Annotated in this window: 50 protein-coding genes, 2 rRNA genes and 2 pseudogenes (1 of these 54 running past the window's edge); 20 read left to right on the top strand and 34 right to left on the bottom strand. The window is 40.6% G+C overall.

The window, feature by feature from the left end; translation table 11 throughout:
* The 9 genes in view from F907_RS01150 to F907_RS01110 are tightly spaced (at most 40 nt apart) and all read right to left on the bottom strand, a layout consistent with a single transcriptional unit that may run on beyond the window.
* A protein-coding gene (locus tag F907_RS01150) for an NAD(P)H-dependent flavin oxidoreductase (protein ID WP_004756400.1) crosses the window boundary here: on the bottom strand, positions 1 to 973 show its 5' portion. The gene continues 89 nt to the left of window position 1, outside the view; only the first 973 of its 1,062 coding nucleotides appear in the window; its start codon is at positions 971 to 973; its stop codon lies beyond the left edge, outside the window.
* A 33-nt stretch (positions 974 to 1,006) separates the two neighbouring features.
* A complete protein-coding gene (locus F907_RS01145) occupies positions 1,007 to 2,242 on the bottom strand; it encodes an amino acid--tRNA ligase-related protein (RefSeq protein WP_004756402.1) in 1,236 nt (411 codons plus the stop codon).
* Positions 2,243 to 2,260: 18 nt separating this feature from the next.
* Positions 2,261 to 2,500: a hypothetical protein gene (locus F907_RS01140; RefSeq protein ID WP_004756404.1), complete on the bottom strand. Its 240-nt coding sequence runs from the start codon at positions 2,498 to 2,500 to the stop codon at positions 2,261 to 2,263.
* Complete coding sequence (locus tag F907_RS01135) at positions 2,497 to 2,841, bottom strand: DsrE family protein (RefSeq protein ID WP_004756406.1); 345 nt, start codon at positions 2,839 to 2,841, stop codon at positions 2,497 to 2,499. Before F907_RS01135 ends, F907_RS01140 begins: the two co-directional genes overlap by 4 nt.
* Positions 2,838 to 3,188 carry a DsrE family protein gene (locus F907_RS01130; RefSeq protein ID WP_004756408.1) on the bottom strand — a complete coding sequence of 117 codons (351 nt, stop codon included), beginning with the start codon at positions 3,186 to 3,188 and terminating at the stop codon, positions 2,838 to 2,840. Before F907_RS01130 ends, F907_RS01135 begins: the two co-directional genes overlap by 4 nt.
* Positions 3,185 to 4,495: a hypothetical protein gene (locus F907_RS01125; protein WP_004756409.1), complete on the bottom strand. Its 1,311-nt coding sequence runs from the start codon at positions 4,493 to 4,495 to the stop codon at positions 3,185 to 3,187. Before F907_RS01125 ends, F907_RS01130 begins: the two co-directional genes overlap by 4 nt.
* A complete protein-coding gene (locus F907_RS01120) occupies positions 4,485 to 6,011 on the bottom strand; it encodes an NAD(P)-binding domain-containing protein (RefSeq protein ID WP_004756411.1) in 1,527 nt (508 codons plus the stop codon). The genes F907_RS01125 and F907_RS01120 overlap by 11 nt, the downstream gene beginning before the upstream one ends.
* A 31-nt stretch (positions 6,012 to 6,042) precedes the next feature.
* A complete protein-coding gene (locus tag F907_RS01115) occupies positions 6,043 to 6,273 on the bottom strand; it encodes a sulfurtransferase TusA family protein (protein ID WP_004756412.1) in 231 nt (76 codons plus the stop codon).
* Positions 6,274 to 6,313: 40 nt separating this feature from the next.
* Positions 6,314 to 7,804, bottom strand: coding sequence for an aminotransferase class V-fold PLP-dependent enzyme (locus F907_RS01110; RefSeq protein ID WP_005329741.1), 1,491 nt, complete (start codon positions 7,802 to 7,804; stop codon positions 6,314 to 6,316).
* Positions 7,805 to 8,111: 307 nt separating this feature from the next.
* Here F907_RS01110 and F907_RS01105 point away from each other — a divergent pair, with 307 nt between their 5' ends.
* The 3 genes from F907_RS01105 to F907_RS01095 all read left to right on the top strand — a co-directional run bounded on the left by F907_RS01105 (position 8,112) and on the right by F907_RS01095 (position 11,506).
* Positions 8,112 to 8,726, top strand: coding sequence for a glutathione S-transferase N-terminal domain-containing protein (locus F907_RS01105; RefSeq protein WP_227540289.1), 615 nt, complete (start codon positions 8,112 to 8,114; stop codon positions 8,724 to 8,726).
* A 131-nt stretch (positions 8,727 to 8,857) separates the two neighbouring features.
* Positions 8,858 to 10,747: an FAD/NAD(P)-binding protein gene (locus F907_RS01100; RefSeq protein WP_005329743.1), complete on the top strand. Its 1,890-nt coding sequence runs from the start codon at positions 8,858 to 8,860 to the stop codon at positions 10,745 to 10,747.
* 66 nt (positions 10,748 to 10,813) lie between these two features.
* Positions 10,814 to 11,506 (top strand): SDR family oxidoreductase, encoded by a 693-nt coding sequence (locus tag F907_RS01095; RefSeq protein WP_004756429.1) that lies wholly within the window; start codon positions 10,814 to 10,816, stop codon positions 11,504 to 11,506.
* A gap of 203 nt (positions 11,507 to 11,709) precedes the next feature.
* Here F907_RS01095 and F907_RS01090 read toward each other — a convergent pair whose 3' ends face one another.
* From F907_RS01090 to F907_RS01070, 5 genes are read right to left on the bottom strand one after another with little or no spacing between them, the layout of a single operon-like run.
* Positions 11,710 to 13,140 (bottom strand): hypothetical protein, encoded by a 1,431-nt coding sequence (locus tag F907_RS01090; RefSeq protein ID WP_004756430.1) that lies wholly within the window; start codon positions 13,138 to 13,140, stop codon positions 11,710 to 11,712.
* A gap of 18 nt (positions 13,141 to 13,158) precedes the next feature.
* A complete protein-coding gene (locus F907_RS01085) occupies positions 13,159 to 14,250 on the bottom strand; it encodes a TniQ family protein (RefSeq protein WP_004756433.1) in 1,092 nt (363 codons plus the stop codon).
* Positions 14,251 to 14,269: 19 nt separating this feature from the next.
* Positions 14,270 to 15,121 carry a TniB family NTP-binding protein gene (locus tag F907_RS01080; RefSeq protein ID WP_004756436.1) on the bottom strand — a complete coding sequence of 284 codons (852 nt, stop codon included), beginning with the start codon at positions 15,119 to 15,121 and terminating at the stop codon, positions 14,270 to 14,272.
* Positions 15,118 to 17,007: a Mu transposase C-terminal domain-containing protein gene (locus tag F907_RS01075; protein ID WP_004756438.1), complete on the bottom strand. Its 1,890-nt coding sequence runs from the start codon at positions 17,005 to 17,007 to the stop codon at positions 15,118 to 15,120. Before F907_RS01075 ends, F907_RS01080 begins: the two co-directional genes overlap by 4 nt.
* Positions 17,004 to 17,699 carry a heteromeric transposase endonuclease subunit TnsA gene (locus F907_RS01070; RefSeq protein ID WP_004756440.1) on the bottom strand — a complete coding sequence of 232 codons (696 nt, stop codon included), beginning with the start codon at positions 17,697 to 17,699 and terminating at the stop codon, positions 17,004 to 17,006. Before F907_RS01070 ends, F907_RS01075 begins: the two co-directional genes overlap by 4 nt.
* Before the next feature lie 114 nt (positions 17,700 to 17,813).
* Between F907_RS01070 and F907_RS0118220 the strand changes: the two are divergent.
* Positions 17,814 to 18,463, top strand: a pseudogene (locus F907_RS0118220) (ATP-binding protein); the annotation flags it as partial.
* A 41-nt stretch (positions 18,464 to 18,504) separates the two neighbouring features.
* Here F907_RS0118220 and F907_RS01065 read toward each other — a convergent pair.
* A complete protein-coding gene (locus F907_RS01065) occupies positions 18,505 to 19,293 on the bottom strand; it encodes a TorF family putative porin (RefSeq protein WP_016653286.1) in 789 nt (262 codons plus the stop codon).
* A 382-nt stretch (positions 19,294 to 19,675) separates the two neighbouring features.
* Between F907_RS01065 and F907_RS01060 the strand changes: the two genes are divergently transcribed.
* The gene (locus tag F907_RS01060) at positions 19,676 to 20,440 is read left to right on the top strand and encodes a sulfite exporter TauE/SafE family protein (RefSeq protein ID WP_016653287.1); all 765 of its coding nucleotides are present in this window, start codon (positions 19,676 to 19,678) and stop codon (positions 20,438 to 20,440) included.
* A gap of 117 nt (positions 20,441 to 20,557) precedes the next feature.
* Here F907_RS01060 and F907_RS01055 read toward each other — a convergent pair whose 3' ends face one another.
* Positions 20,558 to 21,370 (bottom strand): TorF family putative porin, encoded by an 813-nt coding sequence (locus F907_RS01055; RefSeq protein WP_016653288.1) that lies wholly within the window; start codon positions 21,368 to 21,370, stop codon positions 20,558 to 20,560.
* Positions 21,371 to 22,109: 739 nt separating this feature from the next.
* On the opposite strand from F907_RS01055, the gene F907_RS01050 reads away from it, so the two are divergent.
* Complete coding sequence (locus F907_RS01050; protein WP_005278295.1) at positions 22,110 to 23,384, top strand: OprD family outer membrane porin; 1,275 nt, start codon at positions 22,110 to 22,112, stop codon at positions 23,382 to 23,384.
* Between the two features lie 99 nt (positions 23,385 to 23,483).
* Here F907_RS01050 and ppa read toward each other — a convergent pair whose 3' ends face one another.
* Together ppa and F907_RS01040 are read right to left on the bottom strand one after the other, a co-directional pair.
* Positions 23,484 to 24,011 carry an inorganic diphosphatase gene (gene ppa / locus F907_RS01045; RefSeq protein WP_004656389.1) on the bottom strand — a complete coding sequence of 176 codons (528 nt, stop codon included), beginning with the start codon at positions 24,009 to 24,011 and terminating at the stop codon, positions 23,484 to 23,486.
* Between the two features lie 115 nt (positions 24,012 to 24,126).
* Positions 24,127 to 24,525 carry an MAPEG family protein gene (locus F907_RS01040; RefSeq protein WP_005240301.1) on the bottom strand — a complete coding sequence of 133 codons (399 nt, stop codon included), beginning with the start codon at positions 24,523 to 24,525 and terminating at the stop codon, positions 24,127 to 24,129.
* 150 nt (positions 24,526 to 24,675) lie between these two features.
* On the opposite strand from F907_RS01040, the gene F907_RS01035 reads away from it, so the two are divergent.
* Positions 24,676 to 25,068 carry a hypothetical protein gene (locus F907_RS01035; protein ID WP_016653289.1) on the top strand — a complete coding sequence of 131 codons (393 nt, stop codon included), beginning with the start codon at positions 24,676 to 24,678 and terminating at the stop codon, positions 25,066 to 25,068.
* 46 nt (positions 25,069 to 25,114) lie between these two features.
* Here F907_RS01035 and F907_RS01030 read toward each other — a convergent pair whose 3' ends face one another.
* The 6 genes from F907_RS01030 to F907_RS01005 form a co-directional block, all read right to left on the bottom strand.
* Positions 25,115 to 26,794, bottom strand: a complete 1,680-nt coding sequence (locus F907_RS01030; RefSeq protein ID WP_005278289.1) for a long-chain-fatty-acid--CoA ligase — start codon at positions 26,792 to 26,794, stop codon at positions 25,115 to 25,117.
* A 156-nt stretch (positions 26,795 to 26,950) separates the two neighbouring features.
* Positions 26,951 to 29,170: a DNA topoisomerase IV subunit A gene (gene parC, locus F907_RS01025; protein ID WP_016653290.1), complete on the bottom strand. Its 2,220-nt coding sequence runs from the start codon at positions 29,168 to 29,170 to the stop codon at positions 26,951 to 26,953.
* A 248-nt stretch (positions 29,171 to 29,418) separates the two neighbouring features.
* Positions 29,419 to 30,063 (bottom strand): trimeric intracellular cation channel family protein, encoded by a 645-nt coding sequence (locus F907_RS01020; RefSeq protein ID WP_004656399.1) that lies wholly within the window; start codon positions 30,061 to 30,063, stop codon positions 29,419 to 29,421.
* Positions 30,064 to 30,115: 52 nt separating this feature from the next.
* On the bottom strand, positions 30,116 to 30,586 hold the full coding sequence (locus F907_RS01015; RefSeq protein WP_016653291.1) for a YchJ family protein: 471 nt from the start codon (positions 30,584 to 30,586) through the stop codon (positions 30,116 to 30,118).
* Between the two features lie 84 nt (positions 30,587 to 30,670).
* On the bottom strand, positions 30,671 to 32,254 hold the full coding sequence (locus F907_RS01010; protein WP_005278278.1) for a TerC family protein: 1,584 nt from the start codon (positions 32,252 to 32,254) through the stop codon (positions 30,671 to 30,673).
* On the bottom strand, positions 32,251 to 32,514 hold the full coding sequence (locus tag F907_RS01005) for a hypothetical protein (protein WP_228129563.1): 264 nt from the start codon (positions 32,512 to 32,514) through the stop codon (positions 32,251 to 32,253). The genes F907_RS01010 and F907_RS01005 overlap by 4 nt, the downstream gene beginning before the upstream one ends.
* A 66-nt stretch (positions 32,515 to 32,580) precedes the next feature.
* On the opposite strand from F907_RS01005, the gene F907_RS01000 reads away from it, so the two are divergent.
* Positions 32,581 to 33,204, top strand: coding sequence for an LOG family protein (locus F907_RS01000; RefSeq protein ID WP_005240314.1), 624 nt, complete (start codon positions 32,581 to 32,583; stop codon positions 33,202 to 33,204).
* Positions 33,205 to 33,261: 57 nt separating this feature from the next.
* Here the strand turns inward: F907_RS01000 and F907_RS00995 are convergent, their stop codons facing one another.
* The gene (locus tag F907_RS00995; protein ID WP_016653293.1) at positions 33,262 to 35,043 is read right to left on the bottom strand and encodes a choice-of-anchor I family protein; all 1,782 of its coding nucleotides are present in this window, start codon (positions 35,041 to 35,043) and stop codon (positions 33,262 to 33,264) included.
* A 164-nt stretch (positions 35,044 to 35,207) separates the two neighbouring features.
* On the opposite strand from F907_RS00995, the gene mdtD reads away from it, so the two are divergent.
* The 9 genes and pseudogenes from mdtD to F907_RS00955 all read left to right on the top strand — a co-directional run bounded on the left by mdtD (position 35,208) and on the right by F907_RS00955 (position 43,160).
* Positions 35,208 to 36,596 (top strand): multidrug transporter subunit MdtD, encoded by a 1,389-nt coding sequence (mdtD, locus tag F907_RS00990; protein ID WP_016653294.1) that lies wholly within the window; start codon positions 35,208 to 35,210, stop codon positions 36,594 to 36,596.
* Positions 36,597 to 36,643: 47 nt separating this feature from the next.
* Positions 36,644 to 37,612 carry a hypothetical protein gene (locus tag F907_RS00985; protein WP_016653295.1) on the top strand — a complete coding sequence of 323 codons (969 nt, stop codon included), beginning with the start codon at positions 36,644 to 36,646 and terminating at the stop codon, positions 37,610 to 37,612.
* 11 nt (positions 37,613 to 37,623) lie between these two features.
* On the top strand, positions 37,624 to 38,385 hold the full coding sequence (locus F907_RS00980) for a glycoside hydrolase family 25 protein (RefSeq protein WP_016653296.1): 762 nt from the start codon (positions 37,624 to 37,626) through the stop codon (positions 38,383 to 38,385).
* Positions 38,375 to 39,442 (top strand): DNA polymerase IV, encoded by a 1,068-nt coding sequence (gene dinB, locus F907_RS00975; protein WP_016653297.1) that lies wholly within the window; start codon positions 38,375 to 38,377, stop codon positions 39,440 to 39,442. Before F907_RS00980 ends, dinB begins: the two co-directional genes overlap by 11 nt.
* A gap of 304 nt (positions 39,443 to 39,746) precedes the next feature.
* On the top strand, positions 39,747 to 40,466 hold the full coding sequence (gene creB / locus F907_RS00970; RefSeq protein WP_016653298.1) for a two-component system response regulator CreB: 720 nt from the start codon (positions 39,747 to 39,749) through the stop codon (positions 40,464 to 40,466).
* A 3-nt stretch (positions 40,467 to 40,469) separates the two neighbouring features.
* Positions 40,470 to 41,936, top strand: a complete 1,467-nt coding sequence (gene creC, locus F907_RS00965) for a two-component system sensor histidine kinase CreC (protein ID WP_016653299.1) — start codon at positions 40,470 to 40,472, stop codon at positions 41,934 to 41,936.
* 69 nt (positions 41,937 to 42,005) lie between these two features.
* Positions 42,006 to 42,298 (top strand): annotated as a pseudogene (locus F907_RS19335) (hypothetical protein); the annotation flags it as partial.
* Between the two features lie 225 nt (positions 42,299 to 42,523).
* Positions 42,524 to 42,727, top strand: a complete 204-nt coding sequence (locus F907_RS19340; RefSeq protein ID WP_005240328.1) for a hypothetical protein — start codon at positions 42,524 to 42,526, stop codon at positions 42,725 to 42,727.
* Positions 42,728 to 42,803: 76 nt separating this feature from the next.
* Positions 42,804 to 43,160 (top strand): RidA family protein, encoded by a 357-nt coding sequence (locus tag F907_RS00955; RefSeq protein WP_005240329.1) that lies wholly within the window; start codon positions 42,804 to 42,806, stop codon positions 43,158 to 43,160.
* Here the strand turns inward: F907_RS00955 and F907_RS00950 are convergent.
* From F907_RS00950 to F907_RS00930, 5 genes are all read right to left on the bottom strand, one after another.
* Complete coding sequence (locus F907_RS00950; RefSeq protein WP_005240330.1) at positions 43,157 to 43,699, bottom strand: DUF2726 domain-containing protein; 543 nt, start codon at positions 43,697 to 43,699, stop codon at positions 43,157 to 43,159. The genes F907_RS00955 and F907_RS00950 overlap by 4 nt on opposite strands.
* A 304-nt stretch (positions 43,700 to 44,003) precedes the next feature.
* The gene (locus F907_RS00945; protein WP_005240331.1) at positions 44,004 to 46,385 is read right to left on the bottom strand and encodes a YgiQ family radical SAM protein; all 2,382 of its coding nucleotides are present in this window, start codon (positions 46,383 to 46,385) and stop codon (positions 44,004 to 44,006) included.
* A 157-nt stretch (positions 46,386 to 46,542) separates the two neighbouring features.
* Positions 46,543 to 47,751 (bottom strand): MFS transporter, encoded by a 1,209-nt coding sequence (locus F907_RS00940; protein ID WP_005240332.1) that lies wholly within the window; start codon positions 47,749 to 47,751, stop codon positions 46,543 to 46,545.
* Positions 47,752 to 47,829: 78 nt separating this feature from the next.
* On the bottom strand, positions 47,830 to 49,086 hold the full coding sequence (locus F907_RS00935; protein ID WP_005240339.1) for an esterase-like activity of phytase family protein: 1,257 nt from the start codon (positions 49,084 to 49,086) through the stop codon (positions 47,830 to 47,832).
* Between the two features lie 148 nt (positions 49,087 to 49,234).
* The gene (locus F907_RS00930; protein WP_005240343.1) at positions 49,235 to 49,639 is read right to left on the bottom strand and encodes a helix-turn-helix domain-containing protein; all 405 of its coding nucleotides are present in this window, start codon (positions 49,637 to 49,639) and stop codon (positions 49,235 to 49,237) included.
* A gap of 81 nt (positions 49,640 to 49,720) precedes the next feature.
* Between F907_RS00930 and F907_RS00925 the strand changes: the two genes are divergently transcribed.
* From F907_RS00925 to F907_RS0118225, 3 genes are all read left to right on the top strand, one after another.
* A complete protein-coding gene (locus tag F907_RS00925; RefSeq protein ID WP_005240345.1) occupies positions 49,721 to 50,212 on the top strand; it encodes a DUF2938 domain-containing protein in 492 nt (163 codons plus the stop codon).
* A 199-nt stretch (positions 50,213 to 50,411) separates the two neighbouring features.
* On the top strand, positions 50,412 to 50,975 hold the full coding sequence (locus F907_RS00920; RefSeq protein WP_005240347.1) for a lytic transglycosylase domain-containing protein: 564 nt from the start codon (positions 50,412 to 50,414) through the stop codon (positions 50,973 to 50,975).
* Between the two features lie 362 nt (positions 50,976 to 51,337).
* Complete coding sequence (locus F907_RS0118225; RefSeq protein WP_026040139.1) at positions 51,338 to 51,856, top strand: lytic transglycosylase domain-containing protein; 519 nt, start codon at positions 51,338 to 51,340, stop codon at positions 51,854 to 51,856.
* Between the two features lie 63 nt (positions 51,857 to 51,919).
* Here the strand turns inward: F907_RS0118225 and cysK are convergent, their stop codons facing one another.
* The 4 genes from cysK to F907_RS00900 all read right to left on the bottom strand — a co-directional run.
* Positions 51,920 to 52,921, bottom strand: coding sequence for a cysteine synthase A (gene cysK / locus F907_RS00915; protein ID WP_005240351.1), 1,002 nt, complete (start codon positions 52,919 to 52,921; stop codon positions 51,920 to 51,922).
* A 246-nt stretch (positions 52,922 to 53,167) separates the two neighbouring features.
* Positions 53,168 to 53,710, bottom strand: a complete 543-nt coding sequence (locus tag F907_RS00910) for a GNAT family N-acetyltransferase (RefSeq protein ID WP_005240353.1) — start codon at positions 53,708 to 53,710, stop codon at positions 53,168 to 53,170.
* 259 nt (positions 53,711 to 53,969) lie between these two features.
* Positions 53,970 to 54,084 (bottom strand): 5S ribosomal RNA (rrf, locus tag F907_RS00905).
* Between the two features lie 174 nt (positions 54,085 to 54,258).
* Positions 54,259 to 56,546 (bottom strand): 23S ribosomal RNA (locus tag F907_RS00900); the annotation flags it as partial.

Here is a 56,546-nt window from a genome sequence, read left to right on the forward strand (position 1 = left end):
CTGCCCAAAGCGACATAAATTCCGCATTATTTTGTTCTTTTGCCCATTTACGTATAGGCCCAGATAATGCATTCTGAATAGGATAAATTGGTACTGTCTCATTATTTGCCAACTCTCTCATAAATTGATTCTCAATCCCTCTAGCAAGTTTACCTGAGAATGTTTGAGTCAGTTTGGTATCATGACCAGATGAGCTTAGTAATTTATTACGATATGCTGGCGATAAATTAGCTTCATCACAAAATAAAAATGCTGTGCCTAACTGAACCATATCAGCACCAATAGATTGCAGTGCTGCTATAGTTTGTCCAGTCATAATCCCACCAGCAGCGATTAATGGTAATTTTACTTTAGCTTTTGTTTCTATAAGCAGAGGCAATAAAGCCATTCCTCTATCTTCGGATTTTAAAAACATACCTCGATGGCCGCCAGCTTCAACGCCTTGTAAACAAATTGCATCAGCTCCTATAGCCTCCCATGCTAGGGCTTCTTGTACAGTAGTTGCTGTGCCAATGACAAAACATCCTTGCTCATGCAAATTTGTAATTTGTTGTTTATTAAGAATACCAAATGTAAAGCTTGCGATCTCTGGCCGTAATTGCAAAAGGACATCAAACTGTTCACTAAATTTTGGAGCAAATTTAGTAGGTAGCTCTAATGGTGGTAAATTTAGAGAGGTATGTAATTTCTGTAACTTCTCGATATCCAACTTATCCCAATCATGTTTAGGATGATCATTGATGATGAATAAATTAATATTAAAAGGTTTATTCGTAAGCTGACGTATCTTTTCAACGGTAGATTTAATCGCAGAGGGTTCAAGCATCCCCGCACCTAATGATCCTAAAATCCCAATTTCACATGCTTGAGCAACCATTTCCGCAGTTGTTATTCCTGCCATGGGAGCCTGAATAATTGGATACTTAAATTGGAATCTCTCAGTAATCATTTTTGCATGTCCTGATAAAATCATTATCTAACTCCTATAACATTTAATTCTGATTACTTAGGGTTTTAATAAACCTTGAGGTATACGAGGGAATAAAGTTGCTTGGCGTATATCATTTACTCCCATAAAGGTTGCAACAAGCCTATCAAAACCAATTGAAAAACCTGAATGAGGTACACAACCGTGACGACGTATATCAACAAACCAAGCGAATTCATCCAAGTCATGGCCAAAATATTCTAGATTTGCTTTGAGTTCTTCATAGTCAGAAACTCGTGTACCACCACCAACTATCTCACCTTGTCCCATATGAGAAAAGAGATCATTCGATGGGCTTAAATCATAGTTATCTGTACTATGAGCGAACCAAAAGTTTTTTAGACTCATTGGAAAATCAGTTATAAAATATGGTACTTTTACATGTTTACCAATTGCATTGTTATGCTCTTCTGTATAATCATTTCCATAATCAAATAAGTATCCTAATTCGTTAAGTAAAGTTACAGACTCATCATACGTAATACGTGCAAATGGTTTCAGTAACTGATCCAAATGTTCTGTCCCTAACTGAGCTTTTGCATATAAATCGGTATGCTTTTTGAGTTTTTCTGCGATAAAGTGGATTAAGTCCTGTTCCATTTGCATAATTTCATCATTACTAGCCCATGCCAAATCTACTTGCAATTGCCAAATTTCAACCAGATGTATACCTGTTGCATCAGTTTCTCGTCGAAAAGAGGGATTTAATGCATAGACTCTTTCTACCCCACTAACTAGCGCATCAGCATACATCCATGGACTTTGGATAAGAGTCGCAACCTGTTTTCCGTAATAAGGAAACGTAAATACATCACCACTACAAACACAAGATGCATTTGTTAAAATTGGGGTTTGAACCAACATACAATTTTGATCATCCAAAAATTCAAAAGCATATTTTCTAACAAGATGGCGAAACTCTGCTGTAGCTCGAAAGAAATTATTACGTATGCCTAAGTGTCGATGTTCAAGGTCTTTGTAGTTATATTGATTAATATCGATAGGTAATGGCTCTGCTGTATGCAATACATTTAAAGTACATAAAGGATCTTTTTCTGAAATATCACCATTTAATTGTACTATTGATTGTAATGGCAAGTTTTCTAAAAAATGATCTTTATCATCTACACGCCAATTATGTATTTGGTTATTTTGTCGAATCGAGACATTAAAAATCCCTTTTTCCAATAATTGAATTTGTTCAATCCAACCTGCCGCGACCAATTGTTGTTGTGTATTTCTTAGATTTTGCATGTGATACTCCTGATACTATTAGATGGTTAAAATCACTTCATGTTTATTGAATAATTCAGTTAAAAAATCATTACTAATACATTCCGCATATGGAGATATATGCTTCAAAGGTTCTGTTGACCATATAAAATGTGGCTGGTTCGTGAAACTACGGCTAAATATGGATTCTGCAACCAATAAAACTACATCGTTCTTAATTCTAATTTCTTGATACTTTTCAATAGCATTTAAGCTTGTCAAAATAACTAAACGGCTCATAAGAAAAATGCCTTATCATATCGATTGATATATGCTGAAAATTGCTCATTCGTTAGAAATTGCACTGGAAATTTTGTTCCATATTCCTCAAGCCCCCTTTGATCCAAATCGGATTTTCGCACAACCAAAGGAACATCACTTTCTACTAAAAACTTGTATTGATTAGAAAAATTATAAAACGGACTACTATGATCATGATGTAGAAGATAGACAGCATCATGCCAAAATGCAAAACTCACATCGGTATCACTACTAATAGAAAGTGCCATTCGAGCAACTTGCATGTTTATATCAGACATAGCTGGACTTTGACTAAGAACAAATAAAGCGGATACATTCATTTGGAGTCTCCTCCAAAGAAGATGATGCGATCTGCCATATTGTATTGCTCTGCAAACGTCATCATATTTTCTATTTGGATTCCTTCCTGAACATTGCTCTCATCTAATCCAGAAAATTTAGCCATGTTGACGCAAGTAGATACTGTTGCACCTTGAGCAATTAGTTTTCTTAAGCGAATAATATGGTTCTTTATGCTTTGTGTCTGAATAGCATTGTAGATCCCATTACCAATTAAAAAGATGTTGACCTGAAGCCCTTTATCCAAAAAGACCTTAGCCATTTCTAATGCGGCTAATGTGCGACTTTCCCTAGGCCCACAAGCGAGTACAAAGAAAATATTTTTCAATACATGATCCTCATTTCAATTAAAACTACAAATAGTAAGGTTAAAAAACTACTACTGATAAAAAGGAACCTCAAATCTGGTTTGTACCAAGAGTTATCTCCAAGAGTTGCATTCACAGTTAAGTTGATGACTGAACTTGGGGAAATAATGAGTGATTGCACCCAATAACACAGCCAAAGGGTTATAATTATGGGAAGGCTGATTTCATTCGTTAACGGACTAATTAAAGGTGCAACGATACAGAAAGGAATGATGGGATGTAGCCCTATTCGACATACCAAGGGCATAACAATTAGTAATAAAATACAAATTAGAAAGCTAGTTAAATACACTGGTATTTGTGAAAAAATGCCTATTTGTATACCTTCAAAGATATCATAAAGACGTATTGCTAATATGCCACAGGCAATGAATAATATGAGTTCAGGTAGGAGCTTTGTCTGAGCTATATTGATTAATTGAAATAAATCTGAGTGGTTATTAATGATACTGCTAGAAAACCAAGTGATAAAACATGCGATAAATATTGATTGAGAATATGGTTTATGCAGAATAATACTCAATGTTAATAATGTACCGAGAAAAATAATAACAGGTAATAGACTCTTCCACCTATTTATGTTTGTGATTGAAATGTCAGGTGGAGTAATTTCTTTAATGATGTTTATATTATTACTGAACAAATGATTTGATCTATAAGCATTTAATCCAATTAGTGCAATCATAATAACGATGGCAAATAGACTTATAGACATTACACTGAACCAACTAATCGCTGGAAACATGCTTAATGTTAATAGTACAGGCGCAGAAGTAGGAGCTAAAAGGTTAGCTGTAGCAACTCCGCGAGCAACAATATTGGGTATTTCTCTATTGTTTGTCAGTTCTTTCTTACTTAAACCTGCCAACAAGATTGGTATAGTACCCATGTTAAATATAGGTGATATACCAACTGATACACCAAGTGTTATCCAAGGGCGACGATGTTGAGTCAGCCACTGTGAGAGTATCTGACTTATCGCACTATTAGCAATTGCACTTCTCAGGAGATTCAGTGATACCAACATAATTATGACATCTACATATGGCATGAGTTTATGCCATACCGTTGTCCAGTGATTAGGTAAAATGACTGCAAGTATTAATATGAATAGTGCTATCTTTCCACTACGCAGTTTTATCCATGACCAGTGTTGTGTAAATAGAATAGTTAATAATATAAAAACTGCTAGAAGAGCTTGCTCAGGAGCAAAAATTCGCAGCAATGCTAATAATAGCCATAATCCAGAACGTAAATTAATTATCATGTTTTAATCGCTGAGAGATACCATACATTAGTGCTTTACTAGTAAGTGCGGAACCTGCAATAAATTGGCACTTGGGACCTATTCTTTTCATAGCGGCATAGCCACCGAAGAACAGCCCAGGTACACTAGACATACAATTTTCATCTAGTAACGGAAAACCATCTGAACTCTTTATTTGATGTTGTAAATCACTTAAGGGCTTTATTTTATTGATCTCATATTTATAACCAGTGCCAAGAATTAAGTGGTCTACATACTCACATTGCCCACTACGTGCTTTAAGTTCTAATTTTCCATCGGATAAAACATTGGCTTGTATTAAATCGAATTTTGGAATTATTTTTAGCTTATCCCATTGATTAATCAACTTCATTTTTGGCTCAGTAGTTCCTTTTAATAAATAGGATAAGAACCGCTTTTGTATAAATGAAGGTAGACGATAAACAAAACTATCAGCATTCTTAGAACACCATTTGTAGAGATGATTTCCTGGTGAATGTAAATTACGAAAGATGAGATTGCTATCACGAATTAATAATTTTACTTGTGCCCCACTATCAATAGCTAGTATTGCATGTTCAGCAGCACTTTGACCTGCGCCTATTACTGCAATTTTATAATCTTTGGATAAGGTGTTCGGAATATTTGTATCACTTGAATGTGTGAAATTTTTACTAGGAATTTGACGTAAAATTTTTGGAATATTCTCCATTCCTTTAAGACCAGCACACCAAACCAAATTACGACATTTTACAGTTTGGTATTGATCCGCCATTCGTAGTTGTACATTGTAGCTATTGTCCTGATAGTCTACTTTTTCAGCAGTAAATGGTAATGGAGTTAGATTTTGTTTTGTGACGAAGTAATTGAAATACGCTAAAGCTAGAGGCATCGAAACAGGTTGATCAATTGGAACACCAATACACTGAGCAAAGCTTATAAAGTCCATGTCATTTATAGGTGTATTGATACCTGATGCAGCAGCAGGAGAGCGGAGATCATTTGGCAAAATATGATATAGCCAAAAGCTGAATGGTTCGCCAAGCCACAAGTAATTTAAACCAGCATGTTCAGCATGTGCTGCTAAAGAGGCTCCACTAGGCCCAGCACCAACAATAACCAAATCATATGAATTTTCTATTGGAAGCTTTTTCGTTTGTACTTCTAAAGAATCTAAGCCACGTTTAGAGCAGTTAAATGTCAATGATAAACTACCAAGAGTTCCCAATGCAATAATAGGAAAAAATTTACCAGATTCGGAGAGAACACGTTTATCGAGAGTTCTAAGTTTTTGGTCTCTGATATTAGATGGTATATGATTAATAATGCGTTGTTCGATATTTAATGCAGTTAGTGACTCAATGGTAAGTTCATCATAGCCTTCAATCAAAATAAGGCTATTTTTATCTACCCATTTACGATGATGATCAACAATAAGCCATCCTTCACCTTGATTAACACTCAATACTATAGCCAATTTATTTAATATAACTTTTTGTCTTTGCATGTCAGCCATTTTAGCTCTTTCCATTGGTTAAACTTTTGCTCTAAATTTTTATAACAATCAGAAATTCAGTATCATTTATTCTTTGATCAACACATCCATATTCATTTTTCTGACAAAATAAATAGATATCTTTGACAACGTCTAAATGATCAGTTATAACTTCTAGATTTTTCAGATCAGAATTATTTTTAAGCATCCTCTTAATCCTTAATATTGGAATAGGACATCTTAGCCCCTGCAGATTGATACGCCCTAAATCCATATTTTCCATAAAATCCTCATATCGTGATCAATTAAATAAAATATGATTATCAATATTCATTTATGACTAAATTTACAAACTCAACCTCGCCCTTATTTAATTTTTTTAAATGATCTCTGATATATTTTTCCATTACAATTTCAGGTTGTGATAATGGCAAAGGTAGTTCTTTTTCAGATATATGAATAAATCCACCAGTTGTATCTTCAATATATTGTTCTTTGTAATAATCAATATGAGATATGATTTCAATTAGTGCGGAAACAACACAATCTATATCTTCTACAGTGTTGTATAGTCCAAGACTAATGCGAACCATACCTTTATATCGATCAATATAAGCATCAACTTGCTCTTCAGGTAAATCTATGTCATCAGCCATGCTCCAAAGTTCTTCTCGTATGAGTGAACGTACATATGGATGAGCACAAAAGCATTGATTCCTGACAGCAATACCAAAGTAATCATTGAGAATAATTGCTGTGAGTTTATGTGGTAATTTATTAATATTGAAAGAAATAACCCCAACACGATTATGAGGATCTAAATTGCCATATACTGTAATTTGAGGAATCTCGGCTAATTTATTTAACAAATATTGAGTAAGAGATTGTTCTTTTGCTTGAACATTATGCATCCCCACTCTTCGTAGGGTGTTAGCTGTAACACCAAGCATAATACTACCAACAATATTAGGTGTCCCAGCTAATTCTCGGTCAGGGTAAATATTTGAAATGGCATAATCACTTAATGAAACATCAGTAACCATTCCTCCCCCTAAATCGATAGGTTTGGATGAATCTAATAGAACTTTTTTAATGATTAAAACACCTGGTGAGGATGGCGCATACATTTTATGTCCAGCCAAAACCAACGCATCTGCCTTGCATATGGCTAAATCAATAGGCATATGCGGTCCCATTTGTGCTGCATCTATAATGATATAGCTATCATAGCTATGAGCTAATTTAGCTATTTTTTCAATTGGGTTAATGATACCTGTAACATTACTCACTCCAGTAACAGCTACATACGATACATCTTTTGTCTTTAATTCTTGTTCAAGTTTCTCAATATCGATTCCTCCAAGACCAGTTGGTGTATCAAGTAAAGATAAATGTGTTACCTCACTTCGTTGTCTATGTGGTAAATCATTAGAGTGATGTTCCATCAAAGAAACAAGCACACGAGGCTTTGGATTGATTTGTCGTAATATTTGAGATGCTCGATTAATTGCTGCTGTTGCGCCACTACCCAAAAATATACATGTATAAATCTCAGGATCTGCATTAACCAGTTTCAGAATTTCATTAGCAGACCACTCAAAAAGTTGAGTCGATATTTTTGCAGAGTTATGGCTATCACTATGAACATTTGCATAGTACTTTAGATAATCATTAATAAAATTTACGGAAGGTAGGAATGCCAAACTTGATGCTGTTGAATCCAAATAGCATTGTCGAATGTTCGTTCCCAATCTTGTTGGATATTTTGTTTCCAATCCTATAAAAAGGTTTCTAATTTGATCCAGATTTATCATAGATTTATTCACCACATAATATAAAATATTTTAGGCACAACAAAAGCAATTTAAATTACACATAATTACTGCAAAAAAAATCCAGCAAAAATTAGTGTGACAATTATTAACACCACTATTAAAAATATGGAAATAAATAAAAATTATAGACCTATAAAAATTACTTAATTGACAGGTCTTTATATGATCTTTAATTTTACTTCTGTTTTAATACATCAAACGATTTTCTTTGATATTTATTCAAACAAAATCAAATATACAAGCAAGCATAAATATTTATTTTATGTACTTTTAAACAAAAATTTAAATGGTAGTACCTATGAGGCTTATAATATCACCAACATCTCCATATTCCCGCAAGGCAAGAGTACTACTACGTGAAAAAGGTTTAGAAGCTATAGTTACAGAAGTAATAACAAATGTTTATGAGTCAAATCTGGTTACAAAATACAACCCTCTTGGGCGAGTTCCAGTTTTGAAAGATCAGTCACTTAATATTTATGACAGCATCATAATATGTCAATATTTAAATAATTATCAACCTGATATTAAAAAATCAATCTACTCATTATCTAATAGTACATGGGAAGATCAAATACGTGTAGCACTAGCAGATGGAATAATTGATAGTGCCTTACAATTAGTTATAGAAAGCAGACGACCTATTGAATATCAGTCTTCAATGATTATTGAACGTCATACTGCCCACATTCTTCGTGGGCTTCAGGCTTGTGAAGAACAAATCAGTGAATATAAAATCAAATTTGATATCCCAGAAATCGGTTTAGCATGTGCACTTTCCTATTTAAATTTCAGATTACCAAATATTAACTGGGGGAGTAAATATCACGAACTTTACGAATGGTTTGAAAAAGTTAAACAATATAAATCCATGAAAGAAACAGAGTTCACAATACTATAATTTTTTGTTTATAGGTTTATTAACCAAAGAAATGGAGGAAATTAATTTAAACTTACTAAAATATTTTATAGAACAATATTTTTAAGTATTTTTTGTGAATTAATCAACTCCATTTTATTCAAGGAACATATATGAACAAGGTGAGAATTGCTATTATTGGTATGGGGCCTAGAGGTCTTAGTATATTAGAACGGCTTAATGCAATATACAAAATTTCAGATCAGAATCTTAAGTTTGAGTTGCACTTAATAGATCCTCGTGTTTATGGGCAAGGTATTCATACTTCAGAGCAATCAGATCATCTTTTGGTAAATACCATAGCCTGCCAAATAACAATGTTTAGCGATGATTCGGTAACAGATGCTGGACCAATTATTCCAGGTTTATCTATTCTTGAATGGGCAAGGCAGCATGGATACCGAGAATTAAATAATAAATTTCTTTATTTAGGCAATCATATCTGTAATGAAATCAATGCTAATGCTTATTTACCACGTCGTATGTTAGGTGAATATTTATCTTGGGTTTATCGTGAACAAATCAATCAATTACATCCAAATATTAAAATAATTCGTCATCAACAACTTGCATACAATATTGATTCAATGGATGATGGCCAGCAGATTATCACATTGGCGAATGGGTATACTTTTCATGCTGATAAAGTATTTATTACAACAGGTCATGGAGAAAATACACCATCACCACAAGATTTGATGTACCTCAAATTTGTTCAGGAGGTTGCAAAAACCAACCACAAAGCTGATTTTATTAGAAATATTACAAATACTTATTCGTTACATCACATTAGTTCAGAAGCTGTCGTTGCAATTGAAGGTATAGGCCTCACAACATATGACCTAATTTCTCAACTAACCGAAGGTCGATCTGGAAAATTTATAAAAAATACAGATGGTACCTTGAAATATCTTCCCTCTGGTGAGGAACCACATATCCTAGTGTATTCTCGCTATGGCTTACCATATGCAAGTAGAGGAATAAATCAGAAAGGTGCACATGGACAATATCAAGCTCGTTTTTTTACAACCAATGCAATTGATAAATTACGTATAGCTAATCAACAAAATAGAGGCAATGGGCAACTTGATTTTGAGCAGGAATTGCTTCCAATTTTGTTGAAAGAAATGTGTTATGTATATCGATGTACTATAGATAAGAAATGGTACGATATAGAAGCTTATGTGCCTACATCTGATGACTTTACCAAGATTGAGCAAATTTTCTTTGGAAAATTACCAAGTTTGCAAAACTATGAAGCATTCAAGGAATACGCAATAAACTATCTGCAAACAGATATTGAAGATGCCTTAAAAGGGAACATTGATGGTGCTATTAAAGCAACAACAGATATTATTAGGGATATTCGGGATTGTTTACGTTATGCTGTTGATTATGCAGGATTAACACCAACATCACATAAAATATTTATTGAACAATATTGTCCTATTATGAATCGAATTGCTGTTGGACCTCCTGTTATACGTAGCCAACAACTATTAGCTTTACTAAATGCTGGAGTTATTGAATTTGCTTGTGGTCCAAAAGGGCGTGTTGAACTTAATTACCAGACAAGTCGCTTTAACATTATTAGTGAATTTTCTGATGGCTCATATACGAGTAGTGCTGACATTCTAATAAAAGCAAGAACAGATACTTTCTATCCAGCATTAGATAAATCTCCATTCATTGCGAACCTATTAAAGAATGGCACAATCCAACCTTTCTTTAATGGTGATTATCATCCAAGTGGTATAGCAATAAGTCATCATCATCATCCTATCAATAAAAATGGTGATGAAGTGAAGGCACTTTGGGCCCTAGGAAATATAGTTGAAGGAGCAAACTTCTATACTTATGTCTTACCTCGCCCAGGCGTCAACTCACGTGCAATTAGAGATGCAGGTAAATGTGTCTTAGAACTCTTTGAACAATTAGAAACCCATGAAGTAGTTGCCGCCTCAAAAGTAAAGAACAGTCAAGAGCTAATCGAAACTCTCTAATACTAAGTAACCAGCTGAGTTAAAGAGAGATTTATATGTGTCTTCCATTAGATAAATAGGTAAATTATGAAACAAGTAGTTATTACTGGTGCAAGTCAAGGAATTGGTCAAGAAATTGCTAAACTATTTTTGAATCAAGGATATATCGTACATAATATTTCTCGTCATGCACCACAATATTCACATCCTAATTTACGCCATTGGCAAGCAGATATGCTTTATTATGATCAGCTTGAACAAGTAATTCATCAAATTGGTTCATTTGATGTTCTAATTAATAATGCAGGTTATATGAATACGCTTACGGCAAGCTCATATACATGGAATGAAATGCATAACATCATGAATGTGAATTTGATTCACACAATACAATTGAGCATTGATGTTGCAGAAAATATTTTTAAAATACAGCAATCAGGCCGTATTATAAGTATTGCCTCAATTGCAGGGCAAATTGGACACCCTGATATTTGGTATGGCATTTCAAAAGCAGGATTGATTAATGGGATGCGTAGTATGGCTCGAAGTCATGCTCAGCATAATATTCAAACTTTTAGTATTGCGCCAGGTCCCGTTGAAACAGAAATAATGAAAAAGATCCCATTTGAGAGACAAAAACGTTTAAAGGAAGCAACCTTAAATCACAAGTTTTGCCAAGTACAAGAGATTGCCAATACAGCTTTGTGGCTAGCTGATAAGGCACCAAATTGTTTAAGTGGTGAAGTATTTGATTTAAATAATGGAGTGAATTATCGTTAATTATACCAAGAAACTGCTATATTTATTGAACGTTAAGACAGTTAAATCAAGTACATATATCGTATTGGCATATATGTTCAGTATGATATGCTTGATCTATTTTCTATATTCAATCAAAATTATAAGTGAATATAAATAAAAAATATTTATTTTCAATAAAATCAACAATGTAGATGAATTCAATTTCTATTTAAGAAATTTTTTCATAGATTATTAAAATATAAGTTTGGATTTGGTATCCAATATTGCTGATCACCAAGCCTCACTTCAAAGCCATCATCCAGCACCCTAAAATTAATACTATCCATATGATTAAAAATAGATTTATCCAAATTATGGAAATACATCAATCCTAACTTTATCCACTCTAGTGCATTAAAATTTTCCTCTGGGACTTTCATAATGGCTAACAGTTGTTTTTCCAGTTTCTTCATATTACTTTTCTCTGTTATTTTTTCATCTAGTACCCATGACGTATCAAGGTTCGTATCATAATTCTTGTTTAAAAAATTAAGAAAACCAACAATAGCGGAAGCTTGTCCAGGGGACTTAAATAAGTAATATTTTACGTGCCACATTGTTGGTAAATCTAAGCGTGATTGACTTACCAACAGCATTAAAGCAGATGCTGGTTTCATGGCTAAACGGGCAGAACGTATACTTGTTTTCCCTAAATCCATTTTATTTATTAAAACCTGATAGTAGTTCTGAAGAATTTGGGCTGAAAGTGATGAATCTGGACATGAGTTTGCCAGTTTTCTCAGTTGGTCAAATTCAGAACAGTGACCTTTAGATTGTGTATCTATATGCAGATAATGCACTGCAACCAACCACCGGATGGGCAGCTCATATTTGCGTAAACCACTTGTCCTTAGTCGATGTAATAAAGGCGCATAATCTGGGATCTGATCTCTCCAAAGATTATTGGTCTTTTCAAAAAACTGAATATGTTTATGAATTAGCAATGCAGCCTTATGTGGTCCTACCTCATGATCAAGCCAATTCATATATTCTTCAAAGTAACCTTTAAGACTTGGATTCACTAATGTATTAACTAGTTCCTTAATCCTATTGCCCAATATTCTTCGCCATGAACATGATTCACAATATTTTCCACATCCAGCAGGAATTTGTTGCTGACAGGTTAAGCATTGAAGTGGTGGACAGCTTAAACATTTTTTACAAAGCATTTTGCCTGACACAGCATCCTGTTCAACCGACCTATATCTTCTACAACTTTGGCATGTCTGGTAATCACGGGTTGCACACTTTGGGCAAACTCTTAAATTATCCTCAAAACGGCTGATACGAGACAAACGTTGTGATGCCACGCCACATCGCTCACAAGCTTGAAACTCTCTAAAATAAACTGAACAGCTATTACAAACAGGTCCTTGTGCCGTTATTTTTCCTAATGGATATTCTATACGTTGACATAGAATACACGGGCGATTAGTTTCACATTTTTGGCAAACAGCCAATTGATCAGTTTTGTGCAATCTTGAGCTTTTACCACATGATGGGCAATCCCGTTTTTTAAAAACTCGTACATAGCATTTATGGCAATAGTTACGCTGTTTATAGCATCGGTGTATCTTTTCAACCGCATCACCACATTCATCACACTGAGGCATGGCGTTTCCCTCCGAGCGTTATCCTAATTTTCTTTTTAATCTCAAAAACTTTCGTATTACAGCTTCCTTACTTTTAGGTTTTAGGGTATCAACCAATGCTCTCTTTGGAGGGTAGTTCCGATAAACTGAGCCTAACTGTTCTTCAATAGGTCTTAATATGGCTGGCAACTGGTTTCTCTTATCCCAAAATGAAGATCTGTTCATATTTAAAGATTGTGCTGTTTCAATAAATTTTTCTAGGGGAATGATGAGTAATTGATAAATACAGGAAAATAGCCGCTCTCTCTCGATAACTGGAAGTTGACTAACAACCAATCCATTCGAGATAAACTCAGAATGGGGCATCTGAATTTTGAGCTGTTCAAGAAAAGCCCATCCTTTTCCATTTATTGAGCCAGCTAGAACTTTTCTAATAAATTGTAAAAATAACTTAATCACCGTTAACCAATCATTTAGTGAAATCAACTTGTCTTGATAGGTTGCATAGCCTTGTTCCAAGAATTGACCAAAGACTTTTTGGAATGCCAGGGCATGACAATTCATAAAGCATTCATTAACTTCCAATAGGTTTTTTTTACATATTGAACAGCAAGTCATAACCTGATCAGGGGCTTCAAGTCGTCTAGGTTGAATGGCATTATGACAATGCGGACATTGATCATATAAACGCTGATTATGTTTAATACAGCCTGTATGCCAGGCAAAGCGCCAGTGTAAACGGAAATAGGCAACACCATCCTCAGACAAACACTTAGGACAATATTGCCAGCCACCTCGATGCTTACGGTTTCTTGTACCTAATACCAGATACCATGAATCAAGGGTTCCATTATCCAAGTTATATTTAATTAAGAAATTGCGAAGCGTAGCAGAATCAAATTGGCTTTCATCAATTTTTGTTGTAGTGGCCAAGGTTCGTAAATGCTCTGAGCTTAAACCTCGATCTACATCTACTGACCAAATTCGCCATTTGGGCCAGAGTACCCCAGTTAGACTTAATGGGTCACAACCACTATCAAGTGCAGCACGTATCAACCATGAAGACAATGCCTCATCTTTCTGTAAAGTCGTGGGGATAAACCATGAATGGACTTCTGTTGTACCTATCATACCCAGCCCTCCACATAGCTTATTTCACACTTTCTAGTAAGCTACGGTCGATAAACTCCTGACCAGAAACAATAGCTTTCTTTGCAGCTTCCCGTAAAATCGTTCGCAGATTACCTAAATTTCCATCGGTAATATCATGTAGATATTTTACTGTTGCTGGCTCAGCTAGTTTTGAAGCCTGTTTGAGTGGAAGAACTTTTTCAAACTTATTTACCATGGCTTGAAAGTCCTTATCTAGTTTCCATAAGGGCAAATTAACCACACGAAAACGACTTACATGCTGTGGATCAGTACGCAGGACACTAATCGCTTCTTCTGTACCAAACCCGACAATGGGTATCTGTGTTTCATTACACAAATACTTAATTGCATTCATTACAGTTCTTTGCTTAATCGGGCTGCCACATAATAAAGAATTCATTTCGTCGATAATGAGGAGTTTTACCTCGTAAAGTTTAAGGCAATGGACCACTTGGTAACGTAGCTTCGCAACGGGGTCTCTTTCTCGAAAGGGAACCCAGAACTTATCAAGAATAGCCATATACAAAGCTTTTTCATCAGGTGAAACAGGTGCCTGCACAATAATTACAGGTTTTACTGCATTATTTTCTGCATTGATATGACCCTCCCCATACAGCTTAAAGAACTGATTAATAATTGAGGTCTTACCATTATTTGGCTTACTCAATACCAGTAAGTTGGGCATACGGCTCCGCTTCGGAAGTGTCAGGAATCCTTTCAATTGGTCTAGTAAGTCATTGGCTGCTGGATACCCAATCCATCGGTCCTCTTCCAGGAAGTAGAGCCTGTCCTCAATAGACTGTTCCACAATAGGGCGAAACTCTTGAAAAACATGTGAATAGTTACTCATGAAATATCCTCATCATTTTCCAGTTCATCGAGAGGCAATAAACCATATACGCTTTCAAGCTGTTGCTCCAAAATCGTACTCTCTTGTTGATGTTTTTTGCCCTGAATTGATGCAGGGTTAACACTCATTTGGTGTTGGGTACTGCGCTGACGTGATCTGCGAGCCCGTCGAGTTTTAGTGCTTGCTTCCTGAACACGTTCCCTAAGTTTAGCTAGAGCCTGTCCAAGTTCATGATCTTTTAGATATTCGCCAGTTTCCTTCTTTAGTTCCTGAATCTTTTTGTGTTCCCAAATACTAAATGGCGGAATACTTTGATCCGCTAAAGGTACCTTAAAATAATTTTTGATTTCGGGATCAAAGAACCATATCTCACTAATATTTCTTGGATCACGCCTAAAGATAAATTTACGTTTTTCCTTTTGATTATAGGGGTCTACAGCATTAATCCAACCTCTTAATACATCAGCATAATAAGCAAGGCCATCAATTGTTACACCTGTTGTTTGAATCGTCCTTTCAAAACTTGGTAGAAAATCAAGAAAGAAATTATGATCATTTGCAGGCAATCTGGCAGCTCCAGAACCTAACGTGTTTTTATCGCCAAAGATACCCAACTCAAAAGCATGTAGTGGAGAAGTACCTAAAGCAGAGTGTTTTCTTTTGTGGTAAACATTACAGATAAAATCAATTAGCCAGTCCTCAAATTCGGAAAATGTGAAAACTGCTTCCGTATCTGAGTTATAGCCTTTTCTTTCAAAAATATTTGAAAAAGTTGTTCCTGGAACTGCGTGAATATCCGTTGCAAATGTTCCCATCAAACGTTCAATGTGCCCACCAAAACGTGGTTTTTTAACTGGTCGGTATTCCAGACGAATATCATGTGCCATACAGGCATTTCTGAAAGTTTCTGAGTGAAACTCAGGTCCATTATCGACATGAATGGTGTTCATAATTCCCCAGACAGGCCATTCAGCTTGAATCTTGCGCGAAGCTAGCCATTTCTCTTTGGGCAGTACAGCTTGAGAAACGCTCATTGCAATCGACATAACAGAGGGAGCATCTAATGATAAGTAATATCCCACAACTACCCTTGTACGCACATCAATTGCCAATGTAAGAAAAGGTCGTCCTATAGGGCACCTGCTAAAATCATCAACCAGAATAAGATCAACGGGTGTATGGTCAATCTGTACAACGGCAAGTGGATAATCAGCATGAGGGAATTTCCCTGCGGCAGGTGTAAATTTGTTATCGGCCTTTTCCTTATACCCCCTCTTACGAAGAGAGTCTCTCTGGCTAATCGCTGCAATACGATTTCTTACTGTATTGGCATGAGGCACCTCTAGGATATGGTATTCATGACATAAGCGTTTCACTTCAAGTACAACTTTTTGAACACTTATTCTTTGATTAGTTAGGTATAAATCGTTGATGGCTTTTTCAATGATTGCTTCAGCATGTTTATTAATTATCTTCTTGCCTTGTGGCAATCCCTCTTTTCTAGGTCGCAATCCATCAATAGTTCCATATGCTTTATAAATTTTTAACCATCTATATATGGTGGCTGGATTTATATCATGTTCCTGAGCACGTAATTCTACTTCCTTACGACCACTCACACCTCCCTCAATGAAAGGACGGATGATGTTGAAACGCCTTTCAGCCTCAATCCAGTCTTTATCAGCGATGAGCTCTAGATCTTCATGTTGTTCCACAGCTATTGACGGCCTTAATTCACTGATAGCCGCAACATTTTTCCTACCTGTATTATTGTTTTCAACAAAAACTGATTTCAGGTCAATGACTTCAATAATCGTATGGGGAATCCCTTTTATCTGAACAGGCTCCCCAGCAGCTATTTTGATATTCACACGTCTATCATTCATGACAAACTCCCACTTACCCAAAGTTCAGTAGATGGCTGTAAAGGTGCATTTAAATCGCAAACCAGATAACCATGAGCAACTAAATACCAAATTTGACTAATTCCATTTGCTCTGTCCCATTTGCCAAGGAAATGTCTGGCTAATAGAGTCTCAAAAGTTACGGCTCCTCGATCTCTCACATAAGCCAATAGGTGCATTGAATCGGCAGGAGGAAATTCCATCTTTCGGTACTTTTGTAAAAACATGGCATTCGACCATAACTGATCCCGAATCCGACCCTCATGTGCAATATGAAATTTCCAACCCTCTTCTTTGCATACCCTCATGGCAGCACGATATCTAGCTTTCCATAAATGTAAATTAACTTGCAATTCATCTATAGGTTTTACTTCAACCAGTTTAGGTGCAATAAATGGAAGAAAATCATCATGCTTATAAGTTACGAGAAAGTCAGGGGTATAAACTCGTTTCTGTCCATTATCAAAATACTCAATGGTAAAGGGTTGAGACTCAACAGCAAGAACATTAGGGTCAACCTCTAATCGAATGAGAAAATCGCGTTCCAATGTTGATTCAAAGGCCACTGCGGAATCTTTTTTAAAAGGGTATAAACCAGATACACTAATGCGTGTATTACCAATTTTTCTTCGAGCTGGTACGATGTTAACGGTGTCGCATGATTGATTGTTCATTCTAGGTTCCGTTGCATAGTTCTTTATAAAATTTGTCGCATAGTTCTTTGTAAAATGGGGTCTAAGTCATTGAGCCTAAATCATATTGTCGCATAGTTCTTTGGAAATGACAGTGGCTCACAGCCAAAACCTGGTGAAATTACCCTCGCGCATTTGGGTGTTTTATTTTTGGACGAATTGCCTGAGTTTGATCGTAAAGTACTTGAAGTGCTGCGCCAGCCGCTCGAATCCAAAGAGATCGTGATTTCTCGGGCGGCACGACAAATGACTTTTCCTGCAAACTTTCAATTTATTGCTGCAATGAATCCTTGCCCTTGTGGCTATGCCTTTAATCAGGATATTCGTTGCCAATGCTCGCCCGACAGTATTCAACGCTATCAAAACCGAATTTCAGGACCTTTGTTGGATCGTATTGATTTACATATTGATGTTCCCCCATTACAGGCACAAGAATTACAGAATCGCGCGCCAACTGAAAACTCTGCCACCGTACAGCAACGTGTGATCAATGCCTATGAAAACAATTGCAACGCCAGCACTGTTTAAATCAGGCACTATCTCCAAAACTATTGGAACAACATGCTGTACTTGATGACAGCTCTAGCAAAATGATTGAAATGGCACAACAACGGCTCAACCTTTCAGCTCGTGCCTATCATCGGGTACTACGCGTCGCTCGCACCATTGCCGACTTAGCCGAAAATGAAGTGATCAGTAGCAGCCACATTAGCGAAGCACTGTCTTATCGCGGACACCAAAGCTAAAAAAGCGGCCTTAAAGCCGCTTTTTTATAGGTCAGCTAAAGTCAGAAGGCATAACCGAGTGCTAAAACCACTTTGTTCTTTTGTTTGGTTTCATCACGGGTGTAGCCTCCAAAAATATAATCCAGCCCCCATGTCGCGCCTGTATTGCCTAATGGGTGATATAAACCTAAGGTTGCATGGCGGAAGGCAAAATCCGTTTTGGTCACATCCCCTGCTTTGGCTTGGTAAGCCAGATATTCATCATCATCGCCATAATAATAAGCAGCAACTTGTACTTTACCGGTAAAGCCGCCAGCGAGTTTTGGTGTATAAGTCGCGAGGAAATAGGTATCACCTTTATTTCCGAAACTCACATTATTCAATAAAGTCTGTGCCGTTACGCTGAAGTCCTTATAACTCAGCCCCAAAATAGTTTCATAACCTGTCGACTCCCAACCGGGATAATAGTAATAAATCGTTCCGCCAATTTGATAACCCAGATCTTCGGTAATTTTGCCTTTATAACCTGCATAGAAATCATTTTCGAAGGATTTTTTCTCTTCCTTCACATCGGTTGGTGAGGTATTAAAATCAGCATAGGCAGCGGTTAAAGTCGAAAACCAATAGCCCAAATAAAACCCACTGTCATGCGTATAGTCCAGTCCCCCTTGAACCGCTGGCGTATCACTTTCTGGCGAGTTGGTCATGCCGCGTAAATTGTAACTTGAGACCACATTCACATTACCCGTAACGGCCCCTGGAAATGGGAGTTTATTCTCCTCCGCCCAGCTCAATGCTGAGGTTACAGTCATCACACCAAATAACGTAGCCTTGCTTGCAAATTTCATCATATTGATCTCCCCCTATATTTAGATACTCAATTGATTTTTAAGCTTTAAATTGCAGCAGAGTCTATTTAGCAATTGCTATGCCAAACTCAAGAATAAAAATAATTCAAGATAAAACAAATAGTTATTAAAAATCCAAGCAATCAAAAGCACCTTCAGCTCAACTCAGTTTCAATCTTGCAATAGAACTGGGCGCGCCATACGCCCCATAGCGCATAAAAAGCACCGTTTTAGTCAGATGAAAAATCTTATCAATACAAATAATCACTTTAGGTTTGCATAAAAAATCAACAGAATAAGAAAAAATAATGTTTCATTATCGAGTGAGATTCATAGGTGAAGCCCTTTACAAACCACTTAGCACCTCACAGATTGGTTGATGCTTATGATCGATGAAACCGTCCTGCTGACTTTAGGATTCTTTGCCTTCTGTGGTGGTCTGATTGATGCCGCAGTAGGAGGTGGCGGTTTAATCCAAATTCCTGCGCTATTGCATGCCTTACCTCAGCACAGTATTACAACCGTGTTGGGCACAAATAAGCTGGCGGTTTGGGCCGGAACAGCATCTTCCATTTTTAGATATGTGAATAAAATTAAATTTGTCTGGAAGCTTCTGATTCCAACGATGCTTGCTGCATTTATATTTGCCTTTGTCGGTGCAATGACGACTGCTTATATTCCAAAACAATTGATGAGCTATGTTGTTTTCTGCTTACTGATCATGATGGCCATTTATACTTTTTTAAAAAAAGATTTAGGCGCACAAAGTACTTATGTGAAATGTGGTTACAAAGACATCGCGCTTGGCGTTGTTTTTGGAGGGTTGATTGGATTCTATGATGGTATTTTTGGGCCTGGGAGCGGGAGCTTCCTTCTTTTTCTCTTCGTTAAAGTTTTTGGATTTGATTTTCTCAACGCATCTGCCTCAGCCAAAGTTGTTAATCTCGGTACGTTTAGTTCAGCACTATTATTTTTTATACCAACAGGCCATGTGCTCTGGGAAATAGGCTTAATTATCGCATTATGTAATGTGATTGGCTCTTTGGTCGGCGTTTTTCTAGCACTGCGATATGGTAGTCAATTTATTAGATTATTTTTTCTAATTCTTTTAGTTTTTCTGATTATCAGGATGGGAGTTTCTCTATTTTGAATAGATCATCAAGCGTAATCGAACCGGATATCTCTCCTCTTAAGAACAACTTAGATCGACATGAAAAACAAAAAAAGCCAACAAAAATGCTGGCTTTTTTATATTTCTTAACCGAAATTAGAATGTTTTGGTCAAACTAAACAACACACCTGTATCATATGGTTTTTTCTGGGCATTGGTCATACCTGATTTACTAATATTGGTACCCACGACATCAACCTCGGCTAAGATACCAAGAAAGTTATAATTTACACCTAATTTATAATCGACGTAATTATCATCCTTACCAGGTCCTCCGGCAACAACACTTAAAGAGTCTGCGTTCTTCAATTTATTGTAACCAACAGATGCAAGGCCTGTTAAGCCTGTGTCAGCGATTGGTGCCGAATATCCTAAATTAAAATACCAAAAATCATCACTTCTACCCCAATAATCTGGTGAATAATTCACGCCTACACTCAGTGCATCACCAGCAAAAATAGTTTCAGGGAACGTTAATTTTCCAAATATTTCAGTAAATGCCAAACCTTTTTTACCATTAAAACTATTTGTATAGTTTGACTTAGAACCAATATAACCATAATGGATGACACCAACGTCATATACTGGCTTAACTTTATCTGTCAATGCAAAGCTATTGGTAAAACCTAATGTCGCATCAGTTTCAGTTGAGACACCTGAGATACCGAAGTCAACACTTGATCCCCAAAGGGCTAAATAAGCACCTGAGGTATGTGAAAATGTAAAACCACCTTGAATAGCAGGGTTATTTGAAGATTGCGTTACACCACGGAAACGATAGTCTGTTGTGGCAGATACATTGCCAGATGCTGTTACACCATAAAGTGAAGGCTTATCTTCCGCCATCGCTAACGATGAGGTCACAGCACAAACACTCAACGCGATCGCTTTACATGCAAATTTCATCATATTGATCTCCCCCATGATGGATATTCGACTAAACTTATGTTTTAAATTGCATCGAAAAGTAATTAGCAATTGCTGTGCCAACTCAGGAAAATCCGCGTTAAATCTCAATTTAGTCTGGCAAAATTGCTGATTTTTTGCTTTGCTTGCCTCAAAATCGGTCTTTCTTAAAAAATCATACTTTTTTTGAACCATTTAAAAGCATATAAAAAAATAGGGCGATTCTGCGCACAAAAACAATGCATCAGTCAAAGGTTCAAAACCCAAATAATGCTTAAAACAACAGCACTGCACAGGGGAATTTAACGGTGTTCCATAAAAGTGCATCTACAAAAAGCTTAAACAGGTATGAACAAAGTAACCTTTAGATTGATCAGTCACTGTCATTCGTCGGGATGTTATTTTTTGCAAATCCATCTGAATATTTTTTAAACAAAGAAAAAATAACTCATTCAATAAAAAGAAAAAATACAGCAATAAATCACATATTTTAAACAAAATAAATTAAAAAATAATCAGTCCATTTTATGTCCAAAATAAATTAATTTATTATTTAAAATCATAATATTAAATTTAATTTGATTATTTTTTAAACGAGAAACAAATCATAAAATTGTATAAGTATTTTATTTAATAATAATTAAATTATTTTAATAAAAATCTATCTTTTTTATGCATAACTTATACAATTGGTCAAAATTTCGGTCTTATCCCAAATTTATTTTATTTAATGAGGCGAGCTATGCCAAAGGCAAAGAAACTTACTTTAGCGGTTTTGATTAATGCCGCGTTAATTACCTCAACATATGCAAGCGAACAAAGCGAAGCAAAAGGACTTGTTGAAGATGCCAAAGGGGATATTTTATTCCGTACTGGTTATTTAAATCGCGACAAAAAGAATGGTGTCAAAGACACGAGTTCATACGCTCAAACAGCAATGGTCAAACTAGAAACAGGCTTTACCCAAGGTCTAGTTGGCTTTGGTGCGGGTGTGATCGGCGATGGCTCTTTTAAACTGGGCTCAAACAACAATTCTGGTAACGGTATGATCCCGAAACATCCAGATGGTTCAGCCTATGATCACTGGGCACGTGGTGGCGGTTTTGTTAAAGCACGTATCTCAAATACAACCGTGACCTACGGTACACAAGTGTTAGACCTTCCTGTTCTAGCAAGTAATACCACCCGTTTGGTTCCTGAATACTTTGAAGGTGTTTTGGCAACCAGCCGTGAAATTGATGGCTTAGAGTTAACTGCAGGTAAATTCACCAAAGACCAGTACTCTGATCAAATCAATCGCGATGGCCGACATCTTGATAGTGCTGTGGTTTGGGGCGCAAAATACAAGTTCGATGACAATTTAAGTACGTCTTATTTTGGCATGGATAGCAAAGACAAACTAAAACGTCATTATGTCAATGCCAACTACAAACAACCTTTAGATAAAGACAGCGCGCTTACTTATGACTTAAGTGCCTACCATACCAAGTGGGATAAAGAAGCAAGCACGTATTCAAGTACGACTGATGACTTATCAAATCGCAAAAATACCATTTGGGCACTGTCTACCACGTATAACACTGGACCTCACAGCGTCATGTTGGCTTACCAACAAAACAATGGTAATACCGGTTATGACTATGGTGAGAATGCGGATGGTGCACAAAGTATCTATTTACCAAACTCTTATCTGTCTGATTTCATTGGTAACAGTGAAAAGTCTGCACAATTGCAATATAACATCGACTTCGGTGGCTATGGTGTTCCAGGTTTAAGCTGGACCACAGCTTATGTTTATGGTTGGGATATCAAAGTTAAGAATTTGACTGATAATGCACATGAACGCGAATTCTTTAACCAAGTGAAATATACCGTTCAATCTGGTTTTGCTAAAGATGCAAGTTTGCGTTTACGTCATTCATACTATCGTGCGAGTGATGACTACCAAACAAATGCCTACATTGGTGATACCAACGAATGGCGTATCTGGCTTGATATTCCTGTGAAATTATTCTAATTCACGGTTCATCAAGTTAAAAAAAACCTCCATTCAAATGAATGGAGGTTTTTTATGATCAGCAACTAAACGAATAGGGACTGATCACGCTGACCCAAATTACTTTTTAGCCGCTTCGATCGCTTTAAGGACTTCTGCTTTCGCAACATCAGCACCTTCCCAGCCACTGATTTTTACCCACTTACCAGGCTCTAAATCTTTATAGTGAGCAAAGAAATGCTCAACTTGGCTGATCAATAATGGTGGAAGATCCGTATATTCTTGAACGTCTTTATAAAGTGGAGATAATTTTTCGTGTGGAACAGCGATCAATTTCGCATCAATACCACCGTCATCTTCCATTTTCAATTTACCCACTGGGCGGCAACGAATCACAGAACCCGCAGCAACAGGATGTGGGGTTACAACAAGTACGTCTAATGGGTCACCATCTTCTGACAATGTATTTGGCACATAACCGTAGTTTGCTGGGTAGAACATTGCTGTACCCATGAAACGGTCTACAAATAACGCATCTGAATCTTTATCGATTTCATATTTGATTGGCGCTGCATTTGCAGGAATTTCAATGATGACATAGATGTCGTTTGGTGCGTCTTTACCCGCAGGAATATTGCTATAGCTCATATCAACACTCGTTTATATTGTGAAGTCAGATGTAAATCGGACAGATTATAACGTGAATACAATGAAAATGATGCTAGATATACACCGAGCTGGCGAATTTTATAGCCAGCCACGATTAAGTCATTTTGATTGTGATCACGAACAGTAAAATTGGACAAAGAAGAGAGAAAAACCAGATGATGGAGCGTAAGGTTGCAAGATTGGCTAAATAACAAATGCCATAAATCACGCGAAAGACGATATAGGCCCAGCCTAAGGTAAAAATGAATCGCTCTGGCACAACCATATACTCAGCCATTAAAATGGCAGCAATAAATAAAGGCAGGCTTTCAAAGCTATTTTGCTGCACCGCATTCGCCCGTGCAGATAATCCCGTTGTTTTAGCTAAAAATTCACGCGGGTTTTGATTATCTTTTGCCTGAAAACCACCTTTTGATTTCGCAATCAAGGTAAACACATACGGCAACAAACATGCGACTATAATCATCAATATAATGCCGCTAATACCTTGCATGCTGAGATCCATCATTTGAAGTTCTTCTGATCATGCTATCATAATCTATAATTTATTGAACTTTCATTTGTGCTTGTTCAACAAGCGTTTCTTTTACACAGGATGTTTGTGTAAAAGTTGTGTTTTTTCATACAGTTTTAAGGTCAAGCTATGCCACAACCCGATCAAAAAGAAATGTTTGATGTGCTCGCACAACAACGACAACATCAGCTTTTAGTTGATCGTGTCTTGAAAGTCGTGCTTCCAATCATGGCATTTCTGCTCAGTGTGATTTGTGCCAATCTCAATTGGCAGTCAACTTTGGGGACCTTTGTGATCCTAAGCATTGCCTTTTATGCGGTTGGTATTTATCGCTTAACACTTTGGCATTGGCTCGCAGTCATTGTGCTGTATGCAGTTGCTGATAATTATTTTAGTTTTAATGGTATTGATACGACCCGATTACGTTTTCAATTGGCCACCATGGTGGTATTTGTCGGGATTGTCGGGATCGGACGTCCTTATATCGATCGCTGGCTCATGAAGTCAAATGCTACTAAATAAATCCAAATAAAAAACGCCGCGATTGCGGCGTTTTTTAGCGATGTGCTTAAGCTGGTTTACGTAAATCTTTACGTAAGATTTTACCGACGTTTGATTTCGGTAACTCTTCCATAAACTCAACATAACGTGGGCACTTATAACCCGTTAAGTTTTGTTTTGCATAAGCAATGATTTCTTCAGTCGTTAATGATGGATCTTTCTTCACAATGAAGAGTTTCGGCACTTCACCTGATTTTTCATCAGGCACGCCAATCGCAGCCACTTCCAATACTTTCGGATGTTTAGCAATGACTTCTTCAATTTCACTTGGATAAACGTTAAAACCAGACACCAAGATCATGTCTTTCTTACGGTCAACAATCTTCACATAACCGCGCGAATCCATCACCCCGATATCACCCGTACGGAAGAAGTTATCAGCGGTCATCACTTTCGCGGTTTCGTCTGGACGGTTCCAATAGCCTTTCATGACTTGTGGACCACGAATCGAAATTTCACCTTGTTCACCGAGTGCAACTTCGTTACCGTCGTCATCTAAAATCGCCACTTCAGTCAATGGCAATGGAATACCGATCGTGCCACTAAATTCAGTGCTTGCAGGTGGGTTTGCCGTTGCAACAGGAGACGTTTCAGACAAGCCATAACCTTCGATAATGGTTGTGCCTGTGATCTTTTTCCAAGCTGCTGCAGTTGATGGCAATACCGCCATACCACCGCCCATCGCCATCTTCAGATTGCTATGATCAAGCTGTTTGAATTCTTCGTTATTCACCAAAGCATTGAATAAAGTATTTACTGCTGGGAAGAATGAAGGTTGATATTTACGTAATTCACCAACCACTGCTGGTAGATCACGTGGATTTGGAATCAAGATATTGGCTTGACCTTTGTACATACCGTAAAGCGCGCATACCATAAATGCAAAGATATGATAGAGCGGCAATGCACAAACGATACGGTCACCCTTCGCGCTATCAGAGCTACCAAACTTACTTGAGAAGATCGCTTCACACTGAAGCAAGTTCGCCACAAGGTTACGATGAGTCAATTCAGCCCCTTTCGACACACCTGTGGTACCACCTGTGTATTGCAGTACCGCTGTATCGCTTAAAGTGAGGCTTGGACGTTTGTAGTTACTTGGATTGGCTTTATTTAATGCGGCATTGAATTTGGTATGGCCTGGAATGTTCCATGCCGGAATCTGTTTACGTACTTTACGTAACACAAAGTTGACCAATGTGCCTTTCAATGCGCCCAGCATATCACCCACTGAAGCCACCACGACATGCTTCACAGGAGTCTTACCAAGAATGCTTTGATACACACTGGCAAAGTTTTCAATAATGACCAAAGCTTCTGCACCCGAGTCATTCAATTGATGCTCAAGCTCACGCGCTGTATACAATGGGTTCACGTTAACAAGGACTAAACCTGCACGGAATACCCCTAAGGCAACCACTGGATATTGAAAAACGTTCGGCATCATCACCGCAACGCGAGCGCCTTTGGCTAAACCCAGCGTTTGTAAATAGGTTGCAAATTTACGACTAGCGACTTCTAATTCATTAAACGTTAAAACTTTATCCATAAAGATAAAGGCATCACGTGAACCAAATTTTTGGAAATTGCGTTCAAAAATATCAACAAGTGAGGTGTTTTCAGCAGGCAGTTCAACTGTTTCTGGAATTCCTGTCTTTTGGTATTCAGCAAACCAAATCTTTTCCATAATGCCATTATCTCCGAGTGGTAATCCTTAAAAATGTAACAACGTTACGTCCATGACAAAACATTTTTTTTAACTTTTTGAATTGCCCTGTCAACCTATCCAAACAATATGAATACATTGTCATATATAACGTATTTGTATCACAGAATACTAGCCTTATCTCTGAATGAAGAGTCTATTTGCTTTTTGATATCCGCGTGGTAAAAGTTGCCCCTTTGTTGCTCTTTTTCCTAGATATTTTTGGAGATCATCCCCTTTCAGTTTGAGGTGCTGTTGTCCTGCAGCGACTTGGATTATTTCATCTAACGTTAGGGTTGTCATGGATAAAATTTGCTCTTTTTCATCAAGTTGTATCAACTTGTTACCTTTACCTTTATTCAGCACAGGAAGTTCTGCTAAATCAACAATCAGCAACCGCCCTGATGAACTCAGGATGGCAACGTGGGTTGCTTGCTGGATTGGCAGTAATGGCAAAGCGGTTGCCTTATCTGCAACTGTCAAGAAAGTCTTGCCTGCTTTGGCATTGGTATCCAGTTGTGCAACTTGAGTTTTAAAACCATAACCTTTGGAACTGGCAACCAGTAATTCATTCTGGTCATCGTCCACTAAGACTTGAATAAATGAAACACCGCTTGCCGGTGACAGTTTGGAACTCAATGGTTCACCAAAGCCACGCGCTGAAGGTAGACTGCTAATTGGCAAGGCATAACTGCGCCCCGTTTCATCTAAAAAGTACACCCGCTGATTGGTTTTACCGACCGCATGACTTAAATACTGGTCACCCGCTCGGAAGTTTAGATTAGCCGCATCCACTTCCGCACCTTTGGCTGCACGGACCCAACCTGCTTCGGACAAGACCACGGTCACGGCTTCTGCTGGCATTAAATCCTGTTCTTTAATCTGGACGGCGTCTGCACGGACGACCATTGGTGAACGGCGATCATCACCAAACTTTTTCGCATCTTCTTTCAATTCATTGATAATCAGATTTTTTAATGATTCTGGATTGGCCAATTGCTCGCGAATAATCGCCGCTTTTGCTTCCAACTCTTCTTGCTCACGGCGAATTTCCATCTCTTCAAGCTTGGCCAAATGGCGCAGTTTCAGCTCTAGAATCGCTTCGGCTTGAATATCATCAATCCCAAAATGCTGCATCAATACAGGTTTCGGTTGATCTTCTTCGCGGATAATCCGAATCACGGTATCAATATCGAGATAAGCAATTAAAAGACCTGCCAAGATATGCAGGCGTTTTTCGATTTTATTTAAATGATACTGCAAACGACGCGTTACCGTTTGCTTACGGATCTCAATCCACTCTAACAAGATACGGCGAATCGATTTCACTTGCGGGCGGCCATCTGCCCCAATCATGTTCAAGTTAACACGATAGCTGGACTCTAAATCCGTGGTTGCAAACAAATGACTCATCACTGTTTCTGCATCAACACGATTAGAACGTAGCACAATCACCAAACGGGTGGGATTGGCATGATCGGATTCATCACGCACATCACTGACCAAAGGCAATTTCTTGGCAATCATCTGGTCGGCGATTTGAGTAATTACCTTCGAACCAGAAACCTGATAAGGTAATTCAGTAATCACGATTTCATTCTTATCGACTGTATACACGGCACGCATACGATAGCTACCACGACCTGTGGTTTGAATTTTAAGCAATTCTCCAGGCGGAGTAATAATCTCTGCTTTGGTCGGTAAATCTGGTGCAGGAATATATTCTGCTAATTTTTCATCGGTGGTTTCAGGATTACGAATCAGTGCGATCGTCCCTTTCACCACTTCACGTAAGTTATGTGGCGGGATATCCGTCGCCATCCCCACCGCGATCCCCGTGGTACCATTCAGCAAGATATTCGGCACACGTGCAGGTAACGTAATCGGCTCTTTCATTGAACCATCAAAGTTATCCTGCCATTCACTGGTACCTTGCCCGAGCTCGCTCAGCAATAACTCACTATACGCGGACAGTTTAGCTTCGGTATAACGCATGGCCGCAAATGATTTTGGATCATCGGGTGAACCCCAGTTGCCCTGACCTTCAACCAATGGATAGCGATAGCTAAATGGCTGTGCCATCAACACCATCGCTTCATAGCAGGCGGAGTCACCATGTGGATGGTATTTACCGAGTACGTCTCCCACGGTACGCGCCGATTTTTTCGGTTTACCGGTCGACTTTAAGCCCAGCTCGCTCATCGCATAAACGATACGGCGCTGTACAGGTTTTAAACCATCACTGATATGGGGCAATGCACGATCCATAATCACGTACATGGCATAGTTCAAGTAAGCCTGCTCAGTGAATTCGGCTACGGAACGGTTTTCTGTTGCATGATGTGCAAGGCTGGTCATTTCAGCGAGTCATCCAAAATCATTTATTATCGTCAATGCTTTGTATGCTATGTGGATGAAGGCGTTGTGACAAGCCCTTGTTGTTGTTTAAACGTCAAATGGTGTCTTAGACGGATTTCAAGCCCTCAAAACTTAAACATTCTTCAAGATTTATAAGCTGACAAGCGGCATGACGCCACTATTCAAGACTATATTTTTGCTATATACATTCACTTCTTTTCAGCTATTTTTCTTTTGACTTAAATAGATCAATGCTCATCTGTTGAAGAAGCAGATTCCGCATCATCCTCTTTATAGATAAATTTCGGCATTTCCAGACCAAAATAAATCGCAATCAAACGTAGCGTAAAACCAAAGACCAAAGTCAAAATTACAGTCAGATCATGTGGCAAACCAACTTCCAAGCACACCCAATAACAAATCACGGCGACAAAGGAAATACTGGCATACAACTCACGGCGGAACACCAACGGTACATCATTACACAAGATATCACGCAGAATACCGCCCGACACCCCAGTGAGTACTCCTGCTACCGCAGACACCACAAAACCATGTCCCATCGACAAAGCAATCTGACAGCCAATAATGGTAAAGCCAATTAAGCCCAAGGCATCTAGAACCAAGAAGATATTGCGCAGATGGCGCATCCATTTGGCAATAATAATGGTGACAAAAGCTGCAATACAGGTCAGCACCAAATATTCAGGATGTTTCACCCAAGTCAACGGATAATGCCCGAGCAGCACATCACGTACCGAGCCACCGCCCAATGCCGTGACACAGGCAATCAGTACCACACCAAACCAGTCCATACTGCGTCGACCTGCGGACAAAGCCCCAGTCATCGCTTCGGCAGTAATGGCAATAATATAAATTACGGTGAGTAACATCTGCCTACATCCCTAAATCAGGCATAAAAGTGTGCGCTATTTTAAGCCAAACTTAGATGAATTGCGCACAACATTGTTTAAATTTTTTCCCCGAGCCACAAACGCAGGGTTGTTTCATGGTGATTTGCATCTCCAGAGTCGGATCAAGAAAATACCATTGCTGTTGATGCAACACAAAATGGGAAATTTCATGATGAATATGCGCTTGCTTACCATCATGATAATGCGCCTTGAACTCAACCAAGGCATGGGTTTTATCCAGTTTAGGCTGATGTTGTACCACTTCGAGTTTGAGCCACTGATTGGACTGGCTCCAGTCTGCAATCGCGGCACGATCCAAAGCCGCTTGCTGCCCCAAAGCGGTGGTTTGCAAGAGATAGTCGATCTGTTGCAAGGCAAAGGCACTATAACGCGAACGCATCAATTGCTCTGCATTTTGCGCAATCTGCTGTTTTAAATGTAAAGGCTGACAACAGTCAGTATATTGCCCCTGTCCACAAGGACAGTGTTGTAACGAGGTCATTTTTCAATTCTCAAATAAAAATAGCCTTGAGCCAGACCCGTGTTCAACAAAGGCCAAGCTCAGGGCTATCAGGAAATGACTACATTATTTCTCTACAGGTTTTTCTTTGGCAATAATGCGCACTTTTTCGATTTTGTGCCCATCCATTGTGACCACTTCAAAACGATAGCCATCGACTTCGATCATGTCGCCATTTTCAGGTAAACGACCCAAGTGGAACAGGATATAGCCAGACAACGTAGAATATTCTTCACTTTCATCGACCAAGTCTTTGCCCAATAACAAAGACACATGGCGAATATCGGTTGAACCTTCCAGTAACATCGAACCGTCATCCAGACTTTCCGCTGTTGCTTCTAATTCATCTTCGTCAGGAAATTCACCTGCGATCGCTTCCAGCATATCAATTGGTGTGGCAATGCCTTCAATTGAACCATATTCATTCAAGACAATCGCCATTTGCAACGGTGCTTGACGTAACTGTTCCATCACCATCAACACTTGCGCATTCTCATGCACAATCACAGGTTCACGTAAGTGCTTGGTAAAATCAATCGCCCCGGTTTCAATGTATTCATTCAACACTTTATGCGTTAAAACAACACCTTCAATATTGTCCAACTCACCACGTGCAATGATCAAACGTGAATGGGTCATCGCCATTAAACGTTCTTTTAGCTCGGCAGGATCATCATCTAAATCCAGCCATTCCAACTCTGGGCGTGGCGTCATCACCGACTTGACTGGACGCTCGGATAAACCCAGCACACCTTGTACCAAGACACTATGATAGACCCCATTGTCTTCATCAAAGACTTCTTTGGCATAAGCCTGCGTTGCTAAAACATCTTCAGTTTCTTTATGCTGACCTTCGTTACCACTGCCCTTACTGCCGAGCATACGCAGTACCGCAGAAGCAGTGCGATAACGTAAATCTGTCGTGGTGACCAATTTCTCCTGGTTACGGCGCATGGTTTGGTTAACCATTTCCACCAGCACAGAGAAACCGATCGCAGCGTATAAATAACCTTTCGGGATATGGAAACCAAAGCCTTCGACCACCAATGAGAAACCAATCATCATCAGGAAGCCAAGACAGAGAATCACCACGGTAGGGTGCTTATTGACAAAGTCCATTAACGGGCGTGAAGCCAACAACATGATACCGATCGCAATCGTAACCGCGATCATCATCACCGAAAGCTCTTTCACCATCCCCACGGCAGTGATGACGCTGTCGAGCGAGAAAACCGCATCCAGCACAACAATCTGCACCACCACCATCCAGAACACGGCATGCACTGGATTCTCTTCTTTGTGAGCTTGTGTACCCTCAATCCGCTCATGCAGCTCCATGGTGCCTTTAAATAGCAAAAACACACCACCGAACAATAGGATCAGGTCACGTCCCGAAAAGGGATGATCAAAAATATGGAACAGAGGTGTGGTTAACGTCACCACCCAAGCGATCGAAGCCAAGAGCACCAATCGCATTAATAGAGCGAGCAGTAAACCAATCTTACGCGCAGCATTCCGTTGTTCGGGTGGTAATTTTTCTGCCAAAATTGCAATAAAAACAAGGTTATCAATACCTAGTACAATTTCAAGCACCACCAATGTGGCTAAACCAACCCATGCAGCTGGATCTGACATCCATTCCAGAATCATTGAGGTGACTCCTCTGCAAAATCAGCAATATTGTTATGAAGTTGAGATTTTAAAAGGTCGGCACAAACAGCCAAAACATTTTTTTTAGGAAATAAGAACAATGCGGAGCGACAACAACCACTACTCATAGAGGTACAAGGATTAATAAAAGGATTTTTAGTATAGGCAAGATTGCAGTGAAATTCATCTTTTTTTGTGTTGAGGATTTTTTCAAATTCTTTCGAGACACGCCAAAAGTCCATTGTATGTAAAATGTGCATAAAACTGTCACAAACCTGATTTAGCCTAGACAAGCACAGTGAAAATGATAAGGTGAAAATAAACGAATGAATAGTGTATTAAGAATGACAGAGAAAAAAAGCATTAACCCGACTCCCATAACCACTCAATCTCTGATTGCCCTCTATTGCGGTTCGCGTACAGGCAACAAGCCTATTTATCGAGACAAAGCCATTGAACTTGCCCAGCATATTGCCAATCAGGGCTTTGGGATTGTCTATGGCGGTGCCAGCATTGGCTTGATGGGTCAAGTGGCTGATACCGTACTGGAACATGCGGGTGAAGTGGTCGGCGTGATTCCAGAGTTTATGCTGGACTATGAAATCGCTCACCATAAACTGACTGAACTACATATCGTTAACAGTATGCATGAACGTAAGGCACTGATGGCTGAACGTGCCAGTGCCTTTATTGCCTTACCGGGTGGTTTAGGCACTTTTGAAGAAATTCTGGAAATTGCGACTTGGGGACAACTCAATCAGCATCAGAAACCGATGATTATCTATAACGTCAATCGTTTTTATGATGCGCTGATTGCCCAACTGGATCATGCGGTTGAAGAAGGCTTCTTACCACCGCAGCATCGTGCCAAAGTGATTATTTGCGAAACACTGGAACAGATTTCAAGTGTGATTAAAAACTTAAACACGCCAAGCCATATCGAAGTCTGAAACCGACCAATAAAAAGCGGATCACATCGATCCGCTTTTTTTATGTCTCACATTGATTTATTGCACATTCACTTGGTACACCGCGGTTGAACCACTCACTTCATTGCCGACGACCAATAAAGGCTTGCCGTTTGGTGAGTCTTTTGCAGCAATAAAGATCAGGCCTTCAGGTCCTAAATCTCCCTGTTTGGCAATATCCGTCTCAGCAAAATTACGCGAGGTAAAATATTCAATAAATTTTGGTTTATTCGGTGTACTGATGTCATACACCATAATACCGCTCATCCGTTCCAAGCCGATAAAAGCAAAGGTTTTTTGACCAATTGTGCCAATTGTAACCCCTTCTGGTTCAGGGCCTTTATTATCACTACGGTCATCAAAGGCAACCGCTTCATGATCACTGTTAAAATATTCAGGAAACAGTTCAGCCGTTTTCTTTTCAAACTCGCTGCCTGAGTCCCAAACCAACTGACCTTGGGTATTCCAGATACTGAATGAACGTGCACCATAAGCATAGAGCTTGTCATATGTGAGCAAACCATTGGCATCCAGTTTCGGAGAACCATCCGCATTGGTCTGATAGCCCATATTCCATGCGATGTTAAGACGGCCTAATTGCGCATCCTCACGGCAAGCACCTGCGGCTGTCGCCGTTGCGCCACAATATGCAAAAGTCACTGGATTGAGTTTCGCCCCTTTCACCCCTGCGGCCAATTGCTGTAAATGTGCTGGATAATCGCCCTCCTTATTAAAGCCTTTGCTGTTAAACAGATGCTTCATTCGGATATTTTCAACAAAGCCTTTGCTGGTATCACCCGCATAATAGGCTTTGGAATCTTTTAACCACTCACGGCTATCCCCTTCATTGGCCGTGACCAAATAGGTTTGACCATTGGCTTGATAACTGGCAATCGAGTCAGGTTGATACATCCCGACCAGTCCCGCCCAGGTCTTGATATCAATTTTCTTGTCTTTATCACTGACATCCAGCTCATTACCGACTTGACCGTGATCTTTATAGCCCAAAGGATAAATATCCGTGACTTTCTTTTGTGCAATATCAATCCGCGCAATGGCATTATTTTCTTGTAAGGTCACCCAAGCCGTTTTGCTGTCTGCGGCAACAGTAATATATTCAGGCTCCAAGTCTTGAGCCACGCTTGCATTCGGGCCAAAAATACGTACACCTTTCGCAAGCAAATCTGCTTTCTGCGTATTCCACGCCTTAAAATCTGCCGTATTTACTTTTGGTTGCTGAATATTGCTGACATCAATAATGCTGACTGAACCTTCAGGATCAACTGAATAATCATCATTCGGCTCGCCTTCATTGGCCACCAATACAGTTTTGCCATCAGGGCTAAAGGTCAGCATATCAGGCAAAGAACCCACTGCAACCTGACTGATAAAACTTAAATCTTTGGCATTGAAAAAAACCACTATGCCTACATCGGTTTTGTTTTCAGCTTGAACGGCGAGTGCAACAATGCCATTTTTCACCGCAACACTATTAACGTCTGAATTGGCTAAATAGGTTCGTGCAGAAAGTTCTGCAATATGAATAGGCTTTTCAGGTTTAGATGCATCTAAAACATCCACTAAACCTTTCTGTGCGTTGACCACAAACAGACGTTTTGTCGCAGCATCATAGGCCGGAATTTCTGCTGCGCTTTTGGCAAAAACGTTGGTCTCGTAACGTCCTAGCAAACTCAGTTTGATGGTATTTGGCGTCGGTTCAACCACCTCAGCCGGGTTGTTCTTGTTGTCATTGTCATCATTACACGCCACCAACCCCACAGACAGTATTGCTGTCAGTAAAACTGAAATCCTAAATTTCATGATCAAATTCCATACAATTCATTTTGTAAGGCTAATCTAGTCCGTTGAGTTTCAAGTTCGATGACACTTTAATGTCATTTCCATGACCACTCCTTGACAATTTTTGTCTTTATTTCACACACAGTTGCATTAAACTAAAACTGGCTTTTTATTCATCATGGCTCATGACAACAACAACACATCAAGCAGTACAGCCTGAATTTCGTCTATTGGTGCTCTTGGTCTCGATTGGCTTTTTTATGCAAGCCTTGGATACCACCATCGTCAATACGGCGATTCCTGCGATGGCCGTACAGCTCAATGAAAACCCATTGCAAATGCATAGTGTCATTGTGGCCTATGTGCTGTCAGTTGCAGCCTGTATTCCACTGAGTGGTTGGTTGGCAGATCGCTTCGGTATCCGGAATACCTATCTCAGTTCCATGGTGATTTTCAGTCTGGCCTCTCTCGGCTGTGGTCTCTCCCAAAATCTAGAACAACTGCTGTTCTTTCGCGTGATACAAGGCCTTGGCGGCGCCTTACTCATGCCTGTCGGGCGTTTAGCCCTGCTAAAGCTGATTCCACGCACACAATTCCTGTCTGCCATGAGTTTAATGAGCCTTGCGGGTCTGGTCGGTCCCTTGCTGGGTCCAACTTTAGGTGGATGGCTAGTTGAAGTCACAACATGGCACTGGATTTTCCTCATCAACATTCCAATGGGCGTGCTGGGCATGATCATGACCCTAAAAGTCATGCCAAATCAAAAAGAACCTACGGTAAAAGCGTTTGACTTCAGTGGTTTCATTTTATTAATGGTGGCAATGGTGGGTCTGTCTTTAGGCATTGAAAATATTGCGGCTTCACAATATTCACGTCTGGTCAGTCTGGTATTACTGGCCAGTGGGCTGATTGCGACCGTGGGCTATGCTTATCATGCCCACAGCCATCAAAATGCGCTCTTTCATGGCCGCTTATTCCGCTACAAGATTTTCTCTATCGGGGTGCTTGGCAATTTCTTTGCCCGTTTGGGCAGCAATGCCATTCCCTTTATTTTGCCTTTGATGCTGCAAGTTGCCTTTGGCTTTGAACCTTTCATTACGGGTTTGATGATGATTCCAATGGTTATAGGCTCATTATTTTCCAAACCCATCGTAAGGCCACTCATTCAGCGTGTTGGTTATCGCCGTTTTCTGCTGACCAATACGGTTCTGGTCGGCTTATGTATTGCCAGCTTTTCACTCATGACCGCAGCAACCCCGCTTTGGTTGAAGGTACTGCATCTGTTTATTTTTGGCACACTCAATTCCTTGCAATTTGTCGGCATGAATACACTCACCCTAAAAGATTTGCCGCAACAGGATGCCAGCAGTGGCAATAGTTTCTTGTCTATGATTATGATGCTCTCAATGAGTATTGGCGTGGCGCTGGCAGGAACACTGATCAATGTATTTGGTCAATACTTTACAACAGCATCGATTAGTACCGCGTTTCATGCCACGCTCGTGACACTGGGCTGTATCAATATTATTACGGCGATGGTGTTTTGGCAGATTCCCAAAGAAACTACCGAATAAGCCAAGAGATCACGCCTCAAACAAATGAAAAGAATAAGGAAAATGACATGATTATTCCTCAGCATTGGGCTGAAGCCAAAATCAAAACCAAGATTGCAGGTCGCCAATACTCACTCAAACGTTTTGGCTGGTCAAATCAAGACCTTGATGCAGCCCAAGCACATGCTGAGCAACGCCTTGCCGAAGCAATTGCAAAGATCAAAGCTGGAGAAAATATTCATCGTATTGATCATAAAGTTGCTTATAACGGTGCAGAAGGCTTACCCATTCGAGAAGAAATCATTGCTCAGCATGATGATGTGATTATCACACGCAATGCATACGGTGCCTTATGTTTAAACACTCCAGATGTATTATTTGCAGATATTGATTTTATTGATACGCCATCTTTTAAACTTCGTTTGATTGCATTTTTAATTCTGTTGCTGAGCTCAATCGCAGCTGCGACCTACCTGATGTCATGGCTGATCTTCGGCATAGGCGCAGTCATCACCCTTCTATTCACAGGTCTTCTCACCAAAGGACTGGCTCGTATCCAAACTCAATTTGCAGGTCGCCCAGAACAACTGACTTTAAAACGTATTCAACAATTCTCCGCACAACACCCAAGCTGGCATTTACGCGTCTATCGTACCCCCAAAGGTTATCGAATCTTAGTGATGCACCAGATCTTCCAACCGAATGGCGATATGGCCCAGCTCCTTTTTGATTCAATCCAAGCCGATCCCAATTATGTCCGTATGTGCAAAAATCAGAACTGTTTCCGTGCCAGAATCAGCCCAAAGCCATGGCGGATCGGTATCAACCGTTTACGCTTAGGTGTATGGCCAGTCAGTGCGGAAAGACAAGCCATTCGGGCGAAGTGGGTTCAAAATTATCAACGGCAGGCTGAACATTATGCTTCTTGCCGATTTGTGGCACAATTGGGCAGTCAGGCCATCAATCTCAAGGCAAAACGAGTACAATCCCTACATGATCAATACTGTAAATCTAACTCCTCTTTAGATATCGCATAATCCTGAACAATATGGTAAAAAAATCTGCGAAGCCTCAGTTTTCACAACATTATCCGACCTATGCCAGTATCGGTTTAGCCGTTATGCTTGGGGTGGTCAGCTACTTTGGCTTGTTCTATCAACAAAAGGCAGTTGCTCAGGATTATTCCATCCGTGGTTTTGATGTTTCCCACCATCAAGGCGAGATTAACTGGAAAAAAATCTCTCCAAGGCAATATCAGTTTGTTTATCTTAAAGCCACCGAAGGCGGTGATTTTAAAGATCAGAACTTCCAGCAGAACTGGCTTAAAGCGCGAGAACAGGGCTTACATGTCGGTGCTTATCATTTCTACCGCCTATGCCGTGACGGCGCCATACAGGCCGAAAACTTTATTGCCACCGTTCCAAACAAAGCAGATGCTTTGCCACCTGTGATCGATTTGGAATATGACAGTAACTGCATCAATACCTATACCAAAGAGCAGCTCTTAAAAGAAATTCAGGTCATGCATGATCAGCTCCATCGGCATTATGGCAAACAACCGATTTTTTATATTTCCAAAAGTTTTTATCATATTGTCTTAATGGGAAATTTTAACAATACCCCACTCTGGGTTAGAGACTATGAAGGTAAACCTGAGCTTAAAGATGGTCGACAATGGCTGTTTTGGCAACATAGTAGTCGAGGCAAAATCTCAGGCGTGCCCAAAGCCGTCGATTTAAATGTTTATGCAGAATCACCGAAACAATGGCGCATGTTTCTAAAAGCACAGGGCATCGAAGATGCCAAATGAGCTACGTAAAATTATCCACATTGATATCGATGCTTTCTATGCCTCGGTTGAGCTCAAAGATCGCCCTGAGCTGAAAGATTTGCCTGTGGTGGTGTCTTCCCACCACCCTCGTGCGGTCATTGCCGCAGCGTCTTATCCAGCCCGTGTCTTTGGCCTTCGTTCTGCTATGTCGATGGGTCAAGCCAAGAAACTGTGTCCACAGGTGGTGGTGATTGAACCCAATTTTGAAAAATATCGTGAGGTTTCAGCACAAATCCATCAGATTTTTCAGCAATATACGACATTAATCGAACCCCTGTCTTTAGATGAAGCCTATCTGGATGTCACTGAAAACCTGAAGAATATCCCCAGTGCCACCGAAGTGGCGGCACAGATTCGTACAGATATTTTTGCAGTCACTGGACTCACCGCTTCTGCTGGTGTCGCACCGAATAAGTTCTTGGCGAAGATTGCCTCGGACTGGAACAAACCCAATGGTTTATTTGTGATTAAGCCTCATCAAGTGCTCAGTTTTATTCAGGATTTGGCGCTGAATAAAATTCCGGGGGTAGGTAAAGTCACTCAAGAAAGACTGCAACAGCTGAATTTACATACCTTGGGTGATCTGCAAAAAATTGAAGAAAATGTGCTGATTCATCATTTTGGTAAATATGGCAAACAACTGTATTTATATGCACAGGGTATTGATCATCGTCCCGTCAAAGCGGAACGGGAGCGTCAACAGATTTCCAAAGAAATTACCTTTGATGAAGATTATACCCTTGCGCAATGCAGCCATGCGTGGCAGCCATTGACCGAACAAGTCTGGCGAAGTTTGAATAAGAAGCAGCTGACTGCTCGCGGTGTAACCGTCAAACTCAAGCTTAAAAATTTCCAAGTGTTACAACACAGTAAAAGTTTTAAGCAGGCGCTACAATCGCAACAGGACTTGGGACAAGTGGTACTGCAACTGTTAGATGAAATGCATATTGACCCAGAATTCCAATTTCGTCTGGTCGGCGTCGGTGTATATCAGTTGCAAGCTGTACAAGAAGAATCACAACTTTCTTTGTGGTAGTGCTGTTTTTTACACAAAAATACCATCCATGCTAAAAATTATGTTTGCTTTTTATCCAGTTTTCAGTACTCTAAGCAACGCAGTAACATTATCCTTGTTATTCGCTTTGCTAAAGAAAACCTCACTTTTAGCATCTGCTCCTGTGGTTGGCGTGACGATCAAATCCGAAGATTACAGGGCACTTCAGGTCTTCTTTCTCTATCCTCTTCTTGCTATAAAAAATTCCATATTTCCCTCTACGCGTTAGCATGACTTCAGTTAAACTCAGCAGATAAAACTAGAAAATTCTGTATGTATATACCCTATGAAGCAAAAACAAATACTTTGTGTTGAAGATGAAGCCGCAATTGTCCTGCCCCTGCGTTACGCACTTGAGCGTGAAGGCTGGTCCGTCAGTTGGGCCAATACAGGTACACAAGCATTGCAACTTCTGGCACAGCAATCCTTTGATTTTATTATTTTAGATGTAGGCCTCCCAGATCTAAATGGCTTTGAAGTCTGCAAACAACTACGTCAGAAAGATCACACCCCTTTACTGTTCTTAACGGCACGTGATGATGAAATTGATCGGGTGGTTGGCCTCGAAATTGGCGCCGATGATTATTGCACTAAGCCCTTTAGTGCGCGTGAAATTGTCGCCAGAATCAAGGCCATTTGGCGCAGAATGGAAATTCAAACTCAGCCAGTTACAGCCTCTGTAGTAACAACGGAAACTGAAGTTATTGTGCAATCGGCAACTTGGTTATGTCACCCACAGTCCTTGCAGATTCATTATCATGGTCAGGTGCTACAGCTCACTCGTTATGAATACCGCTTGTTATTCCTACTGATTCAACATCCGGAGCAAGTATTTAGTCGCCAACAATTGATGGATCATATTTGGGAATATCCAGAGCATAGTCTGGAGCGAACGGTCGATACCCATATCAAAAGCTTAAGACAAAAACTCAAACAGATTACCCCACAGGATGACCCAATTCGCACCCATCGTGGTTTTGGCTATAGTTTGGCGAAGTTGAGTTAAAGCATGTCGATCTTTGTCCGTATCTGGTTTTTCTTTAGCTTGGTGGTGGTCCTGAGTCTGGGCTTTATCGCCTATACTTTGACCCAACAAGTAAAACCGAATGTACGGCAAGTGGTAGAAGATACTCTCGCTGAAAATGCCAACATCATTGCCCAACTGATTGCGGAAGATGTCTATCAGCACCAAGTCGACACCCCAGAATTTGATCAAAAAATTCAGGCTGCTTTATCCCGTCAACTAAATGCCACCATTTGGCAGTATCGCAAAGAACAAATTAATCAGCAGTTGTATATCACTGATCCCAAAGGTATTGTGACCTATGATTCAGAGGGGCAAGCCGTCGGACAAGACTATTCTAAATGGAATGATGTTTACTTAACCCTACGCGGCAAATACGGCGCACGTTCGACTGCAACCAATCCTTATGACAACAATAGCAGCGTCATGCATATTGCAGCACCTATTATTTATGATCAGCAATTATTGGGGGTTGTCAGTATTGGCAAACCCAATCAATCGGTACAGCCTTATATTGAGCGTGCCGAACAGCAACTGATCTATCAGGCCCTCTGGATTGCAGCACTCAGTTTGCTCTTGGCCAGTATGGTGGCCTATTGGCTCAGACATAGTATTGATCGGGTACGTCGTTATGCGCAGGCACTCGCACCTGTGAATCAGGCGCCATTCTTCTATTCCGCCAAAGAGCTCAACCAAGTGACTCAGGCACTGAGTGAAATGCGAGAGAAGCTGGAAGATCGAGGCTATGTGGAAAACTACGTCAATACACTCACCCACGAACTCAAAAGCCCGCTTACTGCCATTCAAGCCAGCGCTGAACTGCTTCAAGATGATTTACCCTTGGCAGATCAACAGCAATTTGCATTGCATATTGTTGAGCAAAGCCAACGTTTGCAGTCTTTGGTTGAACGGATGCTACTACTCACACGACTCGAAAAAAACCAGCATGTCTTAGAGTTTCAATCGGTCGATCTGAATCAACTGATTCAGCAGTGTGTTCAGCAACAACTGAGTGCGCTACAACGGAAACAGCTCCAAATCCAGCTTGACCTGCCTAAATACTGTTCAATCTATGCTGATCCATTTTGGTTGAAACAGGCATTGAATAATCTGTTAGACAACGCCAGAGATTTTTGTCCGGCACAAGGAAAAATCGCTGTTCAGCTTCAACAAGATCCTGTACATGACCGTATTACCCTATTGTTTTTTAATGAAGCTGAGTCCATTCCTGAATACGCCTTGACTCGTGTGTTTGAAACTTATTTTTCCCTGCCGCGCCCACATAATCAGCAGCGTAGTACTGGGATTGGCCTCAGTATCGTCAAGCAGATAATTCAACAGCATCAAGGTCAGATTAATATTCGGAATATTCAGGCCAATACACTCGACTTCTTGCACACGCATCATGCAGGCGTACTTCTGACGATCACACTTCACACAAACTTCACTTAAGCTTCAGACTAAGCTCATCCGAAGTGCATCTCCGATCGAGATACTGGTCATATTACCATGAACCGTGACATGCGCCACAATTTCATTAGTTTTAAAATCGGAGCGATTTTATTGCTGATTTTTATATCGGTTTATTTTTTATTTCAAGTTTGGTCTCTAAACATCAAAGCCATCAACAACAGCTGATTCATGACCTTGCCCATGAACCCCAACGTGATGATCTCTGGAAACAAGCTGAAATTATTTTTTCGCTCTAAGCTGCGCGAGGGCTCAATGCCAAGCCAATCTTCAATATTGATGGAAAAACCTATACGTTTGATTTTTTTAGAACAAAGCCAAGAACAACGGGGGTTGATCTGGTGCAGCGTCAAGCTGACTGGACAAATATTGCACTGGTTACAATAGTCACAAGCTGTGTTGTTTGTGCTGTTACGTTCAATCCTGTCCTTGCTTGATTGCCTCTGTCATGTTTCTTACTCGTCCATGTCAATTGGTATCAATCTGAACAAGCAAGGTATTAACACTATTCGGGTCGGGCGAAACCATGCTTTCGCCCATTTTTGATAAAATTTCATAGGAATAAAAAGATGTATCAAGCCACTTATTCAGCATTAAGCCAACTCAAACAACTTTGTCCTGCACACAGTTCTATTGCAAGTTGCTTGAATCAGCTACGACAAGCTCAAATTCAGTTTTTAAATCTGGGGAATATTGTTATCTGCCCACAACAAAGCTGCATTTTATTTTTTAAAAAACGCCATTTAATGGAAATAGAAACTTTTTCAGCCTGATTTATACAAAATTACACTGTGCCTGAATCGCATCAAGTACAATCCAGTCTCTATATTTTTTGATTCAGGAATAACAATGTCTGTGCAACGACTTCATGTCACTTCACGTTATTGCGAAGTCGCAATTTCAGGAAATCTAGTTCATTTAGCAGGTCAATTGGCAGATGACACCAGCGTCGATGTAACTGCACAGACCCAGCAAACCTTAGACAATATTGACCGCTTACTTGCTGAAGCAGGAACTGATAAGACCCATATTTTATCAGTGATTATCTTTTTAAAAGACATCGAAAAAGATTATGCCGCCATGAATAGCGTCTGGGATGCATGGATTGCAGCAGGTCATCCGCCAGCACGTACCTGCGTCGAGTCTAAACTCTACGCACCAGATGTACTGGTTGAGATGACTGTCACTGCAGTACGTCCAGATTAATAAGATTTCATCGCAAATTCATTATATTTCATCATTCGATCCGCTTTAGCCATCGACATTGAAGTAGAAGTGGAGATAGTTACAACTGAAGCAGGTTCAAACAGATCTGGCACTAAATCTTGTCTGAGTTCTTGTTCCGTTGGAATACTGCTATAGCGCAACACACGATAGCCTGCTAACTCCAACAGGCTGTCCTGATAATGTTTTTGATGTAGACGATTGACATAAGATTCGTCGGCAATTTCAATAATTGCAAGCACTTGGTGTTGTTGGTCTAAGACCACAAAGTCGGCCACCAAACCTTGATATTTACGCCGTGTGTGGGCAAATTTAGTGGTAAGTAAGGCATCAAAAGAAACATGTGCCAAGACTGTATGACGTGGCAAAACCGCTTGTAAACGCATCAGTGTAATTTGTTCAGCGATATTGAGAATACCACGACGTTTGAGTGGACTATCCTGACGCCTGTTTTGTTGTAGGCGGCGCAACGCAAGCGCTGCGATTAACAGCAGCCCAACTATTGTTATAAAATAATACATTTCTAACCAATCCCTTTAGATTTTTTATAATCATTTTGGCTTTAAGCCAATTTTTTTAATCAAGAACAGCGATAGCAAAATCATTTTGCAGTGCAAACTTAAGTTTTTTAATCGTGTTTTGCTAGACGACCTAAGTCGTAAAAGCCCTCTGCCCTTTATTTATAATCATTCGCTATTCAATATTCAAGTCGTTATTGTCAGTTTATGTTTCCTTAGGCGACAGTTTTATGATCAAATTGTGAGCGCTTATGCCGAGCCGAAAAAAAGCAGGCATGATCTGGATCATGCCTGCTGTAATATCGAATTAACGAGCTGCTTTGGTTTTCGGCTTGGTTTTACCAGAGAATGGTCTTTTCTCACCTGTTTCACGTGGTGGTAAGCCATTATGCTGAGTTAACACCTGTCCTTTCTGTGGGCGCTTTTGTCCTGATTGTGGGCGAGATTGGCTCTGACCACGTTTGGCCGAATCTCCCGCCACAGAGGAGTTCTTCTTGCGCGCTGATTTATATTCACCCTCAGCTGTACCTTGCGGCTGATAGGTTGGAATCAAATGCTGTTTTGAGTTACCGATCAGATCGGCACGCCCCATGTCTTTCAAGGCTTCGCGCAATAAAGGCCAGTTATTTGGATCATGATAACGTAAAAATGCCTTGTGCAGACGGCGACGCTTTTCACCTTTGACGATATCGACATTTTCAGTATAGCGCGCCACTTTAGACAGCGGGTTCTTACCTGAATAATACATGGTGGTCGCAGTGGCCATTGGCGATGGATAGAAGGTTTGAACCTGATCGGCGCGGAAACCATTCTTCTTCAACCAAATTGCCAGATTCATCATGTCATAATCCGTGGTACCCGGATGCGCAGCAATGAAGTATGGAATTAAATATTGTTCCTTACCAGCTTCCTTACTGAAACGCTCAAACATTTGTTTAAAACGATCATACGTTCCAATCCCCGGTTTCATCATCTTCGATAACGGGCCAGTTTCAGTATGCTCAGGCGCAATTTTCAGATAACCACCGACATGATGCTGCACCAATTCTTTAACATATTCAGGATTCAATACTGCAAGGTCATAACGCAGCCCTGAACCAATCAGAATCTTCTTCACGCCTTTGATTTCACGAGCTTTACGATACAGCTGAACCAAAGGTGCATGGTCGGTATGTAGGTTTTGACACACTCCTGGATAGACACAAGACGGTTTACGACAATTCTTTTCGATCTCAGGATCGTTACAGTGTAAACGGTACATGTTGGCGGTTGGACCACCTAAGTCCGAGATAATGCCCGTGAAGTTGGGTGCCGTATCACGGATCTTTTCAATTTCACGTAAAATTGAATCTTCCGAACGGTTTTGAATAATCCGGCCTTCATGTTCAGTGATCGAACAGAAAGTACAACCACCAAAACAACCACGCATGATATTGACCGAGAATTTGATCATATCAAAAGCAGGGAAACGCGCATTCTCATAGGTCGGATGAGGGAGACGTGCGTAAGGCAAGTCAAACACATAATCCATTTCCTCCGTCGTCAGAGGAATTGGAGGTGGATTGATCCAGACATCACGTTCGCCATGACGCTGTACCAAGGCACGCGCATTACCAGGATTGGTTTCCAAATGCAAAATACGGTTGGCATGTGCATATAGCACATGATCATCAGCTACCTCTTCAAAAGAAGGTAAACGAATCACCGCCAACTCACGTGGAGGCAATTTATGTTTAATCGCTTTGGATGGTGCAGGCTTTAACTGCACAATCTGGGTATCTGGATCAAGCTGATCGCCTTCACGAACAATCGGATTGGCAACAATTTCTTTTTGGAAGTTTTGATATTGTGCCAGTGAGTTGCCTTTTTCTTTTTCAACTTCACAGCCATCAATATCTTCAGTCATGACATAAGGATTGATAATTGGATCGACACGTCCAATGGTATCCACATCATTGCTGGCGATTTCAACGAATTTGGCTTTCGAGGCTTTATTGTGTTTATTAATAATAAATGCGGTACCACGAACATCGGTAATCTCGTGGATTTTCTCGCCCTTGGCTAAGCGATGCATGACATCAATAATCGCACGTTCACCATTGCCATACATCAATAGATCAGCTTTAGAATCCATCAAAATAGAGCGGCGAACTTTATCTGACCAATAGTCATAATGTGCAATACGACGCAAGCTGCCTTCAATCCCACCCAGCAAGACTGGCACATCTGGGAAAGCCTCACGACAACGCTGACAGTAAACTGTTGCTGCACGGTCTGGACGTTTATTCGGCTCATTGTTTGGTGAATAGGCATCATCCGAACGGATTTTACGATCTGCCGTATAACGGTTGATCATCGAATCCATGTTGCCCGCAGTCACCCCCCATGCAATGGTTGGCTTACCGAGCACACGAAAACTCTCCACATTGGTCCAGTCTGGCTGTGCAATAATCCCGACACGGAAGCCTTGAGCTTCAAGCACACGCCCAATCACACCCGATACAAAAGAGGGATGGTCAATATAGGCATCGCCACACACCAGAATAAAGTCACATGCATCCCAGCCGAGTAGATCCATTTCTTCTCGAGACATCGGCAAAAATGGTGCAGGTTCAAAACACGACGCCCAATATTTGTCGTAATCAAACAGCGCTTTTGGCGCAGTCTGCATGGTGTAGGCAGTAGACATGGCTTGCGAATCTCGGCTAGCAGATGGAGGAGAGACATCTAAAGATGAAAGCCGATCATTTTAACATGAATTTCATTCATTTTCCCTGTTTATAAAACATTCAGGAACAAGGAGATAACAAATTATTTGTACAAAGATTAAGCAAGGCCAAGATCGCTTAGCCATTTTGGGGAAATTGAGCTAACTTCACCGCCAAGTAAAGCCCAAACATTAAAACCACAGCAACCATGAAATTAATTCCACCCCAGCCAAAGTTTTCCCAAACTAAACCACCACTACTGCCCAGTAAACTCGAGCCGATGTAATAGCAGAATAAATACAGCGAAGACGCCACGGCACGATATTGCACTGCCTGCACCGACACCCAGCTACTGGCCGTGGAATGCGCTGCAAAAAATGAAAAGGTAAAAATGGTAAGGCCCAATAAAATCGTCCAAAGCGATGGAATCAAGGTAATTAATAAACCAATGATCATTATGACTAACAAAACCGGCAGAACTTTATCACGCCCATATTTAAAGCCCCATTGTGCAGCTTTAGGTGAACTATAAATTCCAGCCAAGTAGGCAATTGAAATCAGACCAATCCATGTTTGCGATAAATGAAATGGCGCTTCTAATAAGTGGTAACTGATATAGTTAAATACTGTGACCAGGCAGCCCATCAGAATAAAGCCTTGCGCAAATAAAATCCGTAGTTTGGGATCTTTTAAATTTTGCTCAAACGCTGCTTTAAAACGTGAAAATCGAAACGGGAACGGCTTGAAATGCTGTGATTTAGGTAATAATAAATAGAATAAACAGGCAATCAGCAGATTCAGAAAGCCAATAATATAAGTCGCTGATTGCCAAGAAATAAAATCGACCAACACACCAGCGATCAGACGTCCCCCCATTCCCCCAATCGCTGTACCAGAAATATATAAGCCCATGGCAAAACCGATATCCTGCTGTGCAATCTCCTCTCCGATATAGGTCATTGCCACTGCGGCAACACCACTCACGGCCAAACCAATCAAAACACGAGTGGTCAGGAAAATTTCCCAAACAGGAAAAGAAGCACTGATCAGCAATAAAATCGAGACCAGAACCAAAGCAAATACCATGATCGGTTTACGCCCAAAGCGATCAGAAATAAAACCGGTAAACAGCAAACCAATCGCCAGTGCAATGGTCGAAAAGGATAAGGGAAAACTACTGTGGGTCGGGGTGACATGAAAGAATTTTGCGAAAATCGGCATCATCGGCTGTACACAGTACAAAGAGGAAAATGATGCAAAACCGGCAAAGAACAATGACCATAAAATCGCAGTAAACGATTTTGAACCATACTCAATATGGGTTGGGCGCAACACTGATTCAGACATGAGAACTCCTTATGCCCGATCAGTATACGCCCTCAGCCAAAATGCGGAATGATCATTTCGGCTATTTTTACCTAATGTTTAAAATAATGCTTTGGGCAAGCGAATCTGAATGATTTCATTATCATCCGCGAGTTTAGCATTCCGTCCAGAAGAACCAGGGAAGTTATTGTCATTCAGTACCGTCAAAGTCGTAGCATTTTCAATGATCACATCCTCAATGGTTTCAAATGGGAAAGCAAACACCTTACCTGTTCCGATATCACCAGTCCGTGCAGTGCCATACAAGCCATTTGGATTGGCAATTTTCATTAAATCCACCAGATCTTCACGTGCGACGGCTTGCTTCGGCTCATTGAATTTAATTCGGATCAGCTTTTTATAGCCGCCCAGATTATTCTGGCTGACATCACGTTCAATAATGATACCTTCTTTGTCATTGAATAATTGGAAATCTCCAATATTGGTGGCTTTACTATCCAGTACAAACCAATAATAAACACCTGTATAGGTCTTTTTCTGTAGATCAAATTGGGAGATCAGTAATCTGCCTGTCGAGTCATTGACGAGAGGCTTTTCTAGCAATGGATACAGATACTTGCCATCTGGTGAAATCGCCATGCCTTCAAAACCACTACTGCGTCCAACCAAGGGTTCAACATAATTGATCTTGGCTTTATTCAATTGATTTTGCGGCGAACGTAATTCTTGCGCTGGATTCATTGGATTTGGCAATCCAATCGGTGCATCAAGTAACACTCCATCTGCAGAGAAGTGTAGTAAATAAGGACCAAATTCCTCACCGATCCAATAACTACCATCAGGCGCACGCTGCATGGATTCAGGGTCGAAATCCGCCCCAGTCAATAATCGCTCTGGCGTATTGCCATTTACAATCTCAAAAGGAACCAATTTATTTGGGTCTCGTAATTGGATAAAACTTTGTACTTGTACCTGTCCTGTCCCTTTGCTCTTGGTTTTAAAGTCAGCTTTGAGTTTATAAATTCTTAATAAGAAATCGGCTGAATTCTCCTGTGTACCAAAACCGTTATCGGCCATGGCCATATAACTACCATCAGCATTTTTCAACGCGGCTGAAAAGCCTTGGACAGGCTGCCCTTTGAAAGGTGGATAAATGCCATTGGCGCCACTGACGGCTAGACCTGAATCGGGTCCAGCGGCATAAGTAGCCACAGGAAGTTTAGCAAAAGCGACCAATGTCGGTTCAGTGACTGGGTCTGTCGAGGTATTCTGGTCTTGATTATTATTGTCATCATTACAGCCGGTTAAACCCAAAGCTGTGCAGCAAAATAAGGCCAATAAAGTTTTCTTGTTCATTGTTTTATACGTTTGGTAAAAATTAGACAAATTTAAACAAGTTTTTATGACGCTTTTACTGCAATAAAATGAAGTCTTTATGGCGAAAAGATGACAATCACGCTTGGTTTTTCTCTCTAAGCGCAACCAATTGTCACCATATCCTATTCTAAAGTTTGGTCGGCTGATATTCCCCGGCAATTGCAGCTTTAAGCAACTTTTGAAAGGTTGGACATTGCAGATGATGTGCTGCGGGACAAATGGCTGCATGTCGAAGTCCTTCACTGATAAAATGCAACCGCCGCATCATCTGTTCAAGTTGTTCCGCTTTTTTATTCAACATGTTTCGATCTAATTGAGGCTGACCATCTTGATCAAACATCTGTGCAATTTCAGTTAAGGAAAAACCTGCTGTCCGCCCCAAAGCAATCAATGCCAATTGATCCAAAACTTGTTTGCCATATTGTCGGCGTAAGCCATGACGACCAATCGATTTAATCAAACCTTTTTCTTCATAAAAACGTAGTGTCGATGTTGCAACATTCGCTTTTTTTGCAACTTCACCAATATCCATACATCCACCTTGACTTCAAGTTGACTTGAACTTGCACACTGTCTTTATCTCTTTTTGTATAGAAAAAATCAAGGTGTAAAAATGCAAACTGTCGAACTGTTTTTTCAAATATTTTGTCTCGGGATTGGTACGACCATCCTCATGGATTTATGGCTTCTAGTTTTAAAAAAACTCAATCAGCCCATCTTAAATTTTACCCTGCTGGGTCGTTGGGTCGGCTGGATGCTTCGCGGCAAATTTCGGCATCAATCGATTGCCCAAAGCCCCGCCATTCGACATGAATATGCATTGGGTTGGCTGGCGCATTACAGTGTCGGCATCCTGTTTGCATTTGGCTTTATTTTAATGATAGGCAAACAATGGCTGTTACAGCCCCAATTTTATTCCGCTTTTTGTTTTGGTCTGATCACGGTGCTCATGCCTTTTCTAATCATGCAACCCGCCATGGGTGCGGGGATTGCTTCATCCAAAACCCCACACCCCTTGCAAAACAGCCTTCGAAGTCTGCTCAATCACGCTATTTTCGGTTGCGGTTTATACCTCATGGCTCAGCTATTGCAACGGTTCAACTAAGACACACAAAACCTGCTCGTTGACAGGAATGAACGGCAACCAACCCTATCGGAGAAAGCCTCAACAGGAGATCGGGGCTTTTTTCTTCAGCTGAATAGCTAAAATTAAACGATTTACCCAAACAGATTACATTGACTCACATCAACTTGCTCCCTACCATCCGCATGTTTTTTATATTTGATGGTCAAATTGTTTCACGATGATAATTTACAACAAATTTTCTTTTTCTTGTTTTCAAATCTCTTTTGCCAAATTAACTCTCATTGTTTTTAGTACTTATCTCACTGTGGCTTGTACCAGCACCAAAGTTGCTACAGTTAATCACTCTCAAAAGCTTGCTTCAGGCATTCAAAGTGCTTTTTCAGTTTCACCAACAACGGCAAATCGCGTTGCACCGATCATTCTGCAAACGGCCGAGCGCCATAATATTTCACCCCATTTGCTTGCAGCCGTGATTCGTCAAGAATCCAGCTATAGAACTCGTGCACGTTCTTCAGCTGATGCGGTCGGATTAACCCAAGTCCGACCAAAATTCTGGCAACAGTTCTGTCCTGGTGATTTATATGATGAACACGTCAACATCAATTGTGGTGCCTACATTTTAGCGAACTATTATCAATCCACAGGCGATTGGTCAAAAGCACTTGGCTACTACAATGTTGGACCTACAGGTTATCGAAGAAGTCCCTATATGCGCCAGCAAGCTGAACGCTATGCCAACTCGGTTAAACGGCATGAACAAAGCTTAAAAGCAGCGCTATAATGTATTGTTGTCAGTCAAAACCTACATAAACTGTGGTGATTCGCGAATATCTAAGATGGCACAATTGCCCTAATCTGTTCATCATACAGAGATAGGATGTCTCATTCAGAACAACAAGAAACACTGGATGTGGTCGTTGACAGGAGTTGGCGGCAAGAAACCAAATATGAGAAAGCCTCGACAGGATGTCGGGGCTTTTTTATGTTCAGGTCGAGTCCAATCATTACGGTAAAATAACTGCTATTGACTCCCCTAAACCGAGTGCATACCATCCTTATAATTTTGTTTGGTATCGGGTCTTGGTTTTGCACATCACATCAACTTCATCTGATCAACACACGGCCTTTAAACCGTTCGCCTTCATCATTTTAAAGATCAGCCTTGTTGTGCTTGCAATCAGTCTATCTGCCTGTAGTAGTTTAAGTGGCTCCTTTGCCAATCGCTCAAATCAGCTTTCATCAGGCTTACAAAATGCCTATTCGGTTTCCCCGACGACCGCCAATCGCTTATCGCCGATAATCATTCAAAGTGCTGAACGTTATGAAGTCTCACCTACACTGCTCGCAGCTCTGATCCGCCAAGAATCCAACTACAATAGTGCGGCCCGTTCACCCACAGGTGCAATAGGCTTAACCCAAATCATTTCCAGTCATTGGCGTCAGTCCTGCCCAGGCAATCTCTATGATGAGAATGTCAATATTAACTGTGGTGCACATGTACTCTCGACTTACTACAGATCAGCAGGTAGCTGGTCTAAAGCTGTGGCCTATTACAATGTCGGACCAACCGGCTATGAACGCAGTTTCTGGACCCGCCATAAAGCCAAAAAATATGCACGCTCCGTCAAACGCCACGAAAAAACCCTAAAGAAAGCACTTTAAAATCAATTAAGACTAAAAAACCATGCGCTTAGGCATGGTTTTTTTATGAGCTGAAGAATGAAATTAAGCGTCGTCAAATAAACCTTCAAATAACACTGAAGATAAATAACGCTCGCCACTATCAGGCAAGATCACCACAATGGTTTTGCCTGCATTTTCAGGACGTTCAGCAATTTGCGCTGCCGCCGCTAATGCTGCGCCACTCGAGATACCGACCAAGATGCCTTCTTGTGTTGCACACTTTCTTGCCCACTCAATCGCATCTGCGCTATTCACAGGTAATACTTCATCAACCAAATCAAGGTCTAAGTTTTTAGGAATAAAGTTCGCGCCAATGCCTTGGATTTTATGGGGTGCAGGGGTGATGCTTTCGCCACGTTTGGTTTGAGTGATAATGGGTGATTCGGCGGGTTCAACAGCAACTGAATAGAGCGGCTTATTCTGAACTTGCTCAAAATAACGTGAAATCCCAGTAATGGTACCACCCGTTCCTACACCCGCAACCAAGATATCAACTTGACCATTGGTAGCCTGCCAGATTTCAGGACCGGTGGTATCAACATGAATCTGTGGATTGGCTGGATTTTCAAATTGCTGTGGCAAGAAATATTGTTCTGGATTTTCCGTTGCTAGACGAACTGCCTCATCTACTGCACCTTTCATGCCTTTGGCAGGATCAGTCAACACCAGATGTGCACCTAATGCCTTTAACACCTTTCTACGCTCTAAGCTCATACTGGCTGGCATTGTTAAGGTAATCGGATAACCTTTGGCTGCCGCAACAAACGCCAATGCAATCCCTGTATTACCACTGGTTGGCTCCACAATATGCATACCTGCTTTAAGTACACCACGTTTCTCCGCATCTGCGATCAACGCTGCGCCAATACGGCATTTCACTGAAAATGCGGGGTTACGGCTTTCAACTTTTGCCAGTACAGTTGCGCCTGTTTTGATCAGACGATTAATACGAACTAAAGGTGTATTACCAATCGCTTCGGCATTATTGGAATAAACTGCGATACCTAGGTTGGCAGGTACTGGAAATTGTTGATCGGTCGACATGTTATTTCCTTATTAGATTTGGAATGATTCTCAATCATTATAGGCTTGTCAGCCAAGGAGAAAAGCAGAAAACGTTAAGATTTATGAAAAGTTATAATCTTCAATGATATAAAAGATTAAATGAGCAATTAATCTCATTCTGCTAACAAATTTTTTTTATTTTTAAATCAAACTATATCTAATTCTATCTTTATATATGCCTCTTATTAGCATAATTTCAGTCAGGGTTGTGGATTAAGCTAGGGATTACCAGAGCTCACCTTCTCGCCAATCAGCGCAAATCGTATCATCAGCTGTACTACGTGACGGCAACTCTTTCAGTTGAATACTCAATGGATACAGCATGATTTCATTCTCATCGGTCAGATAAGTAGACCTATCTTGCTGAATATATAAATCCCCCAACCAAGAAGTCCAGCCTAATTTTTTATAGAATGCATCATTTTCAGGCTGTAATGCGGCAAGTTCATAACCCAAGCGAGTTAAGGCATCGACCAAATATCTTAATAATTGTGATGCTAATCCTTTACCCCGCATCATTTCATCAGTCGTCACGTATTCAACATAAGCAGTTTTTACCTGATGATTACCATGAATAGTGAAAACTCTATCTGTCCATAGGGCATGCGATACAATTTTTTCGTCCAAGATACCGACGAGATGAGTAGCTGTTTGCATGAAAGCATATTGGCTCCAAGGATCCTCATCAAAAGCAGCAAAACACAACTTGGCAATCTGTTGTCGCTGTTGTGGCTCTAGGTCTCGGGCTGCGATAATTTTAAACTGCATAGCAAAGGCTCAATTCAAATTGAATGTATTTTAGGCAAGGATTAGGATAAAATGAAGTATTTTTAGTCAAATCTAATTAAAACAAATGGATATATCATTAAAAACCCTAAATAGGCGCTTCCGATAGCAAATAAAAGTGTATGGAAAATCATATCAGGCCTAATAGCATTTCTTATTTACGTCTTTTTAGATATTAAATTATATTTTCCCAATAAAAAAACACCCCCAACTGTTATGTTGGGGGTGTTTAGTATTTAAAAGCTGGCGATGACTTACTCTCACATGGCAAGTGCCACACTACCATCAGCGCTAAGAGGTTTCACTTCTGAGTTCGGGAAGGGATCAGGTGGTTCACTCTTGCTATTGTCGCCAGCAAACTGTTGTGGTGCTTTCGGGTCTTATTCGTAGTGTATTCACTACATGCCTTACTTACGGTCCAAAGAGTTATTAACGGATTAGTTAATTGAGTCGGTATTGTAACTAGTTTTCACACTAAATCAAGTTATGTATTGAATTTATCTTGAATACAACAACTGTTTGGGTGTTGTATAGTCAAGCCTCACGAGCAATTAGTATTGGTCAGCTTCACACGTCACCGTGCTTCCACACCCAACCTATCAACGTCCTAGTCTCGAACGGCTCTTTAGAGGAATAAATTCCTAGGGAAATCTTATCTTGAGGTAGGCTTCCCGCTTAGATGCTTTCAGCGGTTATCCCTTCCGAACATAGCTACCCGGCGATGCGACTGGCGTCACAACCGGTACACCAGAGGTTCGTCCACTCTGGTCCTCTCGTACTAGGAGCAGATCCTCTCAAATTTCCAGCGCCCACGGTAGATAGGGACCGAACTGTCTCACGACGTTCTAAACCCAGCTCGCGTACCTCTTTAAATGGCGAACAGCCATACCCTTGGGACCTGCTTCAGCCCCAGGATGAGATGAGCCGACATCGAGGTGCCAAACACCGCCGTCGATATGAACTCTTGGGCGGTATCAGCCTGTTATCCCCAGAGTACCTTTTATCCGTTGAGCGATGGCCCTTCCATACAGAACCACCGGATCACTAAGACCTACTTTCGTACCTGCTCGACTTGTGGGTCTCGCAGTTAAGCGCGCTTTTGCCTTTATACTCTACGCGTGATTTCCGACCACGCTGAGCGCACCTTCGTACTCCTCCGTTACTCTTTAGGAGGAGACCGCCCCAGTCAAACTACCCACCAGACATGGTCCTCGCCCCGGATTACGGGGCAGAGTTAGAACCTCAACATTACCAGGGTGGTATTTCAAGGACGGCTCCATTAGAACTAGCGTTCTAACTTCAAAGCCTCCCACCTATCCTACACAAGTAAGGTCAAAGTTCAATGTCAAGCTGCAGTAAAGGTTCACGGGGTCTTTCCGTCTAGCCGCGGGTACACTGCATCTTCACAGCGATTTCGATTTCACTGAGCCTCTGCTGGAGACAGCGCCGCCATCATTATGCCATTCGTGCAGGTCGGAACTTACCCGACAAGGAATTTCGCTACCTTAGGACCGTTATAGTTACGGCCGCCGTTTACTGGGGCTTCGATCAAGAGCTTCGCTTACGCTAACCCCATCAATTAACCTTCCAGCACCGGGCAGGCATCACACCCTATACGTCCACTTTCGTGTTTGCAGAGTGCTATGTTTTTAATAAACAGTTGCAGCGGCCTGGTTTCTGTGGCTGCCAATAGCTCAGGGAGCAAGTCCCATCACCGTCAGCAGCGTACCTTCTCCCGAAGTTACGGTACCATTTTGCCTAGTTCCTTCAGCAGAGTTCTCTCAAGCGCTTTGGTCTACTCGACCTGACCACCTGTGTCGGTTTCGGGTACGATTCCTGTGTAACTGAAGCTTAGAGACTTTTCCTGGAAGCATGGTATCAGCCACTTCACTGTACAAGTACAGCTTGCTATCAGCTCTCAGCATAGAGCACCCCGGATTTGCCTAAGATGCATGCCTACTGCCTTCCACCTGGACAACCAACGCCAGGCTGACTTAACCTTCTCCGTCCTCTCATCGCATTACACAGAAGTATTGGAATATTAACCAATTTCCCATCGACTACGCCTCTCGGCCTCGCCTTAGGGGTCGACTCACCCAGCCCCGATTAACGTTGGACTGGAACCCTTGGTCTTTCAGCGAACGGGTTTTTCACCCGTTTTGTCGTTACTCACGTCAGCATTCGCACTTCTGATACCTCCAGCATACTTCTCAATACACCTTCATCGGCTTACAGAACGCTCCCCTACCACTTGACTTAAAGTCAAATCCGCAGCTTCGGCACATAGTTTTAGCCCCGTTACATCTTCCGCGCAGGCCGACTCGACTAGTGAGCTATTACGCTTTCTTTAAAGGGTGGCTGCTTCTAAGCCAACCTCCTAGCTGTCTATGCCTTCCCACATCGTTTCCCACTTAACTATGATTTTGGGGCCTTAGCTGGCGGTCTGGATTGTTTTCCTCTTGACTACGGACGTTAGCACCCGCAGTCTGTCTCCCGGATAGTACTCATTGGTATTCGGAGTTTGCATCGGTTTGGTAAGTCGGGATGACCCCCTAGCCGAAACAGTGCTCTACCCCCAATGGTATTCGTCCGAGGCGCTACCTAAATAGCTTTCGGGGAGAACCAGCTATCACCAGGCTTGATTAGCCTTTCACCCCTATCCACAAGTCATCCCCTGGCTTTTCAACGACAGTGGGTTCGGTCCTCCAGTTAGTGTTACCCAACCTTCAACCTGCTCATGGATAGATCGCCTGGTTTCGGGTCTATACCCAGCAACTAAACGCCCTATTAAGACTCGATTTCTCTACGGCTCCCCTAT

This window comes from Acinetobacter colistiniresistens (assembly GCF_000413935.1).
GTDB lineage: Bacteria > Pseudomonadota > Gammaproteobacteria > Pseudomonadales > Moraxellaceae > Acinetobacter > Acinetobacter colistiniresistens.

Coding starts and splice junctions, on each gene's coding strand:
- F907_RS00995 (WP_016653293.1), bottom strand. CDS start 35,043: ATGAAATTTAGGATTTCAGTTTTACTGACAGCAATACTGTCTGTGGGG.
- F907_RS01105 (WP_227540289.1), top strand. CDS start 8,112: ATGGTAGTACCTATGAGGCTTATAATATCACCAACATCTCCATATTCC.
- F907_RS00940 (WP_005240332.1), bottom strand. CDS start 47,751: ATGTCTGAATCAGTGTTGCGCCCAACCCATATTGAGTATGGTTCAAAA.
- F907_RS01080 (WP_004756436.1), bottom strand. CDS start 15,121: ATGAGTAACTATTCACATGTTTTTCAAGAGTTTCGCCCTATTGTGGAA.
- F907_RS01005 (WP_228129563.1), bottom strand. CDS start 32,514: ATGCACATTTTACATACAATGGACTTTTGGCGTGTCTCGAAAGAATTT.
- F907_RS01095 (WP_004756429.1), top strand. CDS start 10,814: ATGAAACAAGTAGTTATTACTGGTGCAAGTCAAGGAATTGGTCAAGAA.
- F907_RS01000 (WP_005240314.1), top strand. CDS start 32,581: ATGAATAGTGTATTAAGAATGACAGAGAAAAAAAGCATTAACCCGACT.
- F907_RS01140 (WP_004756404.1), bottom strand. CDS start 2,500: ATGAGCCGTTTAGTTATTTTGACAAGCTTAAATGCTATTGAAAAGTAT.
- F907_RS01040 (WP_005240301.1), bottom strand. CDS start 24,525: ATGCAAGGTATTAGCGGCATTATATTGATGATTATAGTCGCATGTTTG.
- F907_RS00925 (WP_005240345.1), top strand. CDS start 49,721: ATGCAAACTGTCGAACTGTTTTTTCAAATATTTTGTCTCGGGATTGGT.
- parC (WP_016653290.1), bottom strand. CDS start 29,170: ATGACCAGCCTTGCACATCATGCAACAGAAAACCGTTCCGTAGCCGAA.
- F907_RS01030 (WP_005278289.1), bottom strand. CDS start 26,794: ATGGAAAAGATTTGGTTTGCTGAATACCAAAAGACAGGAATTCCAGAA.
- F907_RS00985 (WP_016653295.1), top strand. CDS start 36,644: ATGATTATTCCTCAGCATTGGGCTGAAGCCAAAATCAAAACCAAGATT.
- F907_RS00980 (WP_016653296.1), top strand. CDS start 37,624: ATGGTAAAAAAATCTGCGAAGCCTCAGTTTTCACAACATTATCCGACC.
- F907_RS00945 (WP_005240331.1), bottom strand. CDS start 46,385: ATGTCTACTGCCTACACCATGCAGACTGCGCCAAAAGCGCTGTTTGAT.
- F907_RS01115 (WP_004756412.1), bottom strand. CDS start 6,273: ATGGAAAATATGGATTTAGGGCGTATCAATCTGCAGGGGCTAAGATGT.
- F907_RS01110 (WP_005329741.1), bottom strand. CDS start 7,804: ATGATAAATCTGGATCAAATTAGAAACCTTTTTATAGGATTGGAAACA.
- dinB (WP_016653297.1), top strand. CDS start 38,375: ATGCCAAATGAGCTACGTAAAATTATCCACATTGATATCGATGCTTTC.
- ppa (WP_004656389.1), bottom strand. CDS start 24,011: ATGAGCTATAGCAATATTCCTGCGGGTAAAGACGCACCAAACGACATC.
- F907_RS01100 (WP_005329743.1), top strand. CDS start 8,858: ATGAACAAGGTGAGAATTGCTATTATTGGTATGGGGCCTAGAGGTCTT.
- F907_RS00955 (WP_005240329.1), top strand. CDS start 42,804: ATGTCTGTGCAACGACTTCATGTCACTTCACGTTATTGCGAAGTCGCA.
- F907_RS01075 (WP_004756438.1), bottom strand. CDS start 17,007: ATGAATGATAGACGTGTGAATATCAAAATAGCTGCTGGGGAGCCTGTT.
- F907_RS01120 (WP_004756411.1), bottom strand. CDS start 6,011: ATGGCTGACATGCAAAGACAAAAAGTTATATTAAATAAATTGGCTATA.
- F907_RS01070 (WP_004756440.1), bottom strand. CDS start 17,699: ATGAACAATCAATCATGCGACACCGTTAACATCGTACCAGCTCGAAGA.
- F907_RS01050 (WP_005278295.1), top strand. CDS start 22,110: ATGCCAAAGGCAAAGAAACTTACTTTAGCGGTTTTGATTAATGCCGCG.
- F907_RS01035 (WP_016653289.1), top strand. CDS start 24,676: ATGCCACAACCCGATCAAAAAGAAATGTTTGATGTGCTCGCACAACAA.
- creC (WP_016653299.1), top strand. CDS start 40,470: ATGTCGATCTTTGTCCGTATCTGGTTTTTCTTTAGCTTGGTGGTGGTC.
- F907_RS01135 (WP_004756406.1), bottom strand. CDS start 2,841: ATGAATGTATCCGCTTTATTTGTTCTTAGTCAAAGTCCAGCTATGTCT.
- F907_RS01145 (WP_004756402.1), bottom strand. CDS start 2,242: ATGCAAAATCTAAGAAATACACAACAACAATTGGTCGCGGCAGGTTGG.
- F907_RS01055 (WP_016653288.1), bottom strand. CDS start 21,370: ATGATGAAATTTGCATGTAAAGCGATCGCGTTGAGTGTTTGTGCTGTG.
- F907_RS00910 (WP_005240353.1), bottom strand. CDS start 53,710: ATGCAGTTTAAAATTATCGCAGCCCGAGACCTAGAGCCACAACAGCGA.
- F907_RS00930 (WP_005240343.1), bottom strand. CDS start 49,639: ATGGATATTGGTGAAGTTGCAAAAAAAGCGAATGTTGCAACATCGACA.
- F907_RS00950 (WP_005240330.1), bottom strand. CDS start 43,699: ATGTATTATTTTATAACAATAGTTGGGCTGCTGTTAATCGCAGCGCTT.
- F907_RS01020 (WP_004656399.1), bottom strand. CDS start 30,063: ATGTTACTCACCGTAATTTATATTATTGCCATTACTGCCGAAGCGATG.
- cysK (WP_005240351.1), bottom strand. CDS start 52,921: ATGTCGACCGATCAACAATTTCCAGTACCTGCCAACCTAGGTATCGCA.
- F907_RS00935 (WP_005240339.1), bottom strand. CDS start 49,086: ATGAACAAGAAAACTTTATTGGCCTTATTTTGCTGCACAGCTTTGGGT.
- F907_RS01010 (WP_005278278.1), bottom strand. CDS start 32,254: ATGATTCTGGAATGGATGTCAGATCCAGCTGCATGGGTTGGTTTAGCC.
- F907_RS19340 (WP_005240328.1), top strand. CDS start 42,524: ATGTATCAAGCCACTTATTCAGCATTAAGCCAACTCAAACAACTTTGT.
- mdtD (WP_016653294.1), top strand. CDS start 35,208: ATGACAACAACAACACATCAAGCAGTACAGCCTGAATTTCGTCTATTG.
- F907_RS01065 (WP_016653286.1), bottom strand. CDS start 19,293: ATGATGAAATTTGCAAGCAAGGCTACGTTATTTGGTGTGATGACTGTA.
- F907_RS00920 (WP_005240347.1), top strand. CDS start 50,412: ATGATAATTTACAACAAATTTTCTTTTTCTTGTTTTCAAATCTCTTTT.
- F907_RS01125 (WP_004756409.1), bottom strand. CDS start 4,495: ATGATAATTAATTTACGTTCTGGATTATGGCTATTATTAGCATTGCTG.
- creB (WP_016653298.1), top strand. CDS start 39,747: ATGAAGCAAAAACAAATACTTTGTGTTGAAGATGAAGCCGCAATTGTC.
- F907_RS01085 (WP_004756433.1), bottom strand. CDS start 14,250: ATGATAGGTACAACAGAAGTCCATTCATGGTTTATCCCCACGACTTTA.
- F907_RS01090 (WP_004756430.1), bottom strand. CDS start 13,140: ATGCCTCAGTGTGATGAATGTGGTGATGCGGTTGAAAAGATACACCGA.
- F907_RS01060 (WP_016653287.1), top strand. CDS start 19,676: ATGATCGATGAAACCGTCCTGCTGACTTTAGGATTCTTTGCCTTCTGT.
- F907_RS01015 (WP_016653291.1), bottom strand. CDS start 30,586: ATGACCTCGTTACAACACTGTCCTTGTGGACAGGGGCAATATACTGAC.